Raw genomic sequence first — 56139 nt, 5'->3', positions numbered from 1 at the left:
TCCAGGTGGTACATCGTCATGTCGACGCTCGTCTGCGCGCTGTTGATGAGGTCGACGACCTTCTGGTAGTTCTGGTCGTGGTTCTCCCCGTCCGCCTGGTGCGGCCCTTCGACGTAGAGCGTGAGGGCGCCGCTTTTCGGGGCGATCGTGGATGTCGCGGCCGCCGTGGCCGCCAACGGGCTCACCGTCGCCAGCCTGCTCGCCGCCTGGAGCCCGGTGACGGTCTGCGAGCCCGCCTGACTGGCGTCGTCGAGCACCGAGGCGACATCGACGGGCAGCTCTGCGGCGAGCTGCGCGCGCGCCGTCTGCTCGGCGGGGCTCAGGGCGGCGAGCAGGCCGGTCGCGGCGTACGAGTCCCGGATCGAGCCGTCCGCCCCGATCATGAACCCGTTCTGCGCCGCCCGCTCCTCGATCTGCGCCGCTCGTGCTTTGAGCGCGCCCATCACATCGCCGAAGCGGCCGACTTTGTCATGCGCCTGCGTCGCCGCGCTCTTCGCCTCCGCGAGATAGCGCAACGGCTCCTCGAACGAGCCCGACGCGGCCTCCTTGGCCTGCCCGTCCCATCCGGACAGCTGCTGGGCGGATCGCAGCTTGGCGGAGAAGTCCGACAGGCCGGAGAGCCTGCCTGCCAAACTGTCCCGCACGCTCCGCACAGCAGCGGGGTCGAAGCCTTTGACCGCGTTCCATGCCCCGCTCGCCATCATGACTCCTTGGTTCTCGTGGATTCTTAGCTGCTCGGAGTCGAAGCCGTGGTGGGGGCCGTGCTGTGCTTGTACCGGTAGCCGCCCGCGAAGTCGGAGTCGTCTGTCGTGTTGATGCCTGAGACAACGCCGGGGTCGCTCGTGATGATCCCGAGCTCGCGGTTGTTGGTCATCGAGTTCTCCGAGAAGTTGATCGACCCGACGTACGCGGTGCTGCCGTCCGCGACGATGTCCTTGGCGTGGACGTACGGCGCCGAGGACCGCCCGTACAGGTCCACTTGGACCCCGGCCTCGGTGAGTTTGTCGAGGTTCGCGTAGTAGCTCGGGTTGTTCGTCATCGTGACGTGCACGTCCACGCCCCTTTGGGCGGCCTGGACCAGGTGGTCGACGACGTCCGGGCTCGCCATCTCCTCGTTCTCGATGTTGAGGGTGTGCTTCGCGCCGTCGATGAGCGCGATCGTGTTGCCCTTCGCCGTTGTCGGGCTCCACGTGAGGTTGTCGCCGGTCGGCGGGGTGTACTTCTTGTCACCGGTGCCCGCGAAGTCGTGGTTGAACACGTCCTGGATCGCTGCGACATCGTTCTTGTTCGTGTCCATGACCACGAAGTCGCGAGTGGTCTTGTAGTCGGCGGCGACGGCGTTGCCGCTCATCATCGCCGACGTCTCGCCGTCCACGGTGACCGTCTTCTGGTGGTAGTAGGCCAGTTTGTTCGCCGTGTCCGGGTCCGCCGAGGTGTTCGCGCTGTCCCACATGACGTGGACCCCGTTCGCGGTCAGGTAGTCGTACGCGGCCTGGTTCTTCTTCGTCTCGCCCCTGGTGTCGAGGACGACTCGCACGTTCACCCCGCGCTGGGCGGCGTGGACCATGGCGTCCTCCATGTTCTGGTCGTCCAGGTGGTACATCGTCATGTCGACCGACTTCTGCGCGCTGTCGATGAGGTCGACGACCTTCTGGAAGTTCTGGTCGTGGTTCACCCCGTCCGGCTGCTTCGGGCCCTCGACGTAGAGGGTGAGATCGCTCCCCGCCGCCTGCGCGTCGAGCTTGCCCGCGCCCGTGCCGAGCTGGCTGACCGCCATCAGGTTCCCCGCCGCCTGCAGCCCGGTCGCCGCCTGCGCCTTCGCCTGGTCCGCCTGCGCGAGCACCCCGGACACCTCGCCCGGCAGCTCCGCCTTCACCTGCTCGTACCGCGCCCGGTCCGCGGGCGACAGGCTTTCCACCAGCCCCGACAACGCGTACGAGTCCCGGATCGAGCCGTCCGGGCCGATCGAGAACCCGGCCTGCGCGGCCCGCTGCTCGACCTCGCCTGCCTTTGCCTTGAGCGCCGACATCGCCTGCGCGAAGCCGCCGACCTTCGCATGCGCCTGCTGCGTCGCGCTCTTGGCCTCTGCGAGATAGCCCAGCGGCTCCTCGAACGACCCCGAGGCCGCCTCTTTGCCCTGCCCCTGCCAGCCCGGCAGCTGCCGGGCCGAGCCCAACTTCGCCGACAACGCGCCCAGCCCAGCCGCTCGGTCCGCCAGCGCCCCCTGTATCCCCTGCGCGGCCGCGGGGTCGAACCCCGTCACCGCGCCCCAGGCCCCGTTCCCCATTACGAGCCTTTCTTCGTCTCGATGTCGACGGCGAGCGCGTCCGCGTTGCCGGAATCGGCCGCGTGGTAGAGGTCCGCCGAGGCTCCGAGCCGCTCGGCCGTCCCGACCAGGCGGTCTTTCAGGGCGCCGTCCGCCGCGCTCCACGCGGCCATCATGTCCGAGCCTGCGGCGCCCACCTCGTCGAACAGCGCGCCGAGGGCGGCGAATCCCGACGTGATCGGGCCCGAGGAGATCTGCTCCAACGCCGACATCGCCTCGTGCGTGTCGGCGTGCAAGGAAGCCGAGCTTCCGCGCAGTTGCTCGAGGTTGACCGCGAGACTTTTCCCGTCTGCCATATTTCTCCGCTCCTCACTCAATCACCGAAAGAGAAGCCCCGGCGGCTCCCTGTCCGCACCGTGGCCGCCCGTCTAGGCCCGAGCGCGCTGGAAGCCGCTCGAACCGTCGCGTCACACGCTGTCAGCTCCAGATGAACAAACCGTTACCTGTGCATAAATTATGCACAAGTCGGTTTTGAACGCAGTGTCATCGCAGGTGAGGTACCTCAGGGCGGGACACGCCGCCCGGCACGACACGCCGTGCTCTAGCCGACGACCGCCTCTTCCTGTTCGAGGGATTTGCCCAGCACCGAATTGCGATAGCCGTACAGGCCGTAGATCAACAGGCCGATCACCAGCCAGACGGTGAACCCGACCCAGGTGAGCATGGAGAGGTTGAGCAAGAGCCACACACAGCTCACAATCGCCGCCAGCGGCACCAGCGGCACTGCGGGAACCGTGAAACCACGTTTGAGCCCTGGCTGCGTGCGCCGCAACACGATCACCCCGGCGGCGACGAGCACGAAGGCGAACAGCGTGCCGAAGTTCACCAGCTCCTCAAGCCTGTCGAGCGGCAGGCAGGCGACGACCATCGCGCTCACACCGGCCCCGACGGTCAGCCGCACCGGCACGCCCCGCTCGCTCGTCTTCGACCAGTTGCGCGGGAAGAGGCCGTCCCTCGACATGGCGAAGGTGAGCCGGATCGCCCCGAGCAGCAGCACCAAGACCACCGTGGTCAAGCCTGCCAGCGCGCCGAAGGAGATGAGCTTCGCGGCCCAATCGACCCCGTGGAGCTCGAACGCGGTCGCCAGGTTCGGCGAATGCTTCGCGCCGGGCGCGTCCGAGCGCAGATCCTTGTAGCTGGCCATGCCGGTGGTCACCAGCGACGTCGCGAGGTACAGCACCGTGCAGATCGCCAACGAGCCGAGAATCCCCCGTGGCAGGTCCCTCGCGGGGTTCTTCACCTCTTCGGCGGTGGTGGCCACCACGTCGAAGCCGATGAAGGCGAAGAAGACCACGGAAGCCCCGGCCAACAGCCCGTACCAGCCGTACTGCGTCCCGCCGCCGCCGGTCAGGACGGCGAAGAGCGGGCTGCTCAGCAAATCTTTCGGCCCCGGTTTCGGCTGGGCGGGCGGGATGAACGGCGTGTAGTTGCTGAGCTTGATGTAGAACGCCCCGGCGATGATGACGAAGAGCACCACCGACACCTTGATCACGGTGATGACCCCAGAGACCCGCGCGGAGAGCTTCACGCCGAACGCGAGCGCCACAGTGACCGCGCCGATGATGAGGATCGCGCCCCAGTCGAAGCTCACGATCCCGATCTGCACCGCGCCGCTCGCGAAGCCGAACGCCCCGGCGAGGTAGCTCGACCAGGCCTTGGCCACCACGCCCGCCGCGAACGCCAGCTCCAGGAGCAAGTCCCAGCCGACGATCCAGGCGAACAGCTCGCCGAAGGTCGCGTAGGAGAACGAGTAGGCGCTCCCCGCCACCGGCACCGTCGACGCGAACTCCGCGTAACAGAGCGCGGAGAACCCGCAGGCCACCGCCGCGATGAAGAAAGAAACAGTGACCGAGGGCCCCGCGTAGTTCCCCGCCGTCGAGGCGCTCACGCTGAAGATGCCCGCCCCGATCACCACGGCCACGCCGAAGACGGTGAGGTCCCAAGCAGACAAGGTCCGGCGCAACCGCCGCTCTGGCTCTTCGGCGCTCGCCAACGCCTGTTCCACTGTCTTGCTCCGGGTCAATCCCGACTTCAAAGCCACCTCGCTGCCTCTCTCTACACGCTCCTCCACCACGCCGTGAAGTGAGGGCAGTGTACCCCAGGCCACAATTTCGGCCTGGTCAACTGGGCTCGGTTCATCAAACAGTCACGACGTGTTGACGCCACGGACCAGGAGCGGCCCCCGACGGCGCGACGGCGAGCCCGTCCCCGAACGCCCGCGCCAGCACGCCTGCGGCCTGGTCGCACCAGGGCCGCTCGCTGGCCCAATGCCCGATGTCGACCAGCGCGGCCCGGCTCGCCCGCAGATGCTCGTCCACCGGGTGGTGCCGCAGGTCGCCGGTCACGTACGCGTCCACGCCTGCTTTCGCGACCGCGCCGAGGAGCGAGTCCCCCGCGCCGCCGCAGACGGCGACCGTCTCGACCATCAGATCCGGGCCGCCGGTCGACCGTAGGCCCTCGGGGACGGCGGGCAAGGACCGGGCGGCCCGGGCGAGGAAGTCGCCCAGCGGCTCCGGCCTCGCCAGCGCCCCGATCCGGCCGAGGCCGAGGCTCGTCGGCAGCCCGGCTTGGGCGAACACGTCGAACGCGGGCTCCTCGTACGGGTGCGCCGAGCGCAACGCCGCCAGCACGGACGCTCGCAAGCGCTTGGGCGCGATCACTTCGATCCTCGTCTCCTCGACCCGCTCGAGCTCGCCAGCCCGGCCGATCGCCGGGTTCGCGCCCGCCAGCGGGCGGAATTGTCCGACGCCCTCGGCGCTCCACGCGCATTGGTCGTAGTCGCCGAGCCTGCCCGCCCCTGCCTCGAAAAGCGCCGAACGGACCCGCTCGGCTTCGCCGCGCGGGACGAGCGCCACCCATTTGTCCAGCTCTGGGCCCATCGCAGGCTCGACAGGGCCGACGACCCGCAGCCCCAACGCCTCCGCCAGCGCGTCGCTCACCCCTGGATCGGCCCGGTCCGCATTGGTGTGCGCGGTGAACAGGGCGCACCCCGAGCGGATCAGCCGATGCACGAGACGGCCTTTCGGGGTGTCCGTGCTCACCGAGCGCACCCCTCTGAGCAGCAACGGGTGATGCGCGACGATGAGCTTCGCCCCCGACCCGAGCGCCTCGTCCACCACGGCCTCGGTGACGTCGACGCAGACCAACGCCCTGTCCACGATGTCGTCGGGATCGCCGCAGACCAGGCCGACCGCGTCCCAGTCCAAGGCGAGACGAGGCGGGTAGGCCGCTTCAAGCGCGGCAACGACGTCCTGCAACCGGGGAGCCATAGCCATGCCCGCGATTCTATGGGATAGTGGTTCCGTGAGGGAGCTGCGCTTTCTGGGGGCCTTCGGCTTTGTCGTCTCGACTATCGTCCTCCCGCCATCGGCCGAGGCCGCGAGCCACGGGGTCTCGGTGAAGGTCCTCTCCAAAACTGCGTCGCACGGCAGAGAGCTGATCGTGGAAGAGGTGACGTTCCAGCCTGGGGCCTCGACCGGCTGGCATTGGCACGACGGCGTGCTCTACGGGCGTATGGCCAAGGGCGAGCTCACGCACACGCTCGCCGACTGCTCCACCACGGAGGTCTATGCCCCTGGCGACACAGCCGCCGAGCCAGCCGGGTCGGACAACGTCCACATCGGGCGGAACCTCGGCGAGGAGCCCGCCGTGCAGATCGTGCTCGTCGACAAGCCCGAGGGCGCCCCGGACGCGCGCCCCGTCCCCAACCCCGGCTGCGGCTTCGAATAAGCGCGGGCGGGGCTGTCATACTCATATGGTGGATCAGCCCAAGCTTCACGTCACCTTCGTCTGCACCGGCAATATCTGCCGTTCCCCGATGGGGGAGCAAATGCTCAGGACCCGGCTCGAAAAGCTGGACTGGGGCCATAACGTCCTCGTGACCAGCGCCGGGACCACGCGCTGGGAGGTGGGCAACCCCATCGACCACCGGGCAGCCGCCACACTGGCGAAACACGGCCATCCGCCTTTCGCCGAGCACGTCGCCAAAGCGGTGGCTCCGGAGCATCTCGAAGCCGACCTGGTCCTCGCCCTCGCGGACAACCATTTCACCGACCTCTCGAAACACGGAGTCCCCGGCGACCGGCTGCGCATGCTGCGCAGCTTCGACCCCGACGCGGCGGGCTCCGAGGTCGCCGACCCCTACTACGGCAGCTCCGCCGGATTCGAGACGACGTACGCGCAGATCGAGGCCGCGCTCCCCGGAATCATCGACTGGCTGGAAAGCCGGCTACCCTGAAATCATGACCACCTCGGCGACGCGCCATGCGCCTGCGGCCAACCGGCCGGGCTGGCGCGTGTTCCTGCGTCCGGGCTGGATCGCGCTCGCGCTCGCCGTGGTCCTTTTCTCAGTGCTGTGCTTCTGGGTGTTCGCGCCATGGCAGCTCGGCAAGAACGGGCGGACAGAGCAGCGCAACGACCGGATCTCGCGCGCCTTCGACGCTCCCCCCGCCCCGCTCGCCGAGCTTCTCCGCTCAGGGGTCGGGCCCCAGAGCGACTGGCGGGCCGTCACTGTCACCGGCGTGTACGAATCGGACAAGCAAATGCTGCTGCGGCATCGCCCGGTGCACGGCAACGCGCAAGGCCCGCAAGTCCTCACCCCGCTGCGCTTCGACAACGGCAGGACTGTCCTGGTCGACCGGGGCTATCTGCCCGAGGGCGCGACAACGGCGCCGCCCGCGCCGACCGGCGAAATGGCGGTCAAAGCCCGGCTGCGGCTCTTGGAGCGAACTCCCGCAGGCCGTCCGGCGATCATGCTCGTCGGCGGCTCGCAGCAACTCGAAGCCATCGACGCCGAGGCCGCGAGCCCGCTCGTCGGCGCCCCGCTCGAGCCTGCCTATTTGCAGCTCGATCCCGGACAGCCAGGGGCGCTCGGCGCGCTGGAGGAGCCCGACCTCGACCCTGGGCCGTACTTGTCCTACGGGCTGCAGTGGCTCGCGTTCGGCGTGATCGCGCTGATCGCGCTCGGGTATTTCGGCTACACCGAGCTGCGCCCGCCGACCGCAGGCCAGGACCTCGCAGGCCACAACAACACGGAACAAGAACGAGCCCCGGCGGCTCCGACGGGCAGGCCGAGCCGGGCCGAGCGCAAACGCAGGCTCCGGGCCGCGCTCGCGGGCGAGGAGCCCGGCGCCCGCGAGCCTGTCGCCAGCTCCCCCCTCGCCGACCGATACGGGCGCTGACGCGCGAGACCAGCGCCGCAGATCGCCGCGTCGGAGCTCATGCCCCCCAGAAACCGCATCGGTGCTCGTCCCACGGCGTGAGCGTCGAGGGGGCTTGCTGACCGACCGGGTAGATCCGCAGCACCGGCCCGTTCGCGCCCTCCTCGCGGCGGGGCCACGACACATCCCCCTTCGGCTCCCCGCGCCAGGCGAAACTCGTCCAATACTGGACCATCCGCTTGGCGAGGTCCTCCCGCCGCTCGTTCAGCCGGATGCCTTCTAGCGTGCGCACATCGAACAAATACGACAGCTCGGTCGCATGCCCGGCCCCGATCGCCACCCCCGAGGCGCCCGTGTCGACGATGTTCGGGGCGGCGAGGTCGTCGAACTCGTAGGAGTACACCGGGGCACGGCGGGCGAGCAGGGCGTCTGTCCGCATCGCGGGGCAAATCCAGGCCGCGTCGGTCGCGATACGGGCCCATGCGTCGCCGGGGCTGGGAAAGCCCGTCGCCGGGTACTCTTCGAGCACTCGGCCCGCTCGCGCGCCGAACGCGCCCCGCACGAGCTCTTCGTATCGCTCCGCGCTGATCGGCGCGTCCCGCGAGGAGCTCGCCACCGCGGCCGTCCCCTCGTCGTGGTTGGACCCGGAGATGACCGGAACAGCGGCCAAGGCCCCCGACATGACCGCGTCGACCGGGTCCTCCGGCAGGAGCGGCGTCCCGTACGCGAGCAGGTCGCCGAACTCTGCGGAATGCCGCACCAGGGCCTCGGCGGGCAAAGCGCGCAAACAGTCCAACGGATGCTCCTGCGGACAGCCCACTTCCTTCGCCAGCGCGAGCCCGTGCTGCTCGGACACGGCGACCGGCGCGTAGGGCCGGGCGGGCCGCGCGTCGAGGCCCATCGTTCCCCGAGGCCACGCCGTCGCGCACGACCCGGACGAGAGGATCGCCTTCGCGACGAGCCCCTTCGCAGGCGGCGAGGCGAGAAGCGCGCAAATGCTCATCGCCCCGGAGGACTCCCCGAACATCGTCACATTCTCTGGGTCTCCGCCGAACGCTGCGGCGTTGCGATGCGCCCACTGCAGCACGGAAAGCTGGTCGGCGAGGCCGAAATCGCCCGAGTCCGGGACTCCCGGCAAGCCCAGCTGCGCGAGCACGCCGAGCCGGAAGTTCGCCGTCACGACAATCACGCCGCCCTCCGCGACCAGTCGTCTCGGATCGTATTGGTGCCCGTCGCCCACCGTGAACCCGCCGCCGTGGAACCACACCATCACAGGAAGCGCCTGCCCCACGGCCTGCTTGCGGGGCGTGATCACATTGACTGTGAGGCAGTCTTCGTCGGTCGAGACCAGCTTCCCGCCAGTGCCGAGCTGCGGGCACGGCGGACTAGAGGCCGTCGCGCCCCACACGCCCTCGTGCGACGGCATGGGCATGGGCGAGGAGAAACGCAACGCCCCGGTCGGCGCTTGGGCGTACCGGACACCGAGAAAGGTGCGCACCGTGTCGGAAGCCGCGCCCTCATACCAACCGTCGGCCACCCGCACACGGAGCGGCGCATCGGCCATCTGCGCCGAAGAAGCCCGCGAGCAGCAGGTCAGCAGCGCCGCGCAACAGACGGCCAGAAAAATTCGGAGAAGACGCAAAAGCCAGGCGAGCCCGGATCAGTCCCAGGCGGTGTCGTGGGCGGCGGCGGGCAGCGCGCCGACCAGTTTGCTCCACGCCGCTTTGACCTGCTCCGCCTTGCCCTCCGAGACCTGCAGAACGACTTTGAACGGCTTGCGCTGGGAGTTCGTCCACGTCACGTTCGCGTCTTGGACGATGCTGGCGAAGGCCTGGAGGGAGTCCGCGTCGCCCGCGAGGAACTTGTCGGCGTTCCAAATCACCACGTAGTAGCCGAAAGCCACGCCGAGCCAGTCGAGGTCTGCGAGGCTGTCGGAAAGAGCGTCCCAATTGTGGCCGAAGTGGAAGGGGAATTGCAGGGCCGCCGCGAACTCGTCGAACAAATCCGCTTTCGTCGTGGCTTTCTCGCCTCGGATAAAACGGACGATATTCCCCTCGGCGGCGAGCAACGAGGCGCTTGAGTCGAATGTGGCAGGCTCGCCGACGAGAATCTCGAAAGCGGACACCGCAGGAGTTGCCTCAGTCATCAACGCATCCTCTCAAACGTCTGATAATGATCGCCAGTGTACCAGGCAGAATGATCACTCCCCGTGATAATCCGCTGGGCATCACGATTGCGACCTTGTATTTTGTCGTTCACATCCCACTCGCGATAGGCGATCGGCTTGCCTTGCGCGTCCGTGGCGGCCAACCGGTGTTCCCGGTTCTGCCAGACGGTGCCGCCGTGCGTGCCGGGGGCGCCAGATTTCGGCCATGTCCCGGCATCGATCTTCTTGAGCGTCGCATACGCCTTGGCCGGAATGGCGGTCGCCACCACCTGGTGGTCCGGTCCGGCGTCGGGCGAGGCGACCGCGTACGACACCCCGATGGTCAGGCCGATCAGCGCGCAGAGCGCCCCCAGCCAAGCCAGCGTCCTCTTCACTGCCATGCTCCCTCTCGCTTCCACGATGGTCTCGAACGCCATCATCCTACGACGCCGCAGGCGCCTCCTCTTGCACTGCGCTAGCGGGGCTCGCCCCCGGGGTCGTCGATGCTGGCGATCTGCATCGCCAGCCGCTCGCGCTCGTCCAATGCCCCGAGTATTTCCTCAGAGGCCAAGGGCAGTCCTGCCGTGAACTGCCGCTCGCCCTGCTCCTTGGAGATCAAGTAGCTGGCGACTCGATGTTCGCCGCCCGCGCCGTTCATCCCGGCCCCGCCCATCATCGGCATGCCCATCATGCCGTTCGACGCGGCGGCAGAACCGCCCGCGGAGACTTCGACAAGCGAGCCCGCCGCCGCAGGCGCGGGCCTGAGCTCAGGGACCGGGCCGGTCCGCGCTTCGGGCAGCGCGTGGGGAGCGCCACCGCTGAAGCCGCCGCCACTGGAGAGATCCGCAGCAGGCCTGGTCGCAGCGGACTCGGCCGAATCGAGGCCGTCGCCAACCTTGTCCGCTGCTTCGTCGCCGCTGTCGGCCAAGCCGTCGGGCGCAGGCTTGTCGGCCGAGGCGGGCTGGGCGGCAAGGCTGCCGAGCGAGGCCCCGAGGCCAACGGCGCCCGAGGCGACGCCCGCCCCTGTGCCCGCCGCCCCCGCGACAGCGCCTGCCGCTCCGGCGAGGCCGGAGCCTGCGGCGGAGCCCATCTGCCCCAGCGCGCCGAGCACCCCGCCGAGAGCGCTCGCCGGGTTGTCCTGCCCTGCCCCGTTCTGCCCGGCACTGGTTTGTCCAGCCCCGCCCTGTCCCAAGGCGTCCGCAGTCCCCTGCGCTCCGCCTGCTCCTGCTCCGCCTGCCCCGCCGCCAGCCTGGCCCGCGCCCGTATCCGCCGCCCCGCCGCCAGCCGGACCTGCGCCCGCCTGTCCGCCACTCGGCTGTCGACTGCCCGCGCCTGCCGTGCCACTCGCCTGCGTGGCGGGGGAGGACTGCTCCGGAGCAGCTGCGGAGGTCGGGTCCGACGGCTTCGGCGCGCCATTCGCCGCGCCGCCCTTGGCCCTCCTGCCGTCCGCGCCGATGTCCGGGATCGCGGCCTCGGGGAATGTCGGGGCCACATTGATCGTCGGGTTCCCCGCGAGGTCGGTGTACAGATGGCTGAGCGCTTTGGCGAGCGCCGTCGAGGCGGTCCTCAGCTCTGCGGGCGAGCCCACCCCGCCCTGTCCCAGTTGCGCGTCGTACGCCTGCTGCAAGGCCTGCGCTGCGGGCTGCACCCGTTCGACGTACTGCTCGTAGAAATTCGAGAGCTTCGCCTTCATCCGATTGCATGTGTCCGCGATGTTCAACGCCGCGTAGCTGAGCACGGTGGACTCATGGTGCGCCTCGTCGACGAATTTGCCGAACAGCTGGCTCGAGGCCGCGTTGTCCACGTCGTGGCCGAACTGGCCGACTGCGGTCATCGCCTGCGTCATCTGCTGGTATTCGCCGAGCAGCTGCGAGATCTTGGAGCCGTCGATGGAACGGGCGACGCTCAGCAGCTCCTCCGGATCGGAGACCATGGCCAGATAGTCGGCTCCAGCCATCACCGTCCTCCTTCAGGCGCTGCCCCCGCGATGCTCTGCGCCGCGCCGAGGTCGGTGTTCGCGATCAACTGGCCCCACGTCCGGAAGTTGCCCCACAGCTTCTCCAGATTGTCCTGCTCGCGCCGCACGGCTTCGCTCAACGCGCCCGTGAGCGTGCTCGCCGACTGGTGCGCCGCCGAGCCGTCCTCTCCCAATCCGAACGGATTGCCCCCTTGCAGCGACTGCGCCATCCCGTCGGCGAGCGACGCGGCGGCGCCCAGCTGGTCGAGATACTGCTGATGCACTCGGCGCATCTGGTCCAAACCTTCTTCGGACACCTGTGTGCCGCCAGTGTTGACCTGCGATGTCATCGTCGTCTCCTCGGCGAGAGCCGTCTTATGCCGGGTCGCTGAACGCGAAGTCGGTCTGCAATTCCATTGCGTCGATCTCGTCGTCGGTCAAGGCTCCGATCACGTCGGGCGACACCACCGGCAACTTCTCGATCAGCTCGTAGCCGTTGTCCTCGCTGTAGAGGTAGTCCGGAGCCTTGTGCTCCTTCTCTCCCCCGCCGCCCCGGCCGCCCATCATGCCCGGCCCCATCATGCCGCCCATCATCGAGCTCATCCCCCGCACGGCGCCCGCAGGCGCGCCAGCGCCGGGCACGCCCGCGCCCGCAGAGGCAAGGCCTGCCGCGCTGCCTGCCGCCGCGCCGAGCGACTTGGGGTCCAGCCCGCCCGCGCCGATCCCTCCGCCGGCGCCGCCGAGGCCGATCCCGGACGAGGGAGGAGCCAGGTCCGCCGACTGCAAGCCCGTGCTCGCGAGCGGGTCGAACGTCGAGGACGGCAACGCCGCGGCCGTGCTCGGCTGCTTCTTGCCCGCGTCGGGGGACCCCGCCGACGGGCTTGCGCCCGCGCCTGCCGGAGAGCCGCCCGAGCCGCCGCCCTGGTCTCCTCCGCCAGAACCCCCGCCGGAGGGCGAGCCGCCGCCCGAGCCGCTGTCTTGCGCGGCGGGCTGCGACTGGCTCGAGCCGCTGGTCTGCGGCTTCGGAGTCGCCGAGGGCACGGGCTGCTGCCCGCCCGAGGGGGAGCCTCCCGAGCCGCCCTGAGGCTTGCCCGTGTCGGACGGAGCGGGCTTCGGGTCCTCCGTGACGGCTTTGGGCTTCGCCTGCGCGGCGGCCTCCAGCGACTGGTTCGCCGCAGGAGCCGACGGGATCTTCACGCTGTACAAGTTGTTCAGCGCGCTGGCGAGCGGCTCGGCGGCCGCCTTCCATTCGGCAGGGCTGCTCGACTGGTGCAGGACTTGTTCGAGGTTCGCGGCGGCGGACTTCACTTGGGGCACTTGGTCGTAGAACTGCTTCAAGGTCGAAGCCATGCCGATCAGCGACTCCCCCGTGCTGGCGGAGTCCGTGCCGACTTCGAGCAGCCTCGGCTCGAAGTCGTCGCGCACGACGCTGTCGAACTGGTCCCTCGGAATGCCGGGGAACTGGTTCACGGTGCTGCCGAGCTTGTCGAACCGCTCGCTGACGTACATGATCAGCATGATCGCCGACTCGGACTCGCTCGTGCTGAGGGAGTTGGCGATCTGGATCAGCCCATACGGGTCGTCGACGCTGAAACTCACAGCGAACCTCCCGCATGGCTGCCCGTGCTCGGGGTGTGGGTCTTGACCTTGCGGAACGCGCACGCCCAGTCCGAATCGGTGTGCTCCGCCTTCGTCTTGATCTCCTGCGTGCCGTCTGCCACGCCGTTCAGGATGGCCTGCAACGTCGTCGCCTTCTCCCCCATCCTGTCCATCCACTCGCCGACCGTCTGCGCGAACGCCTGGCCCTGCGCGCAGGATCCGAACATCCCCGGCAAGTGGCCCTTGGCCTGCTCGGACTGGCTCATCGCGTAATCCGCGTGCTCCGCGCCCTCCTGGCAGATCGTGACCGCCCGCTGGATTCCCTCCGGGGTGATCACAAATTTGCCGCCGTTGTCCAAGAGCTTGCCGAGCTGCCATATCTTCTCGGCGTAGCCGCGCACTTGCTCCCGCGCGTCCGCCGGAGCGTCCGACGGCACCATGTTGTTAAAACCAGGGCCCGACGACACCTGCGCGAGCGCGGCCTCTCGCGTGGTGATCTCCTGGCCGTCGATGATGACCGGCTGTCCACCGTCTGCCATGCGATGCCTTTCCGAAGGTTCTACCCGTCTGTCACGATCCGCTGTGCGGCACTTGCCTTGAACACCCCAGCTCGAAGGCCTTGTGCTCGCCCCATAAACCCGACGTCGACGTTGACTTGCTGGAAGTGTAAACCCGTCCGGTATCGGTCGCAAGACTTCCGCGCAAACTCGCGTCCGCGTGAGATAACTCTCACGGGGAGGGAACCAAACCAGCCCCCCGCGCGTCTAACAAAGATTGGCAGGCGTCCCGAAAACCCGCCCTGCCCGCCCTATGGCCCCGGCCCCGAAGGTGTACGCTCGGAGTCCTATGGCAAGCACGCCCATAACCGCACTGAACGCCCGGAGCGTTCGGGATTCGCGCGCGCCGGTCCAGATCCGCGAGCTCGGCCTCGTCGACTACGAGGAGGCCTGGGAGCTGCAACGCGAGCTCGCGCAGGCGAGGGCCGAGGGCGGCGAGGACGTGGCGCTCATCCTGGAGCATCCTTTCGTCTACACGGCAGGCAGACGGACCGAGCCCAGCGACCTCCCCTTCGACGGGACCCGCGTCGTCGAAGTCGACCGAGGCGGCAAAATCACCTGGCACGGGCCCGGCCAGATCGTCGGCTACCCCATCGTGAAACTCGCCGAGCCCATCGATGTGATCAGCTACGTCCGCATCCTCGAAGAGGCGTTGATCAGCGCCTGCGCGCATTTCGGCGTGCGGGCCGCCCGTGTCGAGGGCAGCTCGGGGGTGTGGCTGCCCGCCGACAGCAGGCGGATCCAGCGCAAGATCGGCTCGATCGGCGTCCGGGTGCAACGCGGCGTGACCCTGCACGGCTTCTCCCTCAACTGCGACGCGGACATGTCCGGCTTCGCGAACATCGTGCCCTGCGGCATACCGGACGTCGGGGCCACCTCGCTCAGCGTGGAGACCGATCGCCTGGTGACCGTGGCCGAGGCGGCCCCGGTCGTGGTCGACCGCCTGCTCGCCGCGCTGGACGGCAAGCTCGCCATCAACGGTTGACAAGGGCCGAGCCCGCCGGAACGGCGCGCATTGCCCGTGCAGACCCTCTCCCCGCGTATCCTCGCAGGATGAGAGCGCACCGTATAGCCGCCGTGCTTGCCGCGACGGCCCTCGCGGGCTGCGGCGGCCCCAGCGACGAGCAACCGCAAACCCTCACTGTGACCAGCGTGATCACGCCCGAATCTGCCCCGAGCGCCTCGTCGAGCCCCTCGTCTGCGCCGAGCGCAGGCGAGGCCCCCACGGGCAAAGCCCCCGGCAAGGACTCCGCCTTCGGCGACGTCGTCGCCTGGATCGAAGCGGGCCAAGCGGCCGACCCGGGCCCGTACCAGGCCGCGACTGGCCCGGATGCGGCGGGAACCGCCGCGACTGCCACCACGACCACGCAGAACCTCGGCGGCGATGTCGCTTTCCGGTCTCCCTCGAAAAAGCTGCGCTGTTTCGGGCTGGCCGCGAACTCCACGGCCTACTCCCCCGCCGGGTTGCACTGCCTCGCCAATTTGGCGAATCCGCCGCCGCGCCCGAAAGAAGTCGGCCACTGGGTCGGCGGCTGGGTGAGCTACGACAGGACCACCGCCTCGGTCGGGTCGTTCCACGGCGATCCGGGGCCGTTCCTCGCGGGAGACGGCCCCGAGCTGCCCTACGGCCAGAAAATCTCCTTCGGGCAGGGCGGCGAGCAAACCGTCTGCCGCATGGACCAGACCGGCCTCTGGTGCGCCGACAAAGCCAAAGGCGCCGCGATCCTGGTCAACGACCAAGGAGTCGTCCCATACGGCTGCCTGAAGCAGATCCCCCCCAAAGAGGGCGAAGGCTTCTCCTACACGTGCTGAGCCCGGGGCCTGCCCCCGCAGACGGACGAGAAGCGCGGCCGGGCCCGCGCGAAGCCGCGCCGGACACTGCTCGCTCCCGCCATTGCGGCCGCGACGTCCGGATTGTCGGCTTCTATCAAGCCGCATCGGCGCACATCGACGAGAGCGCCGGCGCACTTGCGTCGAACACTTCGATTAAGACTGCTAGTCTTGAAATGTGGGGGCGGATGAGACAAACACCGGCATAGGGGCGGCAGCGGCGAGCACTGCGATGTTCGTGGCCGTTGCCGGGTTTTGCCTGCTGCTCCTGCACAACAACCTGTACTTCGGCAGCGACTTCCCCATTGTGCTCGTCAGCGCCCTCCTGCTGATTCCGGCGGCCTTGTTCCAACTGGTCCGCTTCCTCCTCAGAAAACCCGGGCTGCGCAGCTGGCGGACCGTCGCCACGCCTGCCGCTTGGCTGCTGACGTTCCTGCTGCTGCGGATAGACGCGCCGAGCCGGCTGGGCTGGCAGATCTCGAAGGAGCAGTTCGAGGCCGCGGCGGCCGAGCTCGGCCGAGCACCGGACAAAGCCCCTGGCTTTCAGCGCCGCCTCGGCCTCTACCAAATCCGGGAGGCCGCCGTCGACCCCGAGAGCGGCGCGGTCTATTTCCTGACCCCGTACGGAGTGCTCGACTCGGCGGCGTTCGTGCGCCTCCCGCACGGGGCGAAGACGCGGGAGAGCTACGTCGGCGCATGCCATCGCTGGGACGACGACTGGAAGATCTGCACAAACGAACTGCACGGCGAATGACCGATCTCCGCCCTTGCCCGGCGAACGGTAAGCTGGACCAGTGACGATCGCACCGGAAGGACGCAAGCTCCTACGACTGGAGGCGCGCAACGCCCAGACCCCCATCGAGCGCAAACCGGAGTGGATCCGCACCACCGCCAAACTCGGCCCGCAGTACAACGAGCTGAAATCCCTCGTCAAGAGCGCCGGATTGCACACCGTCTGCGAAGAGGCAGGCTGCCCGAACATCTTCGAATGCTGGGAGGACCGCGAGGCGACCTTCCTCATCGGCGGCGAGCAGTGCACCCGGCGCTGCGACTTCTGCCAGATCGACACCGGCAAGCCCGCCGAGCTCGACCGAGACGAGCCCCGCAAAGTCGCCGAGTCCATCCAGACCCTCGGCCTGCGCTACGCCACCATCACCGGCGTGGCGCGCGACGACCTGCCGGACGGCGGGGCGTGGCTCTACGCGGAGACCGTGCGCGCCAACCGCGAGCTGAACCCGGACACCGGGATCGAGCTGCTGATCCCGGACTTCACCGGCGACAAGGACCAGCTCGACGAGGTGTTCCACGCGCGGCCCCACGTGCTCGCGCACAACCTCGAAACCGTGCCCCGGATCTTCCGGGAGATCCGGCCCGCGTTCCGCTACCAGCGCAGCCTCGACGTGATCGCCAAGGCGCGGGAGGCCGGGCTGGTCACGAAGTCGAACCTCATCCTCGGGCTCGGCGAGAACCCGGACGAGGTGTCCGCCTGCCTCGCCGATCTGCACGCCGCGGGCTGCGAGATCCTCACCATCACGCAGTATCTGCGCCCCAGCCCGCGCCACCATCCGGTCGCCCGCTGGGTCAAGCCCCAGGAATTCCTCGACCACGCACAGACCGCCGAGCAACTCGGGTTCTCGGCGGTGATGACCGGTCCCCTGGTGCGCTCCTCGTACCGTGCGGGCAGGCTCTACGCCAAGGCGCTGCTCGCGCGCGGCGAGGCGCTGCCCCCGAGCATGGCGCACCTCGCCGAAGAGGGCACCGCCCGGCAGGAGGCTTCTGCCGTGCTGGCGCAGCACGAGGCGCGCTCGGCAGGCTGAACAGGCGCCGAGGCGCCTACGGGACGAGCCTCGCCCGCGCGTCCCGCGCCACCTTGGCGGGCAGGTCCTCGGCGGCGAGCAGCCGCCGCAGGCCGTCTTGGCCCGCCGACCCGTCGAAGAGCCCCCGCGCCGTCACGCCGTGCTCCGGCCTTGACACCACGTCGATCCGGTCGCCAGCCGCGACCGTGCCCTCTGCGACGACCCGCAAATAAGCTCCGACATCGCCCTGATTGGCGAACCTGCGGACCCAGCGATCCTCCTCGGACCACCGGGCGAACGTCAGACAGGGGACGCGAGGAATCGTCACCTCCAGCACGAGCCCGTCCGTTCCGACCGCCCAGCGCTCCCCGACCACTGCGCCGGTGACCTCGATCCCGCTCACCCGGAGGTTCTCGCCGAACCAGCCTGCGGGCAATTCCCTGCCCAGCTCCCGCGCCCAGCGCAGCGCCTCATGCGCCGCGTACGCGTACACCGCCTGGTCCGATCCGCCATGATGCTTCGGATCGCAGACGTGGTCGCCGTCCAAGCCGAGCTCCCGGACGGCCACCCGGCCGTCGACGGGGCGCTTGTCGATGGCCGAATTTTTGAGCGCGAACCGGGCAGGGCCTGCGAGCTTCCGCTCCTCGAACACGACGCAGACCGCGTCGACGCGGCCCCGAAAGGCGTGCTCCGTCATCTCCTCAGCATAGCTACCGGATAGCTACCGGGCTCCTGCCAGAGCGGGCTCTTGCGCCTCCGGCCGGTCGGCCTCTTCCCGGAGCCAGCGCCGCGTGATGTTCCGCAGCGCCGCCTCGACCTGGTCCCGGTCGGCCCTGCCCTCGCATCCCGTGCATTCGACCAGCTTCTCCATGAGGAACTCGCCCTGGCGTTTGATCAGCAGCTCGGCCTTCGCCGCGCCAGCCGGGGTGAGCGACAGCTCGTCCCCGTCGCGGCGCACGTCGCCGCCCGACACGAGCGCGGCGAAGACCGGCTCGAGCGCCTCGGGCGGCAGCTGGTGTTTGTGCGAGATGCCGCTGAGGGTCGCTTGGCCGAACACTTGGGCCGTGCGGCTGATCCGCAACAGGCCCCAGACCCCGGCCACCCCGAGCCCGACGCCAGGGGTCTCGGCCAAGTGCCGCATGCGGAGCCCGTGCGTGTTGCGCAGCTGCCAGCTGACCGCGACTTCGAGCTGTTTCTCGGGCGTGCTGCCCGACGGCACGCCGAAGCCTTCGCCGAACTCGACCGCCGGGGAGTTCGCCTGCACGAGCGGCTTCTCTTTGAGGAGCAGGGCGAGCAGGAAGCCGAGGACCGCGACCGGCGTCGCGCAGAGGAAGACCAAGTCGAGCGACTGCGCGTACGCGGCCACGATCGGCTGGGCCTGCTCGGCGGGCAGCCGGTGCAGGACGTGCGGGGACTGCGCGGCTTCGGCAGGAGCGCCCGAGGCGGCGAGCGCGGCCGACGTGCGGGGGCCGAGGAAGGTGTGGAAGAGCGTCCCGAACACGGCGGCTCCGAACGAGCTGCCGATCGTCCGGAAGAACGTCACGCCGCTCGTCGCCGATCCGAGGTCGGAGAACTGCACGGTGTTCTGCACGACGACCGTGAGCACTTGCATGGACAAACCGATGCCGACGCCGAGGACGAGCAGGATGGCGGACTGGTAGTAGATCCGGTTGGGCGAGGTCCCGTCCATGCGGGACAGGGCGAGGAACGCCACCGCCATCACGGCCATCCCGGCCACGGGGAACACTTTGTACCGCCCGGTGCGCCCGACGAAGGACCCGACCGCCGTAGAGGTGAAGACCATCCCGAGCACCATCGGCAGGGTGCGCAGGCCCGAAGTCGTCGGCTCCGCCCCGTCCACGAACTGCATGAACGTCGGCATAAAGGTCAACGTGCCGAGCATCGCGAAGCCGACAGTGAAGGCGAGCGCGCAGCACACGCTGAACACGGGGTCGCGGAAGAGCCTCGGCGGCAGCACCGGCTGCGCCGTGGTGGCCTCGACCCAGACGAAGAGCGCGAGCGCCACGGCGGAGCCCGCGAAGAGCCCGACGATCGTCGGGGAGCCCCATGGGTACTCCGAGCCGCCCCAGGTGGTCGCGAGCGTGAGGCCGGTGACACCGAGGCCGACGAGGAGGATGCCCCAGTAGTCGATGACCGGCCGGGCCGCCTTCGCGAGCTGCGGGATGGCGGTCCCTGCGACCATCAGCACCGCGATCCCGACCGGAAGGTTCACCCAGAACGCCCAACGCCAGCTCAGATAGTCGGTGAAGAGGCCGCCGAGCACAGGCCCGACGACCGAGGTCACCGAGAACATGCTGCTGAGGATCCCCTGGTAGCGCGCCCGATCTCGCAGCGGGATGACCTCGGCGATGAGCGCCATCGAGGTCACCATGAGGCCGCCTGCGCCAATGCCCTGCACTGCGCGCCAGAGCACGAGCGAGGTCATCGACCCGGCCAGGCCGCAGAAGACGGAGCTGGCGACGAAACACACCACAGAAGCCTGGAAAACCCGCTTGCGCCCGTAGAGGTCGCCGAGCTTGCCGACGACCACTGTCACGATGGTCTCGGTGAGCAGGTAGCTGGTCACCACCCAGGACTGCCTGCCCGGACTGCCGAGCTCGGCGACGACGGTCGGCAGCGCCGTGGCCACGATGGTCTGGTCGAGCGCGGCGAGGAGCATGCCGAGCAGGACCGCCGTGAAGATCAGGCTCTTGCGGCGCGTGTCTGTCTCGACTTGGGTCGCTCCGGCTTCGTCCGAGGCTTCGGCAGCGGCATTGGGGGGAGGCATTCGGGCAAGCGTACCCCGAGAGGCTGGACGCGGGCGGGCAAAACGCCTGCGACTGGCCGTGAACCTGGCGAAAGAGGTACCGTACATATATGCCGAAACCTCCAGCACCGACGAGCAAGGAAGCGAAAGCCGCCGCGAAGCTCGTGCGCCAGCGCCAATCGAAAGAGCGCCGCCAGCAGATGTGGCAGGCGTTCAACATGCAGCGGCGCGAAGACCGCTGGCTGTTGCCGCTCATGATCGGCGTTTTCGTCCTCGCTGTCGCGCTCGGCGTGGCGCTCGGCCTGGTCGCAGTCGGCGTCTGGTTCTTCGCGCCGCTCGGCGTCCTCGCGGGCCTGGTCGGCGCTTTCGTCGTGTTCAGCCGCCGCATCCAGCGCACGGCGTACGCCAACGCCGAGGGGAAGACGGGCGCCGCGAGCTGGGTGCTCGAACAGCTCCGGGGCGCGTGGCGGGTCACGCCGGGCGTCGCGGCGAACGGGCAGTTCGACGTGGTGCACCGGGTTGTCGGCAAGCCTGGTGTGATCCTCGTCGGCGAGGGGGCCCCGAACCGGGCGCAGGGCTTGATCGCGCAGGAGAAGCGCAAGATCGCGAAACTCGTCGGCGACACCCCGATCTACGAGATCGTCGTTGGGAACGAGGAGGGGAACGTTCCCCTGTCGAAGCTGCAACGCCACATCATGCGGCTGCCCAACAACATCGACACGAAGCGCATGGACGCGATCGAGGCGAAGTTCGCCGCCCTCGGCGCCCGACCCACGCCGCTGCCGAAGGGCCCGCTGCCGCAGGGGGCGAAGATGCGCAACCTCCAGCGCGCGACCCGCAAGGTCCGCAACTAGAGCTTCCCCGTCGCGCTGATTTCATACGTCAGTGGAAAAGCGTTGCGCAAGGTTGTCATAAGTAGGCACACAAGCGTGTGGGTTTTCCTTGTTCTGCCTGGGGTTTTCGGGTAGAATCGAACGTATGGATGACACGGCGGGAACCGGTTCGGCGGTGAGGGATCTGCTTGCCGCGCTCGCAGAAGTGGAGCGCGAGGAGTCCCTGCTGCTCTCCCGGAAAGCTGTGCTGGTGGCGAGGATCGCCGAAGAGGTGGCGCAGCGCCAGATCGTGGAGGAGCGCCAGTGCGGGAAAGGGATTTTCTCCTTCGCCACGCGCGAAGCGGTGCTGTTGGAGCTGGGCCCCGCGCTCGGGGTGTCGTCGCGCGGCGCGGAGGCCATGCTGTCCTTCGCGGAGGACATGACCGTGAACTACCCGAAGCTCGGGGCGAAACTGGCGGCGGCCGAGGTCACGGCGAAAGCCGCCCGGTTCGTGGGCGAGAACTTGGGCTTCGCGCCCAGCGGCTGCAGGGAGGAGCTGGACGCGTGGCTCGCCGTCCAAGCCCCGCGCTGGCGGATGTGTTCCTACGGGAAGATCTCGCAATTGATGGAAGCCCAGTACCTGCGGCTCGACCCCGAATGGTGCAAGCGGCGACGGGAGCGGGCTCACAAGTCCCGCTCCTTCACCATCACCCCCATCAGTGACGGCATGGCCGACCTGCGCGGAACCATGCCCCTGGAAGCCGCCGCCGAGCTCCGCGAAAGGTTGACCCAGATCGCCAACACCGTCTGCCCCCACGACGGAAGACCTATCTTCACCCGACACAGCGACGCGCTCGCGATCCTCGGCGAAGAACACCAGCTCGTCTGCGAATGCGGCAAGCAATCCTGCAAGGCAGCCCAACGACCCGCACATCACCCCAAGAACATCGAACTCGTCGTCCAACTCCCCGCGTTGATCTCAGGCGAGGATGTCCCCGCGCTCCTCGACGGAGCCCCCATCGACTCCGATCTCGCCAAAACCCTCGCGAAAGCCGCGAAACGAATCACATTCACCACCTGCCCAACACGATACAAACCCACACCGGCAGTCGAAACCCACGTCAACACACGCGACGGGCACTGCCGATTCCCAGGCTGCCACCGAAGAGCCCGCACCGAGTTAGACCACACCATCCCCTTCGACCACGAACATCCCGAATCAGGCGGGCAAACAATCCCCGAAAACTTGAAACGCCTCTGCCGACACCACCACCGAGCAAAAACACACGGCAAATGGCGAGACAAACAAGAATCCGACGGAACCGTCACATGGGTATCGCCGTCAGGCCAGCGCTACGTCACCCAATCCGGCTGATCACGCCAGCGCGAGCGCCACGAACTGCTCGACGCCGAGCTCCTCGCCGCGCGCCGAGCCAGGAACGCCTGCCACTTCGAGCCGTCTGCGCAGCTCCTCGGGAGAACCCGCCCATGATTTCAGGACCGCGCCCAGAGTTTTCCGCCTGCTCGCGAATGCCGCGTCGACGAGGCTGAAAACCCGTTTCCGCGTCTGCTCGTCGGTCGGCCACGGCGAGTTCTCGCGCCGGGTGAAACGCACCAGCGCCGAGTCCACGTTGGGCTTCGGCCAGAACACCTCGGGCGAGACCTTGTTCGCGAGCTCCGCCGTGCCGTAGAAGGCGGTCTTCAGCGTCGGCACGCCGCCCTCCCGCGCGCCAGGCTTCGCTGCCAATCGCTGGCCGACCTCCAGCTGCACCATGACCAGCGCCGTGCGGATGCTCGGGAACTCGGCCAACGCGCGCAGGAAGACAGGCACCGCGACGTTGTACGGCAGATTCGCGACCAACGCGGTCGGCGCCACCGGCAAATCGGCGGAGCCGAGCTGGAGCGCGTCTTTCTCGACGAGCCGGAACTGCCTGCCCGGCGCGCGGTCGGCGATGGTCTGCGGCAGCTCCGCCGCGAGCTTCGCGTCCACTTCCACCGCCGTCACGTCGTGGGCGACGTCCAACAGGCCGAGCGTGAGCGAGCCGAGCCCCGGCCCGATCTCCAAGACCGCGTCCTCCGGTCGCAGGCCCGCCGCCGCGACGATCCGCCGGATCGTTCCAGGGTCGTGGACGAAGTTCTGCCCGAGCCGTTTCGTCGGGCGCACGTCAAGACGTGCGGCGAGCGCCCGGACATCGCCAATCCCGAGGTATTGGACGGGAGGAGGCTCGCTCAGCGGAGGCCGGCTTTGATGGAGCACACCGGCCACGCGCCCCAGCCCTGGGACTGCTGCGTGACACGCGCGATGGCGATCTGCTCCTCACGGCTGGCGAGGTCCGCGCGAGGGGCGTACTTCCCGCCGCCGTGCGCGAGCCAGGTGCCGAAGTCGAACTGCACGCCGCCGTAGAAGCCGTTGCCCGTGTTGATGTGCCAGTTGCCGCCGGACTCGCATGCGGCCAAGGAGTCCCAGGCCCCGCCGTCGTACACCTGGGGGACCTCGGTGCCCGGTTTCGCGCCCACCTGCATGACGCGGGCCCGGCCCTCTTCGAGGACGGTGCGGTCGAGCGGGGTCCGCTCCACCGCCTGCCCGTTGACGTATCGGATGGAGTACGTGACGCGCTGCGTGCCCGGAGCGCCGGGGTCGGTCAGCTCCGACCAGCTGAAGTTCTTCGACTCGTCCTTGATCAGCTGGTCTTCCGGCTGGTAGGACTCGGTCACCGTCTCGGTCTTGGTCTCGACCCGGTTGACCGCGAGGATCTGCGCGCCGTCGATGGAAGCGTCGAGGCCCGGCTCGGCGAAGTCTTGGGCGCCGAGCTGCACGCCCGCGCTGTCGAGCACCTGCCGCACGGTGCCGCCGACGACCCGCACCTGGTGCGAGACGCCGCCGTCGGACACCGTGAGCGTCCGAGGCGTGCGCAGCTTCACCAGGAAGCCTTCGAGCGGGATCCGCTGGTCGCCGACGGCTCCGACGCTGCCGTCCGTCGTGGTCATGTCGTGCTCGGCGAGCGCGGCGGTGACAGTGCGCTCCGTGGTGACAAGGTTCTTGTCGGACACCGGGTTCCCGTCCGGCCCGAGCGCGACCACGCGAAGGATGCGCGCCCGCGAAAGCGTGATCCGCTGCCCGTCGGCGACCTCGGCGCCGAACGCCGGGCTGACCCTGTCGCTCGTGCGGACCCGGTAGCCCGCCTCGGCGAGCGCCTCGCCGACCTTGCCCTTCGTCGTGGTGAACTCGCGCGCGGAACCGTCCACGTCGATAGTGACAGTGTGACGCTGTGCGAGGACGAGCGCGCCGCCCGCGCCGACAGCGAGCAGCAAGGCTGCGACAGCGCCTCGGAAGGCGAGCCGCTCCCGGAACGACCGGGGCGGCTTGCTCTCGCCGCGCTGGGCCCCGTCGCTCGGATCGGCGGATTCGTGTGTCTCGTTCTCGTCGGTCATCGTTCTCCCAGCGGCGCGCTCAACTGCTCTCGCCGCGTGCTCGTTTGTTCGCGATCATCGATTATCACGTCAGCATAACGACCCGCGTTGCGCGTTGGCAAGCGGAACAATGTGACGTAATGGGGCAGGTGTGGCGCATGTGGTCAAATGGAAACGTTCTGATCTGGGATTTCTCGTTGAACGATCAATCAACGCGCCGACGGCGTCACACAGCGCCGAGCCGGTACACCCGTTCCGCCGTGGCCGTGCTGGAGGCCGCGAGCTCCGCAGGCTCCACACCGCGGAGCGCGGCGAGCGACGCGACGGTGTAGGGCAGGCAGTACGGCTCGTTCGGGGCGCCGCGATACGGGTGCGGGGTCAAAAAGGGCGCGTCCGTCTCCACCACGAGCTGCCCGTCCGGGACCAGGGGGGCCGCCTCGCGCAGCGCGGCGGCGTTGGCGAAGCTCACCGTGCCGGAGAAGGAGAGCACGTAGCCCCGGTCGACGCACTCGCGCGCCATCGCCGCGTCCGAGGAGAAGCAATGCATGATCACCGTCTCGGGAGCCCCCTCGTCGTCCAGGGTCTTGAGCACGTCCTCGTCGGCTTCGCGGTTGTGGATCATGAGGGGCTTGCCGACCCGCTTCGCCAGGTCGATGTGCCAGCGGAACGACTCGAACTGCTCCTCTTTGCTCGCGCAGCCCTCCAGCCTGCCGATCCAGAACCACTCCAGGCCGGTCTCCCCCACCGCCACGGTCCTCGGGTCCCGGGCGAGGGCTTCGAGCTTCTCCTTCGCCGCCTCGTCAAGGACGTTCGCCCGCGACGGGTGCACGGCGACGGCCGCCCACACCCTGGGGTCCCAGTTCGCGGCGGACACCGCGAACTCAGCCGACGCGAGGCCGTCCGCCACCGTCACGACCCGCCCGACCCCTGCCGACGCGGCGCGGTCGAGCACGCGGCGGACCGACTCGGCGTCGTGCGCCCCGCACGCGTCGAGATGGGTGTGCGCGTCGACCAGCGGGCCGACGCCCTCCGGCACAGGAGGGGGTTCTTTGGACTTGGAGGACTTTGCCACCGCACGAGCTTATCCAAAATCTCGCTGCCAGGTTTGCGAGGAACGAGCGGGGCACGCGAGAAGCCGACAACGCAGCAGATCGCCGCCAGGGCGTGCCGTACTCTAAAAGAACCATGACGAGGCAGCCTTACTACCAGACAACGGCCATCACGTACGCGAACGGCACGCCGCATTTCGGGCACGCCTACGAGTTCATTTCGGCGGACGCGCTCGCCCGCTTCGCCCGGCTGGACGGCAAAGAGGTCTTCTTCAGCATGGGCATGGACGAGTACGGGCTGAAAGTCCAGCAAAGCGCCGAAAAGGAAGGCGTCAGCCCGCAGGCCTTCGTCGACCGGATGGCCGAGCGTTTCCTCGAGCTGCACGCCGCGCTCGGCAGCTCGTACGACCGGTTCATCCGCACCACCGAGCCTGCGCACGCGAAGGCGAGCCAGGAGCTGTGGCGGCGGATGGCCGCGAACGGGGACGTGTACGAGGGGCGTTACGCGGGCTGGTACAGCGTCCGCGACGAGGCGTTCTACGGCGAGGAGGAGACCGAGGTCGGCGAGGACGGCGTCCGGATCGCCGTCTCCACCGGGACTCCGGTCGTCTGGACCGAGGAGTCGACGTACTTCTTCCGCCTCTCGGCGTACCAGGACCGGCTCCTCAAGCTCTACGAGGAGCACCCCGAGTTCATCGGCCCGGACTCTCGGCGCAACGAGATCGTGAGCTTCGTGTCGCAGGGGCTGAAAGACCTGTCCATCTCGCGGTCGAGCTTCAACTGGGGGGTGCCGGTCCCCGGCGCCCCTGGGCACGTGATGTACGTGTGGGTGGACGCGCTCACGAACTATTTGACCGCCGTCGGCTTCCCTGACGACGAGGCGAACGTCGCGAAGTTCTGGCCCGCAGACCTGGGGATCATCGGGAAAGACATCACCCGCTTCCACGCCGTCTACTGGCCCGCGTTCCTCCTCTCGGCAGGCATCGAGCCGCAGCAACGGATCTTCGGGCACGGCTTCGTGCTCAACAAAGGCCAGAAGATGTCCAAATCCGCAGGCACCGGGCTCGACCCGTTCTGGCTCATCGAGACGTTCGGCCAGGACGCGGTGCGGTTCTTCGCGCTGCGCGAGATCCCATACGGGCAGGACGGCTCCTACAGCGACGAGGCGATCGTGACCCGCGCGAACGCGGACCTGTCCAACGGTCTCGGCAACCTCGCGCAGCGATGCCTCACGATGATCGCGAAGAACTTCGAGGGGTCCGTGCCCGAGCCGGGGGCGCTCACCGCCGACGACGAGGCCCTGCTCGCCCAGGCGGACGCCCTGCTCGCCGCGTACCGGCCGCATTTCGAGTCGCAGCGGCCGGACCTGGCGCTCGCGACGGTGTTCGACGTGGTGTCCCACGCGAACGGGTACTTCACCGCCCAGGCCCCGTGGACGCTCAAAGAGGACCTCGGACGGATGGGCGCGATCCTGTACGTGACCGCCGAAGTGGTCCGGCAGGTGTCGATCCTGCTGCAACCCGCGATGCCGCAGGCCACGGAGAAGCTGCTCGACCTGCTCGGGCAAAGCGCTTCGGCCCGGTCCTTCGCGGACTTGCCGTCCCGGCTCTCGCCGGGGCTCGAACTGCCAGAGCCCAAGGGAGTGTTCCCGAGGCTGGCCCTGCCAAAGGAGGACGCATGAGAACGCGCGGCGCGGCCATTGGGGCCGTCATCCTCGCGCTCGCCGCGAGCGGTTGCGGCAACGGAGCGGGCTCCTCGGACGCCCGCCCGTCGAACGGCTCGGCAGGCTTGGCAAGCGCCCCGATCTCCTCGCTGCGAGAAGCCATGCCTGGGAAAAACGACTTCCCGGACGGATGGCAGGTGCAGGCGCAGTCGACTCCCCCGGCGGCGTTGCCGGGGATCAACGGCACGAACACGCAGATCAGCTCGGCCACGCCAGGCCGGTGCTTGGACTTCGCCGCAGAGTTCATCTCGTCCCCCGGGTCCTCGATCCCCGGGGAGTTCGTCTCCAGCGTCAGCGCCCGCATCCCGGCCCCCGGATCGGGCTTGGTCACGATCATCGCCGCCCGGAAAACGAAGAACTGGGGGAGCCCGGCGGCGATCCGCGACAGCCTGCGGGACTGCTCGGACGTGACTGTCGACCTCTCGGTCGGCGGCACGTCGAACTCGGCGGACTTCGCCTCCTCGCCGGTCGACACCAACGCGATCAAAGCCGAGGCCGCAGGCCGCGCCACAGTCATCCACGCGGGCGACGAGGCAACCTCCTTCGTGGTTGTGCGGGCGCAAGCGCGCGGCGTGCTCGTCGTGGCGACCTCGCACACCAACCCCGCAGTCGGCGAGGACCAGCGGGGGCTCCTCGTGAAGCTGGTCGGCCAGACCGTGGACAAGCTCGACAAGCTGTGACAACACTGCTCGCGACACGGCATGGCCGAGGCGAGGCTCTCGCCGCGGCCTGCGCCGCGCTGCTCGTGGCGGGGTGCGCCGCGCACTCCGCAGACCACGTCCCTGCGCAGAGCAGCGACCGGCCGGCCTCCGCAGACGCGCTCGACTCCCTCAAGAAGGCCATGCCGGCCAAGTCGGACTTCCCGGAGAACTGGCGTGTGGAGGCGCACGACGCCCCGCCCCTGGCGCTGCCGGGGCTCGACGACGGGAGCACTGTGATCAGCGTGGTCGTTCCGGACGGATGCCGAGAGTTCGCCGCCGAGTTCGTCTCCTCGCCCGGATCGTCGATCCCAGGGGATTTCGTCGCCAGCACCATCGCCATGATCCCGAACGACCAGGGCGTCTTCGACCAAAGCTCGGTCGTGGTTTTCGCCACGAAGGACGCGGGCGCATGGGGAGCCCCCCATGCGCTCCAGGAGAGCGTGCGGCCCTGTGGGAATGTCACCGCCCAGATGTCGATGCAAGGGCGGATGCTGAGCGTAGGCTTCAGCTCAGCCTTGATCGACACAAGCGCGATCAAAGGCGAAGCCGCAGGTCGAGCAACAATCATCCACGCGAGCGAGGCCCGCGTCCTGATGGCGGTGGTTCGCGCGAAAGCGCGAGGCGTGCTCGTCTCGGCGAGCTCGATGATCGTGTCCGGGTCGGGAGACGACCAGAAAGCGCTCCTGGTGAGACTCGTCGCCCAGACGGTGGACAAGCTCAACGCGATCTGAGCATCTGGCACTCTTGTCACGTGCGCGTCGAATGTCTCGGTGAGGGCCTAGGCCCTGGACCGGTCCTTCGCGCCCTGCGGACGCTCGCGGAGCAGGCGGGGGCCGCGCCCCCCGCAGCCCTTGTCGGGGATTGGTTCGGCTCGCGCGCCGTGCTCGCCCCGAGCCTGGTCGCGCTCCCCGGCACGGCGCTGCCCGACTTCGGCCCCGCCCTGCGAACGGATCTGCCGGACGAAGCCGCCGTCGGCGGCGGCTGGATCGGCGCGCTCGCCTACCCGGACCGGGCCGGGGAAGACGGCCTGCCCGCCGTGGTGGGCGGTTTCGCCGAACAGGTGCTGCGCCTGGACCAAGCGGGCCTATGGTGGTTCGAGTCCCAGAACGACGAGCCCTGCCCGCCCCGGCTTCGCGAGATCGTCCGCGCGGGCGGCGACGGCGAGCGGCCGTTCCGCTGCTCGTGGACCGCGCCCGACCGCGCGGCCCACGAACGCGCGGTGCGCGCCTGTCTCGCCGCCATCACGGACGGCGAGGTCTACCAGGCGTGCGTGACCACGCATTTCACCGGCGAGCTGCGGGGCGATCCGCTCGATTTCTTCCTCGCCGTCACCGAGGCCTCCCGCCCGGCGAAAGCCGCGTACCTGGCGGGCGACTGGGGCGCCGTGGCCTCCTTCAGCCCCGAGCTCTATCTGCGCAGGCGTGGGACAAGCGTGGTGGAGAGCCCGATCAAGGGCACCTTGCCGAGGCGGCTGGACCCGGCCCTCTTGCGCGCGTCCGCCAAAGACGTCGCGGAGAACGTGATGATCGTGGACTTGGTGCGCCACGACCTCGGCCAGCTCGCCCGCACCGGATCGGTGCGCGTCACCCGGCTGCTAGAGGTGCGCGAAGCCCCCGGCGTGTGGCACCTGGTCTCCAGCGTGGCCGCCGAGCTCGACCCCGAGGTCAGCGACGGCGACCTGGTCGCCGCGACCTTCCCGCCCGCGTCGGTCACCGGCACGCCGAAACTGCGGGCGCGGGAGCTGCTGTCGTCCTGGGAGGCCGACGGGCGCGGCATGTACTGCGGCGCGGTCGGGATGTCCTCGCCCGCGCAGGGACTGGAGCTGAACGTCGCGATCAGGACCGTGTCGATCGCCGCCGGGGGCGCGATGCGGCTCGGGGTCGGCGGCGGGATCACGGCGGACTCCGACCCGGACCAGGAATGGCAGGAGTGCTTGGACAAAGCCGCCAGCACGATCGCCGTTTCCGGCTCCGCCCCCGAGCCCGGTCAGTCCTCGGCGGACTTCCGAGCGGCGACCGCCTCCGCGTAAAGCTCCCGTTTCGCGACGCCTGCCTCGGCGGCGACCAGCGCGACCGTCTCGCTGAACCGGGCCCCCGCCGCCACGAACTGCTCCACTTTTCGCACCAAGCCCGTCATATCCGCAGTCCCGGCCTCGGCCCCCGCGAGCACCACGGTGATCTCGCCCCGCACGCCGTCGGCAGCCCATTCCACGAGCGACCCCAACGTGCCCCGGCGCACTTCCTCATATGTTTTCGTGAGCTCCCGGCAGACCGCCGCCCGTCGCTCGGCCCCGAGTTCGGCGGCCGCGTCCGCGAGGCATTCCGCGAGCCGGTGCGGGGCTTCGAAGAAAACGCAGGTGCGGGGCTCGGCGCGCAGTTCGGCGAACCAGGTCCTGCGGGCCTGCGATTTGCGTGGGGCGAACCCCTCGAAGCAGAACCGGTCCGGGGCCAGCCCGGAGAGCGCGAGGGCCGTGGTGACCGCCGACGGCCCCGGCAGGCACGTCACCGGCAGGCCCTCCGACACAGCGGCGCGGACCAGCCGGAAACCGGGGTCGTTCACCAGCGGCGTCCCGGCGTCGCTGATGACGAGCACGGTCTGCCCGTCGCGCAGCTCGGCGACGAGCTGCGCGGTCCGCTGCTCCTCCGCGTGGTCGTGGAAGCTCACCAACCGCCCCTCGATCCGGACCCCGAGCGCGCGGGCCAAGTCTTTCGCCCGCCTCGTGTCCTCGGCCGCGACCACTGCCGCCGAGGCGAGCATGTCTTTGAGCCGTTGGCTGGCGTCCGAGGGGTTTCCGAGCGGCGTGGCGGCGAGGACGAGCATGCCGCCAGCTTACGGGGGCTACGCCTTCGGCACGCCCATCCCCGGATCGATCTTGACCGGACCGTCCGAGGACGGGACCACCGGGAAGTCGAAAATCGCTGTCGGGATGTACACGGTCGCGCAGGCGTTGGGGATGTCCACCACGCCCGACAGCCGCCCCTCGATGGGGGCCGCGCCCAGGATCATGTACGCCTGCTCCGGGGAGTAGCCGAATTTCGTCAGGTAGTCGATGGCGTGCAGGCAGGCCCGCTGGTAGGCGAGGTGCGAGTCCAGATACCGCTGCTCCCCGCCCAACGTCACCGACGTCCCGGAGAAGGCGAGCCACTGGGAATAGTGCGGATCGGTGTTCCCCGGCACGAAGACCGCGTTCTCCGACACCCCGTAGACCGCCATGCCGTCCTTGATCACTTCGACCCGCAGGTCGATGAAACCGCCCATCTCGATGGCCCCGCAGAATGTGATCTCCCCGTCTCCCTGCGAGAAGTGCAGGTCCCCGACCGAGAGGTTCGCCCCGTCCACGAACACCGGGTAGAACACTCGCGTGCCTTTGGTGAGGTTCTTGATGTCCTGGTTGCCGCCGTTCTCCCTCGGCGGCGCGGTGCGGGCCGCCTCTGCGGCGGCCCGGTCGAAATCCGCGCCGGAGAGCGAGCCGAGGATGGCGCTGTCCGGCTGCGGCGGCAGCGCGAGCGGGGGCACGCGCTCGGGGTCGGTGGCGATGAGCGCGGCTTCGCGGGCGTTCCATTTCGCCAAAAGGCCTGCCGACGGCGCCGTGCCCATGAGCCCCGGGTGGACGATCCCGGTGAAGCTCACGCGCGGGATATGCCGGGACGTCGCCGTCTGGCCGGAGAAGTCCCAGACCGCCTTGTACGCGTCGGGGAACTGCTCGGTGAGGAAGCCGCCGCCGTTGTCGGTCGGGAAGATCCCCGTGTAGCCCCAGCCCTGCCCCGCGAGCGGCCCCTTGTCCTCCTGCGGGATCGGACCGATGTCGAGGATGTCCACGAGCAAGAGGTCGCCTGGTTTCGCCCCCTCCACGCCGATCGGGCCGGAGAGCACATGCACCCCGTTCAGCGGCGCGTGCTTGATGTCCTCTGCCGAGTCGTCGTTGTGGATCGCCCCGTCGAACCACTCTCGGCAGTGCACGCGGAACGAGTCGCCTGGTTTGACCCACACGGCTGCGGGGATGTCGGGATGCCAGCGGTTATGCCCGATGATCGCCTGGTCGGTGAAGGGCTTGGTGGAATCCAGTGGGAACACGACGTCGGGCATGGGCGGCCTTTCTCGGAGTCTTCTTGCTCAGGGTCTTGGCAGTCTCGCGGTTCTCGGGTCGGCCGCCGGGCGGCGGACAGACCGGGCGGGAGGAGGCCCGGACACCACGGCTGGGGCATGCGCGCTCTCCCCCGCCCGATCCGCGAGCCGCATGCCGAGGGAGCTCCCTCGCCCGAGCCCGATCGGCGCGAACACTTTCGGGGCTCGGGCCGAGCAGTCCGGGCAGGCCCGAGCCGTGCTGTCGCCCGCGAGCGGCAACGACTCCTCGAACTCTCCGCATGAGGAGCAACGGAACCGGTACACGGGCATGGCACGATCATGGCCGCCCAAGATCGCATAGCCATTGCCGCATGGTTTCGGGCGCATGAAGACCGGGCCAATGTTGTGACGTGACTCACTTCGGCCCGTCCTTGACCTGGAGGGCGCTCCAGGCCGTAGAAAGGAAGCCGGTCCCAGAATTGTGGGGGGACCATGAGCCGACACCAGGAAGAGGCCAGCACATGGAATACGTCCGACTTGGAGCTTCGGGCCTGACAGTCTCGCGCCTCGCGCTCGGCTGCATGACCTACGGAGAGGTCCGCGAGGGCACGCCGCAGCAATGGGCGCTCTCCGAAGAAGACAGCCTGCCTTTCTTCAAGCAGGCATTGGACCTCGGGATCAACTTCTTCGACACCGCGAACTTCTACTCGCTCGGCTCCAGCGAGGAGATCGTCGGGCGGGCGCTCGGGAAACTCGCCCGGCGCGAGGACGTGGTGGTCGCGACCAAGGTCTATTTCCCGATGCGCCAAGGGCCGCTCTCCGGCGGCTTGTCGCGCCGGGAGATCCTGAGCGAGGTTGACGCCAGCCTGCGCAGGCTGGGAGTCGACCACATCGACTTGTACATCGTCCACCGCTGGGACCCGAACACCCCGATCGAGGAGACGCTCGAAGCGCTGCACGACGTGGTCCGCGCCGGAAAGGCCCGCTACCTCGGAGCCTCCTCGATGCGCGCGTGGCAGTTCGCGAAAGCCCAACACACCGCCCAGCTCAACGGCTGGACCAAATTCGTCAGCATGCAGAACCACTACAACCTGATCGCCCGCGAGGAAGAACGCGAAATGATCCCGTACTGCCTGGACGGGGGCGTCGGAGTCACGCCGTGGAGCCCGCTCGCGCGGGGCGCGCTCGCCCGCGGCTGGAACAGCGGGCACGACTCGAAGCGCGAGGCGTTGGACAAGGTCAAGGCCTGGCTCTACCAGGCGACCGAGGAGGCCGACCGGAACGTGGTCGAAGCGGTCGGGCGCATCGCCGCCGAGCGCGGCGTGCCGAGGGCGCAGATCGCCATGGCCTGGCTGCTCGGCCGCCCCGGAGTCACCGCGCCCATCGTCGGGGCCTCCAAACCGCACCATCTCGCCGACGCGGCGGCGGCGCTGGACATCGCGCTGACCGCCGAGGAGCGCGAGCAGCTCGAAGCCCCCTACGTGCCGCACGAGCCCGCCGAGCTGCTCTGAGCGCCCACACCGGACAAAGGAGACAACCATGAGAACAGCACGCCTCGGAGCCCTCCGAGCCTCCCGGATCGGCTTCGGGGCCATGTCCCTGACGCCGTACGCCTACGCGGGGAGCGGGGCCGACGACGCGGAGTCGGTCCGGACCGTCCACCGCGCGTTGGACCTCGGCGTCGCCTTCCTCGACACCGCCGAGGTGTACGGGCCGTTCACGAGCGAGGAGCTGGTCGGCAGGGCCATCGCAGGCAGGCGGGACGAGGTGGTCCTCGCGACGAAGTTCGGGCTCGTCTCCCACCTCGGGAAGGCCGACACCTCCGGGGTGGACCGGGTGACGGACTCAAGCCCCGAGAACATCCGCATCGCCGTCGAAGGGTCGCTGCGCCGTCTCGGCGTGGACCACATCGACCTGTGCTACCAGCACCGGGTCGACCCCGGCACCCCGATCGAGGAGACCGTCGGAGCCCTGGCCGAGCTGGTCGTCGAGGGCAAAGTGCGCCATATCGGCCTGTCCGAGGCCAACGCCGCGACAATCCGCCGCGCCCACGCCGTCCACCCCGTCGCCGCCCTGCAGATCGAGTTCTCCCTCTTCGTCCGCGAACCGGCGGCGGCGGTCCTGCCGACCCTGCGCGAGCTCGGGATCGGGCTCGTCCCCTACTCCCCGCTCGGGCGAGGGGCGCTCACCGGGACGATCCGCTCCGCCGACGAGCTCGCCGCGACAGATTTCCGCGTCGCCGGAGTCCCCTACTTCGCCAAGGAGAACTTCGAGCGGAACCTGGCGATCGTGGACGCGGTGGCCGAGGTTGCGGACGAGGCCGGGGCCACCCCGGCACAGGTCGCGCTGGCATGGCTGATCGCCCAGGGCGACGACATCGCGCCCATCCCCGGCACGCAGAAAGCCAAACGCGTCGAAGAGAACGCGGCGGCGGACGCCCTCGTGCTCAGCCCGGAGCAGTTGGCGCGGCTCGAAGCCCTTCCGCAGGCGGCCGGAGACCGGTACGGGCCGGGCTGGGGCGACCTCGTCGAGAGCTGAGACGGGCTGCGGGCTACTCGCCGAGCTCGTCCTCGCCGCCCTTGGAGTACCGGGTCGGGTACTCCCGCGCCGTCCACTCGGTCTCCGCCTGCGTCCCGCCGTGCCCGATCTCGACCAGCACGCCAGGGGTGCGCAGCGCGGAGAGCGAGTCAGCGGACATGTTCTCCATCGCGCGGCGCAGCAGCACCAGCGGGCTCATCCCGAGAATGTCGGAGAGTTGTTCCAGCTCGCTGAGCGTGAGCGCGCGGCGCACATGCTTGCCCAGCCGCTGATCGACGTAGTTCCGCGAGCCGAGGACCCCGAACAAGCCCGAGACCGGTTTTCCGAGCCTGCGGAACTCGGCCCGAATCTGATTCGCCACAGCTCGCGCCAGCGGACTCGGTGGAGGCTCAGCTGTTGGGCTCATGGTTAAACCATACATCAACGTGGGGGAACAACATATGGTGTATGCACTGCGTTCTCCCAGCTTCGGGCGTGTAAGCTCGCCTTGTTCCTGACATTGTTATAAGGACGAGGAGACAGCCTTGGCCACGCCATCCCAGCCACGTATCGCACCCGGCGGATTCTGGAAAATCGGCCCGCTCGCCTGGGTCATCGACCAGGGAGGGCGGCGGCGGTTGAAGATCTCCCAATTCCGCGTCATCTCGACCCTCGGCCGCAATATCCGCCTCTTCCCCTTCTTCATCGGCTACACCGGCTACTTCCAAGGGCTTTCGAGCATCAAGCTCCGGAACGTGGAGCTCGTGATCTTGCGGGTGGCCAATCTGCGCGGGTCGGCCTACGAGCTCAACCATCACATCCGGATGAGCGCCCGCGCGGGCATCACCGACGAAGAGCGCGCGCGAGTCGCCCAGGGCCCTTCGGCCCCCGGCTGGTCGCCGAAAGAGAAAGCCTTGCTCACCGCGGTGGACGGCTTTGTGAAGGACAAGGCGATCGGCGACACCGACTGGGCCGAACTGAGCAAACACTTCACCGAGGCGCAAACTCTGGAGATCCTGCTGCTCACCGGAGCATACGACTCGCTCGCCACCACAATCGACATCGTCGGCATCAAGACCGAGTACACGGACTAAGGGGTGCTGTCGGGCTCTTCGGCCTTCGACACGTCGGGGCCGGCCGGGCCGAGCACCTGGGGGCTGGCCGCCTGCGAGCCCACGCTCTCGCGGAAGGCCTGCGCCGCCCCCGTGCTCTTCCAGTCGACATGCCTGCTCACGACGGGCCTGCCGCCCGCCGCTCCCTTGTTCGGCTGCGCGACAACGGCCGATCCGGGGATCGACGCGCTCTGATCGGTTCCGCGCTCCGCGCCCTGCGACCCGGCGGGCCGTTCGGCGGCTTCCGGGACGAAAAGCGGCTGCGAGCCCGCCGCAATGGTCGGGGCCGCCGCCGGGAGCGGCTTCTGCGCAGCGGCTTCCAAGGAGCCAGACACGGTCGGGGCCAACGGCGTCTCGGCGTGGACCGAGCCGACGGCAGGCTCCGCATCCTGTCCATGCCCCTTCTTGCCGCCCCGACGTTCCTGCTCGGCGTTCGAGGAGGGCCTTGCCCCCGAGCCCCCCGGCCCGTACGCCGCGCCCCCGAACGCGCCTGCCGCCACGCCCGCCGCCCCGTCCGGGCCGTGCGCGGGCCCTCCCGAGAAATCCGCAGCCTCCAGCCCGCCAGCGGCGCCCGCCGCGAAGCCAAAGAGAGAGCCGGGCGACGAGAAACCGCCCGTGGCCGCCGTCGCGTCGCCGTGCGCGGCGCTCTCCCCTGCCTCCTGCGCCAGCGGGCGGCTCGTCCGGGCGACGGCGTCGACGACTCCGGCCAAACCGCCGAAGCCGGGCGCGCGGCCCTGCTGTTTGCGGTCCTCCTGGCCGTGGTCGCCGCCTTCCTGGCCCCGGCCCGCGCCGCCCTGCTCCTGGGCCGCGCCCAGTCCGTCCACGGCCCCGCCCGCGCCTGCGACCGCACCGGCCTGGCTGCCGCCCTTGCCGGTCGGGCGGTCGGCGGCGAGCCGCTCCGCCGCATGCCCGGCGATCTTCGCCCGCAGGTCTTGGACGACCAGGTCGACTGCGCCGCTGCCCTGCTGGAGCAGTTGCTCCCGCCCTGGCGCCGGATCTGCGCGCAACGCCCTGCACAACGCCTCATGCGCTTGGATCTGCAACTCCGTGACGCGCACGATGCGGTCGATCGACTCCTTCGCCGAGGCGGTGTCGCTGCTCACCGCGTTGCGGACCGCAGCGCTGCGGTCCTTGGCCTCCGCTTCGTGCTCGATCGCCTTGGCATGGGCTTCCAAGGCGTGGCGGTGCGCGTCGAACGCCTCGCCCTCGGCGCTCTGCCCGAACTCGCGCGCGTGGCCGCGCAGCTCCGCCGCCGAGGCGCGGTCGTCTTGGGCCGCGCGAAGATCCGCGCCCGCGTCGGCTCCCCATGCCGTCTCGTCGATCGACGGCCACCGGAAGCCGACGACGCGGTCGGCGACGTGGCCGTGCGGTTGGGGGAACGCCATCGCTACCTGTCTCCTCTGTGCGAGTTCTCCCCCTGCGGATTTCTGCCCCGCAGCGCCTCGGTCAGCGATTCGATCTTGGGCGCTTCCTGCCAGAAGTCCATCTCGACCGACGAGAGGAAAAACTCCCGCTCGTCAGCCGCCGCAGGCCCCTCGTCGGCCCAGCTCGCCGTCGGCGGCGCGAAGACGCCCGCCGACGGCCCGGCTTCTGCCAGCCCGGCGCTGTCGAACTGCGGCGCGTCCGCCAAAAAACTCCGAACCTGCTCCCTCTGCCAGGACCGCATCGCGAGGCCCGCGTGCCGCAAGAGCCACCCGAACCGCGTGCCGAGCTCAAGGCGATCCGCCACGACGACCCGGGTCGCCACGAGGTCCGCGCCGACCGTGACCACCACAGCGTCCTCGTTCGTCTTGTCGCCGCGCGCGAAACGCGCCGTCGTCGTCTCGCCGTCGTGCGCGAAGCCCTCGTCGTCGACGAGCCACACGCCGCCGGGGCTCTGCGCCAGCGCTGGCACGACAGCCCCCGCCGCGCGCTTCGCCGCCTTGTTGGCCGTCGCCCTCGCCGCCCAGACCACCTGGGGCCAGAGCGCGGGGTCGGAGTCCTGGAGGCCGCCCTGCGCCAATGCCGATCCGAGCACCGCGCCGTCCGCCGGGGCGTCCTCCGTCTCGCCGCGCACCGGGACGCCGCCCGCGTCGACCGTCACCGAAAGGCCGTGGGCTCGGGCCGTGCCTCGGGCGCGAACGGCCCGTTTCGCCAATCCGGCCAACTGCTCGCCGAGCTCGTCGCACCAGAGATGGAACTCGACATTCCACGGCGGACGGCCGTCCTCCCACCCCGGCGGGCGGCAATCAGACTTGGCTGCCACGGCGCTACGCGGGCTCCGGCCGGGCTTTCTCGATGTCTGCCGCGCCCGCCTCGTCCTGGCCGACGGTGGCATGGACGCTCTGGCCCGCCGCCGAGGCCTGGTCCTGCAATCGCGACGACACGACCTCGGAGCGCTGCGCGGCGGCCTCGTTCAACGAGGCGAAAAGACGCGCGGCTTCCGCGCCTGCCGGGTCCGCGCCGCAGCCGTGCCCGGCCATCCCCGCGCCAAGGCGCTGTCCTCGCGCGCGCACATCCGCCGCGACGCCGCGCGCGCGGTCGATCACCGCGAGAGCCGCGTCCGGGTCCACTCGGAGCTTGTCGCCATCGGCCACGCCCAGTCTCCTCTCCAACTGCTCCAGTCGATCTCGCGACCAGGAGCTTCGGAATCTGCCAACGAAAAAATTTGCAATTCTGCTGCGACCACAGAACAGTTTAGGCCTCAGGGCCGCAAGATCAAGACCTGGAATCTGTCAGACACGTCGTGTCCTCCGCCGGGCGCGCGGCCTTTTGCGCTTCTGGCGTAGCGGGGCCCGCTGCGCCGCAGCCGTCCTGCGACTACCCTAGTCAGGGTGACAGTTGAGGAGCATGCGAAGCCCGCGACCCTTGGGGAGCTCCGAGCCTCCGGGCATCGGGAGCGGTCGGTCAAGCAGGAGATCGCCGAGAACCTTTTGACGGCCCTCGCCGAGGGGCAGAGCCCCTGGCACGGGCTCTTCGGCCTCGAAGACACCGTCCTGCCCCAGCTGGAGCGCGCGCTGATCGCGCACCACGACTTCGTCCTCCTCGGCGAACGCGGGCAGGGCAAGACCCGCCTGCTCCGCTCCCTCGCGAACCTGCTCGACGAGTGGACTCCGGTCATCGCGGGCTCCGAGCTGGGCGAGCACCCCTACCGGCCGATCACGCCCGCCGCCATCCGCCGAGCCAAGGAGCTCGGCGACGAGCTGCCGGTGGCATGGCGGCACCGCTCCGAGCGGTACACCGAGAAGCTCGCGACCCCGGACACCTCGGTCGGCGACCTCATCGGCGACATCGACCCGGTGAGGATCGCCGAAGGGCGCAGCCTCGGCGACCCCGACACCATCGCCTACGGCCTCATCCCCAGGGCGCACCGGGGGATCGTGGCGATCAACGAGCTCCCCGACCTGGCCGAGCGCATCCAAGTCGCCATGCTCAACGTCATGGAGGAGCGCGACATCCAGGTGCGGGGCCATACGCTGCGCCTGCCCTTGGACGTGCTCATGGTCGCCTCGGCGAACCCCGAGGACTACACGAACCGGGGCCGGATCATCACCCCGCTCAAAGACCGGTTCGGCGCGGAGATCCGCACCCACTACCCGTCCGAGCTGGAAGCCGAGGTCGCGGTGATCGAGCAGGAGGCGAGCCTGGCCGCGAGCGTGCCCAGGTATCTCGCCGAGGTCGTCGCGCGGTTCACCCAGCTGTTGCGCGAGTCCAGCTCTGTCGACCAGCGCTCCGGGGTCTCCGCGCGGTTCTCCATCGCGGCCGCCGAGACCGTGGCGGCCTCCGCGCTCCGCCGGGCGACCCTGACGGGCGAGGCCGAGGCGGTGGCCCGGGTCGTCGACCTCGGCGTCGTCGTCGACGTGCTGCGCGGCAAGGTCGAGTTCGAGTCCGGCGAGGAGGGCCGCGAGCAGGAGGTCCTCGGGCACCTGCTGCGGCGGGCGACCGCCGATGTCGCGCGGCGCGCCCTCGGCGGCGTCGACGTCGGGCCGCTCTTGACCGCCGTGGAGAACGGGCAGACGGTGACCACCGGCGAGCTGGTCCCCGCGAAAGCCGTCCTCGCCTCGGTCGAGGACCTCTCCGTCGTGGACGTGATCGCCCGCCAGCTCGGGGCCTCGAACACCGGCGAGCGGGCCAGCGCCGTCGAGCTCGCCCTCGAAGCGCTCTACCTCGCGCGCAGGCTCGACAAAGTCTCCGACTCGAAGACCTCGGTCTACGGCTGAGCACGATGAGCGACGCAAGGCTGTCATGAGCAATTCGAGATATGGCCGGTACACCGGAGGGCCCGACCCGCTCGCCCCGCCGGTGGATCTGCGCGAGGCTTTGGCAGAGGTCGGCGAGCAAGTCATGGCGGGCTCCTCGCCGCGCCGCGCGCTCTCCGAGCTCATGCGAAGGGGGCTGCGCGGCCGCAAGGGGCTCGACGACCTCGCGGCCCAGGCGAACCGCCGCCGTCGCGAGATCCTCGCCGAGAACAACCTCGGTGGCACGCTCAAGGCGGTCAAAGACCTCCTGGACGAGGCCGTCCTCGAAGAGCGCAAAGAGCTCGCGCGGGCGCTCGACGACGAGGCCCGTTTCCAGGAGATGGAGCTCATGGCGCTCGACGGCTCCCCCGCCAAGGCCGCCGCGCAGCTGAAGAACTACCGCTGGCGCAGCCAGAAAGCGCAGGAGGCCTATCAGAAGATCGGCCAGCTGCTCGGCCAAGAGATGCTCGACCAATACTTCGACGGCATGAAAGAGCAGCTGCAGAACGCCGACGACCCCGCCGTCCGCGACCACGTGCGGCGCATGCTCGCCGACCTCAACGCGCTGCTCGACAAACACGGGCGGGGCCAGGACGTCGCCGACGAGTTCGCGGCGTTCATGGCGGAGCACGGCGCGCTGTTCCCGGAGAGCCCGCAGAACGTCGAGGAGCTCATCGACCTCATGGCCAAACGCGCGGCCGCCGCCCGCCGTTTCCGCAACAGCCTCTCGCCGGAGCAGCGGGCCGAGCTCGACGCGCTGGCCCGGCAGGCCTTCGGCACGCCAGAGCTCGACGACGCGCTCTCCCAGCTCGGCAGCCATCTCGAAAACGCCCGCCCCGGCGAGGACTGGCACGGCAGCGAGCAGTTCGACGGCGAAGCCCCGTTCGGGCTCGGCGAAGGCGCGCGGGCCATGGCCGACATCGCAGAGCTCGAGCAGCTCGCCAACGCGCTGTCCCAGGGCTACGAGGGCGCCAGGGTGGACGACATCGACCCGGACGCGCTCGCGCGCCAGCTCGGCGACGAGGCCGCGGCGGACCTTCGCGCGTTGTCCGAGCTGGAACAGGAGCTGCTCGACCAGGGATTCTTGGACCGCAGCCCGGACGGGCAGTGGCGGCTCTCCCCCAAGGCGATGCGCCAGCTCGGCCAGGCGGCGTTCCGCGACGTGATCGGCGAGCTCGGCGCGAGCCAGGGCGCCAGGGAAACCCGCAGAGCCGGAGCGGCCGGAGAGCCCACCGGCCAGTCCCGGCCCTGGGAGTTCGGCGACCTCGAGCCGTGGGACATCCCGAAGACCGTCACGAACGCCGTCTTACGGACCGTGGGGGAAGCCAACGCCGGAGATCGCCGTCTGGGCGGCAGGGTCCGGCTGCATGTGGACGATGTGGAGGTGCAGGAGACAGAGGCCCGGCAGCAAGCCGCCGTGGCCCTGTTGGTCGACACGTCGTTCTCGATGGTGGTCGAGGACCGGTGGCTGCCGATGAAACGCACCGCGTTGGCCCTGAACCACCTGGTGTCGACGCGTTTTCGCTCCGACGCGCTGCAGATCGTCGGTTTCGGCCGCAGCGCGCAAGTGCTCACCGCCGCCGAGCTCACCGCGCTCGACGGCGTCTACCAGCAGGGCACGAACCTGCACCACGCGCTGCTGCTCGCGCTCAAACACCTGCGCAGACACCCGAACGCGCAGCCCGTGGTGCTCATCGTGACCGACGGCGAGCCGACCGCGCACCTCGACGAGTCCGACGGCGAGTCCGTCTTCCACTACCCCACGAGCCGCGAGACGCTCCGTCTGACCCTGGCCGCGTTCGACCAGGTCGCGAAGACAGGGGCGCAGAGCACCATCGTCCGGCTTGGCGACGACCCCGGACTCGCCCACTTCCTGGACCAGGTGGCCCGCCGTGTCGGCGGACGGGTCGTCGCGACCGACACGGACGGGCTGGGCGCCGCTGTCGTCAGCGACTACCTCCGGGCGAAGCGCAAACGCTGAGCGCGGCGCTCACTCCGAGATGGACACCCGCTCGATGAAGACCGGCTCGACCGGGCGGTCGCCGCGGTCCGTCTCCGTGGTGGCGATGGCGTCGACGACCTTCTTGGACTCCTCGTCGACCACCTCGCCGAAGATGGTGTGCCGCCGGTTGAGGTGCGGGGTCGCGCCGACGGTGATGAAGAACTGGGAGCCGTTCGTGCCGGGGCCCGCGTTCGCCATGGCCAACAGGTACGGCTTGTCGAACTTGAGGTCCGTGTGGAACTCGTCCTCGAAGCGGTAGCCGGGGCCGCCACGGCCAGTGCCGGTCGGGTCGCCGCCCTGGATCATGAAGCCGTCGATCACGCGGTGGAAGACCGAGCCGTCGTAGAAGGGGCCTTCGGTCTCGCCGGACGCGTTCTCGGTGGTGTACTCCGCCTCGCCGGTGGCCAGACCGACGAAGTTCGCCACCGTCTTCGGGGCGTGGTTGCCGAAGAGCTCGACTTTGATGTCGCCACGGTTGGTGTGCAGGGTCGCGATCTGGGTTGCAATGCTCATACGTGCCATCCAATCATGCCGAAAAGCGGAGCGGCCCGGCAGGGGGTTGTCCCTGCCGGGCCGCGCGGCTTCCTGTCGGCTTCAGCTGGATGAGATGCAAGGCAGCAGGCGACGACTGGGGGCGCCTCCCGCTCGCGGGGGAGTACGGAAACAGCGAGGAACGAGCCCGGTACGCGAGGAGCCGATAACGCAGCAGGTCGCCAGCCGAACCGTCAGGAGGGCCAGCCGTCGTAGTCGAAGACATCAGGCTCGGGGCCGAGCTTCGGCTCTTCGGGCAGGCCGCTGATCTGCGCCACCTGCTCCGGGGCGAGCTCGAAGTCGAAGACGTCGAAGTTCGCCGCGATGCGCTCGGGGGTCTGCGACTTCGGGATGACGATGTTGCCGAGCTGGATGTGCCAGCGCAGGACCACCTGGACCGGGGACTTGCCGACGGACTCCGCGATCTGCTTGATCGCGGGGTCGAGCTCCTCGCCGACCCGGATCTTGCCCAGCGGGCTCCACGCCTCGGTCGCGACGCCGAGATCCTTGTGGACCTCGCGCAGCGCGGCCTGGACGTAATGCGGGTGCAGCTCCACCTGGTTGAGGACCGGGACCTCGCCAGTCGCCTCGACGACCTGGCGCAGCTGCGGCTCCTGGAAGTTCGAGACGCCGATGGAGCGGACCTTGCCGTCCGCCTTGGCCTGCTGGAACGCCTTGAAGGTGTCGACGAACAACCCCTTCTTCGCCAGCGGCCAGTGGATCAGGTACAGGTCGACGTAGTCGAGGCCGAGGCGCTCCAGGCTCGCGTCCAGCGCCTTGAGGGTGCTGTCGTAGCCCTGGTCCGCGTTCCACAGCTTCGTCGTGACGTACAGCTCTTCGCGCGGCACGCCGGATTTCTCGATCGCCCGGCCGACGCCGCGCTCGTTGAGGTAGACCGCGGCGGTGTCGATGTGCCGGTAGCCGACTTCCAGGGCCTTGGCCACGGCGGGCTCGGCCACGTCGTCGGGGACCTGCCACACGCCGAAGCCGAGCTGAGGAATAGTTTTGCCGTCGTTGAGGGCGATAGTCGGAACACTCATAGGGAAGAACCTCACAAAACTCGTTGATGGATGAGGGAGGACGCGCGCGATGGAGCCGCGCTGGGTCTGACCGGTCGTTACTGGCTGTTCGGGTCTCCGTACGGCCAGCGGTCATTGAGCTGAAGCTCGTCCGGGTCCGCGTTGAGGCGCGGCTGCTCCGGCAAGTTCGTGATCTCGTCGACCTGCGCGGGAGTGAGCTCGAAGCCGAAGACGTCGAAGTTCGACGCGATGCGCTCCGGGGTCTGCGACTTCGGGATCACGATGTTGCCGACCTGGATATGCCAACGGATGATCGCCTGCGCGGGCGTCACCCCCGCCTCGGCGGCGATCTTCTCGATCGCGGGCTCGGACAGGCTCTTGCCGACGCCGAGCGGCGAGTACGCCTCGGTGGCGATCCCAAGCTCTCGATGGAGCTCGCGCAACGGAGTCTGCGCGAAGTGCGGATGCAGCTCGATCTGGTTGACGCTCGGGGTCTCGCCAACGGCTTCGACGAGCTGGCGCAGATGCGGCTCGTGGAAGTTCGACACGCCGATGGAGCGGATCTTGCCGTCCGCTTTGGCCTGCTGGAACGCCTTGAAGGCGTCCACGAACTTGCCGTGCGCCGCAGTCGGCCAGTGGATCAGGTACAGGTCCACATAGTCGAGGCCGAGGCGCTCCAGGCTCGCGTCCAGCGCCTTGAGGGCGCTGTCGTAGCCCTGGTCCACGTTCCACAGCTTGGTGGTCACGTACAACTCCTCGCGCGGCACGCCCGACTTCGCGACCGCCCGGCCCACACCGCGCTCGTTGTTGTACACCGCCGCGGTGTCGATATGCCGGTAGCCGACTTCCAGGGCCTTGGCCACGGCGGGCTCGGCCACATCGTCGGGGACCTGCCACACGCCGAAACCGAGCTGCGGGATAGTCGTGCCGTCATTGAGATTGATAACTGGGACGCTCACTCGACCAGCCTAACGAAATTTCCAAAAGCGCGGCGCGTTGGGCGCGAAGGGATTCCAACGTACGATCAATCACCGTGTCAACGTCGTCCCCGTCCTTGTTCGACCAGCACGGGTCGTTCGACCAGCAGAAGCGGCCTGCTGCCGCCCTCGTCGTCGCCCTGCTCGCAGGCGTCCTGGCGGTGCTCGGAGCCATTGCCTTGCCGTTTTTGCCGGTCAAGGAGCGCACCGCCGTTCTGAGCTGGCCCGGCCAATCAGCTGGCAACACAGTGGTCGGCAATACGAACGCGCCGTTGCTCTCGTACTTCCCCGAGTCGCTCGACCTGCGCGTTCCCTGCCGCATCGTGGCCGAAGCCGCCGCGCGGCCCGTCGACTCGACGCTTTTCTCGACCATCCCGACAAGCTCGTCGCTCGCGACCACGCGAGGCCTCGTCGTCCAGGTCGCAGGCCCGGAGGGCGCGCGCAGCCTCCGCGTCGTCGTGCGCGGCGAGACGCTGCTCGCGGCCCCTGCCGCGAAATTCGCCGACCCCGGCTGCCAGGCGCTCGTCGTGCGCGCCAACCGGAGCGAGACCGTCGTCGAGGCGCAAGGGGCGCCCGGCGCGGCCCTCGTGCGCCGAGGGACGAACCTGCGTCCGCAGATCGACGGGTTCTACACGGACCTCTCCGGCATGCGCGGCGACGAGGCGCTCGCCGGGCTGTCCGCGAACGCGGTCGTCGACACCCGCTTCCTCACCGCGCCGACCGCGCTCAAGCTCGGCGTGCTCGTGGCGACCGTCGTCCTGCTGCTGGTCTCGCTCGTGGCGCTCGCGCTCATCGACCGGCGCGGGCCGAAATCGAGGCGAGTCCCCTGGCGGCGGCTGTTCGCCGTTCGCCCGGTGGACGCGGTGGTCGCGGCCGCCCTCGCGATCTGGCACGTCATCGGCGCGAACACGCCGGACGACAACTATCTCGCCACGATGGCCCGGGCAGCCGGGGGCGACGGCTATATCGCCAACTACTACCGGTACTTCGGGGCCCCCGACGACCCGGTCGGCTGGTTCTACCAGGTCATCCGGCTGATGACGGAGACCGGAGCCGCCAGCCCGTGGCTGCGCCTTCCTGCGTTGTTCGTGAACTTCGGCACTTGGATCGTCCTTTCCCGGTTCGTCCTGCCAAGGCTCTTGCGCAACTCTTCGAAACCGGCAGCGCTCATCGGCGGCTGGTCCGCCGCGCTCGTGTTCCTCTGCTTCGTCTTCGCGTACGACAACGGCCTCCGCCCCGAACCGTGGATCGCGTTCGGCGTCCTCGGCGTCTGGGCATTGGTCGAGCACGCCGTCACCGCCCGCAGGCTGCTGCCGCTCGGCTTCGCGGGGATTCTCGCCTCGTTGACGCTGACCTGCGGCCCGACCGGCGCCATGGTGTACTTCACGGGCATCCTCGCCGCGCGGCCGCTGCTGCGCCTCGCCAAAGGGAAAGCGGCTCGGCTCGGCTCCGGCGAGAGCCGGGCCCGGACGATTCTCGCCTGGGGCGCGATTCTCGCCCCGATCGTCGCCGCGTTCTGCGCGGTGAGCCTGATCGGGTTCTGGCGCATCTCCTACGGGGCGTTCCGCGCGGCGACGACGGCGAAGATCGTCGTCGGCCCGTACCTGCACTGGTACGAGGAGATCGCCCGCTACCAAGGTCTCATGGGCTTCTCGCCGGACGGCGCGTTCTCCCGCCGCTTCCCGATGCTGCTCACGCTGCTCCTGCTCTTGGTCGTCGCCGGGACCCTCTGGCGCGCGGCGATCACCGCCCGGCTCGGACGGCACTCGCGCCTCGATCTGCGGATCGCGCCGACCCGCAGGCTCGTCGGCCTCACATTCGTCGGGCTGCTCTGCCTCATGCTCACCCCGACGAAGCCGACGCACCACTTCGGCGCGTTCGCCGGGCTCGGAGCCGCCGCCGTCGCAACAGGCGTCGGGGCGGTCCTCGCCATCTCCACCGCCCGCACCCGAGCCCTGTTCGCGGCCGCGCTGCTCTTCCTGATCGGCCTGACCTACACGGCGCCGAACGACTGGTGGTACCCGGCCGGATACGGCGCCCCGTTCCGGACGACGGCGATCCGCTTCGGAGTCAGCCTCGGCACGGTCTTCTACTACCTCGGCGGCCTCGCCCTCGCGGTGGCATTCTTCTTGCACCTGTTCGGCAACGGCGGGCGGCTGGAGCGAATCCTGCTCGAGCGGCGGCTGGTCGCGTCCGGCATCTTGCTCGGCGCGGTGCTCACCGTCGTCGTCGAGCTCGGCGCGACATCCGTCCAGGCGCTGACCGTGCACTACAGCTCGGCGGCCCGCAACATCTCCGCCGTCACCGGCGGGGACAAATGCGGACTCGCGGACACTGTGCTTGTGGACACGGATCCGCAGAAGTCGATCCTCACGCCAGCCTCGGACGCGGGGAGCGCCTCGGACGTGCTCCTCGGCGCCGGGGCGCGGGGCTTTGCGATCACCACTCCCCAGGACCAGGGCACCGCGACCCTCTTGGCCCAGGCGAACCTGCCCGACGTCGGGCCGACGGTGGACCCGATGCACCCGGTCCCGCCCGCCGATCCCGCCGACCTCGTCGGCTTCGGCCTCGATCCGAAGGCGACTCCGCTCGTGATCAGCGCGACCGGGCAAAGCTTCGGCCCTGTGACTACAGGCGCTGGGCCCGCGAACCCCGCCCCGCCGTTCGCCGAGCTGACCAGCGGCTGGTACCGCCTCCCCGAGGACACGGCCCTCGTGACCCTTGCGGCAGTCGGGTACTTCCCGACGAGCGCGGTTCGGCTTGAGTTCTCCCCCGCGAACGAGCGGGACCCCCGAGGACCTGTCATCCCGATGGTCGCGGCCAATCCCGCGCCCGGCTGGCGGGACCTTCGCCTCGGCGACATTCCGAAGAACGCGAAGGCGGTGCGGGTCACGGTGCGCCTCGACCTCCCCGGCCCGAGCCAATGGATCGCCCTCACCCCGCCGCGCGCGCCGAAGCCCGTCACGCTGCAGCAGGCCATCGGCCGCACCGACCCGGTGTTCGCCGACTGGGAGGACGGGCTCGGCTTCCCCTGCATGCGCCCGTTCGGCTACCGCAACGGGATCGTCGAGCTGCCGAAATACCGGATCTCGCCGGACCGGGTGACCGACGCCGCGTTCCACCCGTGGATGGACGCGTACGGCGGCGGGCCGCTCGGCGTCGTCGAGTCCATGACGCACGCCGTCACGCTGCCCACCTACCTGCGCGGCGCGCTCGCCGTGGACTGGGGCAAGGCGCAACGCCTCGTCCCCCGCGCGCAGGGCGGGCCGCCCGATGTCACAACCCGGACCGTGACCCGCTCCGGACTCGCCAACCCCGGCCCGCTCGGCTCCGGCGTCGCGGGCTCGTCCTGGGAAGTGGACCCCTCAAAGCTGCATTAGCGCGAGCCGTTGAGCAGTCCGTTGCCGTTCGTGCGGTTGCCGTTCAGCGGCAGCCTCGGGTTGACGAGGGCGTGCCCGTCGTCGCGCAGCTGCGCGATCGGCGAGACAGCCTCCTCCACGGCAGGCGCGCGCGATCCGGCCTGCTCTCGCGGCTCCAGCTCGTGCGGCAACGGCTTGCGGAGGAACTTCGGCACCCGCGCCGCGACCCTGCCGAGCGGCGTCGCCGCCGCGTTGATGTGCTCGGCGACCTGGCGCAGCTCCAAAATGGTGTGCTCCAGCTGGTCGATGTCGATCGCCTCCCTGATCGCCCGCTTGAGGCCGTCTTGGGTGGCGAACTGGTCGAGCGTGCTGCCGGGGGAGAAAAGCCGGTCCACAATGCCGCCGGGGAGGAGCGCCTGGCCGAGGGGCCGGTCCGCGCCGATGATTCCGGCCAAGGCCTCCACCGACTCGACGACCTTGCCGACGCGCGCGTCGCGCCCGCCCCCTGCCCCAGGATCGGGGTCGAGCATGTCGATGACCGCTTTGGCGAGGTCGAGGCCTGCTTGCGCCGCCTCGACGCCGATGCGGGCCCCTCGGTGCGCCACCCGCAAACCCGTCTTGAAGAGTGCGTCGATAATCATAGCTACAGTGTAATCCACGCCACAATACGTGCTACGCCGTGTTCAGCACCGCTCCGAGGTCCGCGTCGAGCCGCTCGCGGAGCTCGTCGTCCAGCTGCGCGGCGGGGAGCACGAACACGTCGACCACCGACAGGCCCAACGTCTCCACCCTGGCCTCGAGGACGCTCACCCCAGCTGCCGCGAACACCGCCGTGAGATTCGCGATCAGCCCCAGCCGGTCGGCTCCGCGCACCTCCACAAGCACGCGCTCCGGGGTCGAGCCCGCGAGCCACAGAATCCTCGGCTCCGCAGTCTTCAGCGCGGCGGGGACCGCCACCGGCAAGACCGTGTGCTTCTGCGTCTGCTGCACGTCGCGGGACTTGACCGCCAACGCCGCCATGACGTCCCAGCCCCCGTCGAGGGCGCGCAACAAGTCCTGCCGGATGATCTGCGCCGACGGCGGCGAGCCGAACCGGGTGGCCGCCGCGAACGCCCCAACCGCGAAGCGGCCCGTCTGCACGAGCTCGGCCTGCAAACACCGCAGCCCGTGCAGCGCGAGCACCGCCGTTGTCTTGGCGAGCAGCCCCACCCGGTCCGGCCCCGCCAGCAGGAGCTCTCCCGTGCCCCGCCCGTCGATCTCGCTCGCCCACTCGACCTGGACCTGGCCCGACGGCCCTTCGGCCGCCTGAGCCTTCGCGAGCAGGCCGCCCGCCCGTTCCACCAGGCTCTTGGCCGAAGCCTCGCCGCCGTCCTGGCCCAGATGGGCTCCCGCCAAGACCTCTCGGCAGGTCGCCACCAGCTCCCGGATCAGCCGGGCTTTCCAATCCCCCCACACCCCTGGGCCGGTCGCGAGCGAATCCGCCTCCGAGAGCGCCGCGAGCAGCTCCAACAGCACCGGGCTCTCGCCGATCTCCCCCAACACGGCGCCTGCCGTCCTCGGGTCCTGGACGTCTCGCCGGATCGCCACGGTCGGCAGGATCAAATGGTGGCGCACCATGGCCGCGAGTATCTCCACATCCTCGGCGGGCAGGCCGAGGCGCTGGCCGACGCCCCTCGCCAAGCGCTCGCCGAGGACGCTGTGGTCCTCCTCCCTGCCCTTGCCCAGGTCGTGCAGGAGCGCGCCGAGCAGCAACAAGTCCGGGCGGGCGACCCTGGTCGTGAGCTCCCCCGCGCGGGCCGCCGTCTCGACAAGGTGCCGGTCCACCGTCCACACGTGGATCGCGTCCCTCGGAGGGAGGTCGCGCACCGCGGCCCACTCCGGAAGGATCTGCTCCCACAGGCCGGTCTGGTCCAGAGCCTCGACAACCCGCTCGGTCTGCTCCCCCGCCCCGAGCACGGTCAGCAGGTTGTGGCGCATCTCCCTCGTCCACACCAGCTCCGTGTCGACCGCCCCGACGAACCGGTTCAGCGCCGCCTGGCTGATCGGCAGGCCCGAAGTCGCGGCAGCCGCCGCGACCCGGAGCAAGAGCGCGAGGTCCGGCCGGGCCTCTTTGGCGAGCACCACCTCGCTGCCGTGCGCCACCACGCCCTCGCCGAGCGGGCGGCGGCGCGAATCGTCTGCCGAAGGAGCCGCCGCGGCTTGCGCCACGCGCAGCCCGACCTGCACGCAGTACTCGACCGTCCGGCCGACCCCGCTGAGCGCCCTGGCGATCTCGAACCGGTCGGCGTAGCCGAGCGTGGCGGCGACCTCGTCCGCGTCCTGCGCGAGGAGCTGGTCGCGGCCTCGTCCGGTGACGCGGCGCAGTTGGGTGCGGATGTCGAGGAGGCAGGCGTACGCGTGGGCGAACCCTCCCCCTGGCGAGTCGTCGGAGAGCGCGGGAACCCCGTCGGTGAGCTGCGCGAGGGCCAGCGCGTCGAGCAGCTGCGCGTCCCTGGTGCCGCCACGGCCGGATTTGAGGTCCGGCTCCGCGCGGTGCGCCACAGCCCCGAACCGCTCCCAGCGGTCGTGCGCGCTGGACAGCAGCTCCGGCAAGCGCTCCCGGGCCCGGCGGCGCCAGCTGCGCAGCACCAGCCCCGCAGTCTGGTTGTAGACTTCTTCGTCCCCGGCGATCAGCTTGCGGCGCAGCAAGCCCAGCGCCGCCCGCAAGTCCGCGTCGGCCACCTCGGCGGCTTCCGCGACAGTGCGCACCGAATGGTCGAGGCCGATGTTCGCGTCCCAGATCGGGTACCACAGCCCTTCGGCCACCGCCCGCACCTGGTCCGGGGAGCGGCCTTCGTGCAGCAGCACCAGGTCGAGGTCGGAGTACGGCAGGAACTCGCCTCGGCCGAGCGCCCCGACCGCGACCAGTGTGAATCCCGAGCCCGGCACGACGCCGAGGCTCGTCGCCAGATCGGCCAGCCGCCCCTCCAACAGGCTCTGCAACTCGTCGCGGAGCCGCGCCGGGGGGAGGTCGGAGGCGATCAGTGCGCGGGTGCTGTCACGCAGGTCCACCGCGCTCGCTGGCGTGCTCATAACCGATCAGTGTAGGCGGAGCCGGACTGCGACCTTGCTGTTGGAACAGGCAGCCCATGCCTGAGCGGGAATCATGCGTGGATGAGATGCCAGGCGCGGCGGCCTGTGGTGTCTTGGGGAGCGGAGGCATACACGAAGGCCGCCGCAACGCCGCAGATCGCCGCGCAGGCCCCGCTAAAGCGCGTCGGTGCCGCGCTCGCCGGTGCGCACCCGCACGACCGAGTCCACGGTCGTGATCCACACTTTGCCGTCGCCGATCTTGCCGGTGCGGGCGGCGTCGACGATCACCTGCGCGACCTGGTCTGCGGCCGCGTCGTCCACGATCACCTCGACCCGGACTTTCGGCACGAAGTCGACGGAGTACTCCGCGCCGCGATAAACCTCGGTGTGCCCCTTCTGCCGTCCGTAGCCTTGCACTTCGCTCACGGTCATGCCGACGACTCCGGACTGCTCGAGCGCAGTCTTCACGTCTTCGAGCGTGAAGGGCTTGACGATAGCGGTCACCAATTTCATCTCATTCACTCCTTAATCCGGCCTCAGCGAACGCCCGGCGCTCTGCTGAGCCTGAGCCTACGGCACTGAAATCGTACGCGGACTCCGCGTGCTGGCTCTCATCCAGGCCCCGAGCTTCGGCCTCGGGCTCGGCGCGCAGGCCGATCGTGTACTTGATCGCCAAGGCGATGATCGCGGTGACCACTGCCGAGTACAGGAGGACGGCGCCCGCGCCGACCGCTTGGCGCCAGAGCTGGTCGAAGCCGCCCCCGTAGAAGAGGCCCTTGACCCCTGCGGGCGCTTCCGGCGCGGCGAGCAGGCCCACCAGCAGGGTGCCGGTGATGCCGCCGACCATGTGCACGCCGACCACGTCGAGCGCGTCGTCGTAGCCGAGCTTGTACTTCAGGCCGATCGCCACCGCGCAGATCGCGCCGCCTGCCGCGCCGATGGCGAGCGCGCCGAGCACGTTCACCGAGGAGCACGACGGGGTGATCGCGACCAGGCCCGCGACGACGCCGGACGCCGCGCCGAGCGACGTGGCATGTCCGTCGCGCAGCTTCTCGACCAGCAGCCAGGAGAGCATCGCGGCGGCCGTTGCGACCGTCGTGGTGACGAACACCGTGCTCGCGGTCGCCCCTGCGGTGAGCGCGGAGCCCGCGTTGAAGCCGTACCAGCCGAACCAGAGCAGGCCCGCGCCGAGCATCACGAACGGCAGGTTGTGCGGACGCATCGCAGTGCCCGGCCAGCCTTTCCGCTTGCCGAGGACGACCGCGAGGACCAGGCCCGCCACACCGGAGTTGATGTGGACGGCGGTGCCGCCCGCGAAGTCGATGGCTTTGAGCTGGTTCGCGATCCAACCGCCGTGGTGGACGATGTCGCCCTTGGCGTCCTTCCCGTCGAAGTCGAAGACCCAGTGGGCGACCGGGAAGTACACCAGGGTGGCCCACAGCGCGGAGAAGAGCAGCCACGGGCCGAAACGGAGCCGGTCCGCGACCGCGCCCGCGATGAGCGCGACGGTGATGATGGCGAACATGAGCTGGAAGGCCACGAACGCCATCTGCGGCGTCGAGCCGGACATCGGGATCGCCGTGCCGTCGCCGTCTTTCCCGATCAAGCCCTTCAGGCCGATGTACTGGGTGATCTTGCCGATGAAATGCCCGGTGTCGTCGCCGAAGGACTCGGAGAAGCCGTACACCGACCAGAGGATGGTGACCACGCCGAGCGCGCTCATCGTCATCATGAGCATGTTCAGCACGTTTTTGGAACGGACCATGCCGCCGTAGAAGAAGGCCACGCCGGGGGTCATGAGCATGACCAGAGCGGCACTGACAAGCAGCCACGCAGTGTCTCCTGCGCTAAAATTCGGGGGCACTACGCATTACCTCCATCGGGGTCGGGGCTCGGCGGGGCGAGCTCAGGCCGGCGCCGGTCTTCCGAGCGCCGATCTTCTGAGCAGAGTGCAGAACCGATGTTGCGCGGAGGCCATGATCGCGTTACGACGGCGTTAACGAGATCCCCCGCCCTGCTCAGCCCAGGAGCGCGTCGACGAAGGCTTGGGGCTCGAACGGCGCGAGATCGTCTTTCCCCTCGCCGAGGCCGACCAGTTTGACCGGCACGCCGAGCTCCTTCTGCACCGCGAAGACGATGCCGCCTTTCGCCGTTCCGTCGAGCTTCGTGAGCGCCACGCCGGTCACGTCCACCACCTCGGAGAAGACCTTCGCCTGGTTGAGCCCGTTCTGGCCGATCGTGGCGTCGAGGACGAGGATGACCTCGTCCACCCCGGCCTTGCGCTCGACGACCCGCTTGATCTTGCCCAGCTCGTCCATCAGGCCGGTCTTGGTGTGCAGCCTGCCCGCAGTGTCGACGAGGACCACGTCCGCCCCGATCTCGACTCCCCTGCTCACCGCCTCGAAAGCGACCGAGGCCGGGTCCGCGCCCTCGGCGCCCGCGACCACTTCGGCCCCGACCCGCTGGCCCCATGTCTTCAGCTGTTCCACGGCGGCGGCGCGGAAGGTGTCCGCCGCTCCGAGCAGGACCCGCCGTCCGTCCGCGACGAGCACCCGGGCGAGCTTGCCGGTTGTGGTGGTCTTCCCCGTCCCGTTCACGCCGACCACGAGCACCACCGACGGGCGCTCGGCGTGCGGCAACGCGCGGATCGAGCGGTCGAGCTCCGGCTTGAGCTCCTCGACCAGCACTTCCTTCAGGACGGCTCGGGCCTGCGCCTCGGAACGGACGTCGGCCCGGGCGAGCGCGGCGCGGAGCTTGCCGATGACCTCTTCTGTCGTGCTGGCGCCGAGGTCGGCCGTGAGCAGCGTCGCCTCGACGTCCTCCCAGGACTCCTCGTCGAGGTCGCCGCCGCCAAGCAGCCCCACAAGCGTCCGCCCGACGCTGGTCTGCGACCGCGCGAGCCTGTCGCGCAAATTGGCCCAGCGCTGCGCCGACGGCACGATCTCCTCGACCTGGGGCTCCCCGAGGCCAGGCTCTGGCTGGGCCTGCGGCTCAACCGCCGCCCCGGGTTCGGGCTCAGCCTCGGGCTCAGCCTCGGGCTCGCGCTCCGGCTCTGCCGCAGGCTCGGGTTCTGGCAGGCCGACGTCGCGCACCGTCGGCCTCGGCGCGTCCACCGGGGTTGCGGCGTCGTCCCCCACCCCAGGCAGGCCTGTCGGGGTCCAGGCCGCGACCTCCGGCTCGGGCGGCGGCTCCAGCGTCGTCGCGCCAGCGCCGCCCGCGCTGAAGCTGAAACCGCCTTTGGCCTGGTACGTCCCGGCCTCGGGTTTCTCCGGCGACTGCGGGGCGAGGCTGATCCTCCGCTTGCGCGAGACCAGCAGCGCGCCGCCCGCCGCCGCCAACACCACGAGGACCGCGACAACGGCGACGACGATCCAGATCTCTGTGCTCACTTCACTCCCGTGTATCTGTTCCAGGGACGTTATCTGTTCCAGGGACGTTATCTGTTCCTGGGACGCTCTTTGACTTTTTGTCCCGCGCAGCCGACCATCCCCTGCGCGGACGCGGCGTCGATCTGCTGGAATCCGACCGAGATCCGGCAGCTGAACTGCGCCGTCGGGTCGATGTTCGCGGGATCGGACATCACCATGACCATGGCGTAGTCCGCGCCGAGGCTCAGCGTCACGTCCTTCCGCCACGGCGAGCGCACCGTCTCGTTCGTGGCGCTCTCATGCGTCCGGTTGAGGTCGTCCGCGTTGGTCACCGCGACGTACATGACTTTGAAGGCCTTGCCGCTGTTCGACGTGACCTCGTAGGTCACCGTCGCCGGGTCCGCAGCCGCCTGGCCGGGGACCAGGAGCCCCACAGCCGCCGCAACGAGGGTCGCGGCCAGGCCCCGCGTGCGGGGGCTCGCCGAGCAACGGGCGCGCATGGCTAGGAGCCCTCCGTCTTCAGCTGGTCCCGCAGCTTGAGCCCGGCGCATCCGACGACGATGCCGCCTTTGTCCTTCTTCTCGTCGACGGTGCTCCCGCCGGACGTGATCTTGCAGGAGTACTTCGTCGCCGTGTCGAAATTCGTGGGGTCCGGGGTCACGACGACCAGCGCGTAGTCGGTCCCCTTGCTCAAGACGGCCTCCTGCTTCCACGACGAGGTCGCCGTGGCGGTCGCCATCGTCTTCTTGATATCCGCGATGTTGTCCGTGTCGGTCTTCGCGACGTAGGCGACTTTGAACGGTTTGCCGGTCGTCGAGACGACCTCGTAGACCACCTTCGTCCCGCCCTCCGGCCCGTCGTTCCCGCACGCGGCGACACCACCAGCCGCGAAAGCGGCGACAGCGACGGCACAGAACGTTTTTCGTGGGACGAATATCTTTTTTCGCAAGAACTGTCCGGGCAGCATGGGCTCTGTTCCTTTCGCGGGGCGCCATTCGGCGTCCGCAGCCACTCTACCGCCTCAAGCTAAGCTCACAGCATGCGCTCTCCGCTCGACGAACGGACCACAGTGGCGACATTGCTGGTGCTGACGTTCACGGCGGGGCTGATCGACGCGGTCTGCTTTTTGCGGCTCGGCCATGTCTTCGTCGCGAACATGACCGGCAACGTCGTGTTCCTCGGCGTGAACGCCGCCAACACCGCAGGGCGGATCCTGCTCGGCAGCTCCGTCTCGCTCGCCGCCTATATGCTCGGCGCCCTGGCGGGCGGCAGGCTGTGGCGCTTCCTGCGCCACCGGCCGCGCGCCTGGCACACAGCAGTGTGGGGATCGCACGGGTTCCTCCTGCTCGCCGCCGCGCTCCTCGCCTGGACTGCCCCGTTCCGCGAGCAGCTCTGGCTGGCCTCGGTGTTCATCGCGCTGCTCGCCGTCGGGTTCGGGATGCAGAACGCGACGGTGCGCATCATGGGCGTGGCCGACTTGACCACGACAGTGCTCACCGCGACGATCACCCAGCTCGCCTCGGAAAGCCGATTCGGCACTGGCGCGAGGCCGAAGCCTTGGCGCAAGATCGCCTCGATCAGCATGATCGTGCTCGGCGCGGGCGTTGGCGCCCTGCTCTTGCGCGTCTTCGCCGTCGGCTCGGCGACCGCGGGCGTCACCGCTGTCGCCGCCGCCCTCGTGACCGGGGTGGCGCTGGTGTACGCATTCGCGCCGACGAGGGCCGAGGAGCCGGAACCGGCGGCGGGCTGAAACGGCCGAGGGCCGAGACGCATTGTCTCGGCCCTCGGTCGTTCCAAGCCGCCGTTCCGAGCGGACTCGGGTCGGCGTTTAGTGGGTCGCGCCCGGGGTGCTCAGCTGGCGCGGCGTGGTCGCCTGGGTCACGAAGGACGTGGTGACCGTGGGCTGCGGCGCGGAGCTCGACGGCTTGGTGGAGCTGTGCGTGGTGGGGCGGTCTTTGCACTCGCCGTTGTCCTTCGCCTCTTTGCGCTCGTCCTTCGCGAGGTCGTCGCAGAACGGGCTGTCGTCCGCAGGCGCGGCCTCGTCGCCGTCCTTCTCGTCAGCGGGCT

At 69.5% G+C, this 56139-nt stretch carries 54 protein-coding genes and 1 pseudogene (1 of these 55 only partly in view); 20 read left to right on the top strand and 35 right to left on the bottom strand.

Annotated elements, in window-relative coordinates; translation table 11 throughout:
• From ACRC20_RS12855 to ACRC20_RS12835, 5 genes are all read right to left on the bottom strand, one after another.
• Positions 1-701: the beginning of a phospholipase D-like domain-containing protein gene (locus ACRC20_RS12855; RefSeq protein WP_438686775.1), read on the bottom strand. The gene continues 850 nt to the left of window position 1, outside the view; 701 of the gene's 1551 nt are visible here — the first part of the coding sequence; the start codon lies at positions 699-701; its stop codon lies beyond the left edge, outside the window.
• A gap of 26 nt (positions 702-727) precedes the next feature.
• Positions 728-2287: a phospholipase D-like domain-containing protein gene (locus ACRC20_RS12850; RefSeq protein ID WP_438686774.1), complete on the bottom strand. Its 1560-nt coding sequence runs from the start codon at positions 2285-2287 to the stop codon at positions 728-730.
• Entirely contained in the window at positions 2287-2622 is a 336-nt protein-coding gene (locus ACRC20_RS12845; protein WP_438686773.1) for a type VII secretion target, read from the bottom strand. The genes ACRC20_RS12850 and ACRC20_RS12845 overlap by 1 nt, the downstream gene beginning before the upstream one ends.
• Before the next feature lie 245 nt (positions 2623-2867).
• Positions 2868-4367, bottom strand: a complete 1500-nt coding sequence (locus ACRC20_RS12840; RefSeq protein WP_438686772.1) for an APC family permease — start codon at positions 4365-4367, stop codon at positions 2868-2870.
• Between the two features lie 97 nt (positions 4368-4464).
• Positions 4465-5595, bottom strand: a complete 1131-nt coding sequence (locus ACRC20_RS12835) for a Nif3-like dinuclear metal center hexameric protein (protein WP_438686833.1) — start codon at positions 5593-5595, stop codon at positions 4465-4467.
• A gap of 34 nt (positions 5596-5629) precedes the next feature.
• Between ACRC20_RS12835 and ACRC20_RS12830 the strand changes: the two genes are divergently transcribed.
• The 3 genes from ACRC20_RS12830 to ACRC20_RS12820 are packed head-to-tail and all read left to right on the top strand — an operon-like array spanning position 5630 to position 7506.
• Complete coding sequence (locus ACRC20_RS12830) at positions 5630-6055, top strand: cupin domain-containing protein (RefSeq protein WP_438686771.1); 426 nt, start codon at positions 5630-5632, stop codon at positions 6053-6055.
• Positions 6056-6083: 28 nt separating this feature from the next.
• Entirely contained in the window at positions 6084-6563 is a 480-nt protein-coding gene (locus ACRC20_RS12825; protein ID WP_438686770.1) for a low molecular weight protein-tyrosine-phosphatase, read from the top strand.
• 4 nt (positions 6564-6567) lie between these two features.
• Entirely contained in the window at positions 6568-7506 is a 939-nt protein-coding gene (locus tag ACRC20_RS12820) for an SURF1 family cytochrome oxidase biogenesis protein (RefSeq protein ID WP_438686769.1), read from the top strand.
• A 37-nt stretch (positions 7507-7543) separates the two neighbouring features.
• Here ACRC20_RS12820 and ACRC20_RS12815 read toward each other — a convergent pair whose 3' ends face one another.
• The 7 genes from ACRC20_RS12815 to ACRC20_RS12785 form a co-directional block, all read right to left on the bottom strand.
• A complete protein-coding gene (locus ACRC20_RS12815; protein ID WP_438686768.1) occupies positions 7544-9049 on the bottom strand; it encodes a carboxylesterase/lipase family protein in 1506 nt (501 codons plus the stop codon).
• A 96-nt stretch (positions 9050-9145) separates the two neighbouring features.
• Positions 9146-9631, bottom strand: a complete 486-nt coding sequence (locus ACRC20_RS12810) for a barstar family protein (RefSeq protein WP_438686767.1) — start codon at positions 9629-9631, stop codon at positions 9146-9148.
• Positions 9631-10068 carry a ribonuclease domain-containing protein gene (locus ACRC20_RS12805; protein WP_438686766.1) on the bottom strand — a complete coding sequence of 146 codons (438 nt, stop codon included), beginning with the start codon at positions 10066-10068 and terminating at the stop codon, positions 9631-9633. Before ACRC20_RS12805 ends, ACRC20_RS12810 begins: the two co-directional genes overlap by 1 nt.
• Positions 10069-10106: 38 nt before the next feature.
• Complete coding sequence (locus ACRC20_RS12800) at positions 10107-11588, bottom strand: hypothetical protein (RefSeq protein ID WP_438686765.1); 1482 nt, start codon at positions 11586-11588, stop codon at positions 10107-10109.
• Positions 11588-11938, bottom strand: coding sequence for a hypothetical protein (locus tag ACRC20_RS12795; protein ID WP_438686764.1), 351 nt, complete (start codon positions 11936-11938; stop codon positions 11588-11590). Before ACRC20_RS12795 ends, ACRC20_RS12800 begins: the two co-directional genes overlap by 1 nt.
• A gap of 25 nt (positions 11939-11963) precedes the next feature.
• Positions 11964-13187 (bottom strand): hypothetical protein, encoded by a 1224-nt coding sequence (locus ACRC20_RS12790; protein WP_438686763.1) that lies wholly within the window; start codon positions 13185-13187, stop codon positions 11964-11966.
• Complete coding sequence (locus ACRC20_RS12785; protein ID WP_438686762.1) at positions 13184-13726, bottom strand: hypothetical protein; 543 nt, start codon at positions 13724-13726, stop codon at positions 13184-13186. The genes ACRC20_RS12790 and ACRC20_RS12785 overlap by 4 nt, the downstream gene beginning before the upstream one ends.
• 307 nt (positions 13727-14033) lie before the next feature.
• Here ACRC20_RS12785 and lipB point away from each other — a divergent pair, with 307 nt between their 5' ends.
• From lipB to lipA, 4 genes are all read left to right on the top strand, one after another.
• Positions 14034-14729 carry a lipoyl(octanoyl) transferase LipB gene (gene lipB, locus ACRC20_RS12780; protein WP_438686761.1) on the top strand — a complete coding sequence of 232 codons (696 nt, stop codon included), beginning with the start codon at positions 14034-14036 and terminating at the stop codon, positions 14727-14729.
• A 68-nt stretch (positions 14730-14797) separates the two neighbouring features.
• Positions 14798-15556, top strand: coding sequence for a hypothetical protein (locus tag ACRC20_RS12775; protein ID WP_438686760.1), 759 nt, complete (start codon positions 14798-14800; stop codon positions 15554-15556).
• Positions 15557-15752: 196 nt separating this feature from the next.
• Positions 15753-16328, top strand: a complete 576-nt coding sequence (locus ACRC20_RS12770) for a hypothetical protein (RefSeq protein ID WP_438686759.1) — start codon at positions 15753-15755, stop codon at positions 16326-16328.
• Between the two features lie 40 nt (positions 16329-16368).
• Positions 16369-17391: a lipoyl synthase gene (gene lipA / locus ACRC20_RS12765; RefSeq protein WP_438686758.1), complete on the top strand. Its 1023-nt coding sequence runs from the start codon at positions 16369-16371 to the stop codon at positions 17389-17391.
• A 16-nt stretch (positions 17392-17407) separates the two neighbouring features.
• Here lipA and ACRC20_RS12760 read toward each other — a convergent pair whose 3' ends face one another.
• Positions 17408-18067, bottom strand: coding sequence for an MOSC domain-containing protein (locus tag ACRC20_RS12760; RefSeq protein WP_438686757.1), 660 nt, complete (start codon positions 18065-18067; stop codon positions 17408-17410).
• Positions 18068-18091: 24 nt separating this feature from the next.
• Positions 18092-20158, bottom strand: coding sequence for an MDR family MFS transporter (locus ACRC20_RS12755; protein ID WP_438686756.1), 2067 nt, complete (start codon positions 20156-20158; stop codon positions 18092-18094).
• A gap of 89 nt (positions 20159-20247) precedes the next feature.
• On the opposite strand from ACRC20_RS12755, the gene ACRC20_RS12750 reads away from it, so the two are divergent.
• Positions 20248-20991, top strand: a complete 744-nt coding sequence (locus ACRC20_RS12750) for a DUF4191 domain-containing protein (protein ID WP_438686755.1) — start codon at positions 20248-20250, stop codon at positions 20989-20991.
• 124 nt (positions 20992-21115) lie between these two features.
• On the top strand, positions 21116-22324 hold the full coding sequence (locus tag ACRC20_RS12745) for a DUF222 domain-containing protein (RefSeq protein ID WP_438686754.1): 1209 nt from the start codon (positions 21116-21118) through the stop codon (positions 22322-22324).
• Here ACRC20_RS12745 and rsmA read toward each other — a convergent pair whose 3' ends face one another.
• The 3 genes from rsmA to ACRC20_RS12730 form a co-directional block, all read right to left on the bottom strand.
• The gene (gene rsmA / locus ACRC20_RS12740) at positions 22325-23182 is read right to left on the bottom strand and encodes a 16S rRNA (adenine(1518)-N(6)/adenine(1519)-N(6))-dimethyltransferase RsmA (protein ID WP_438686832.1); all 858 of its coding nucleotides are present in this window, start codon (positions 23180-23182) and stop codon (positions 22325-22327) included.
• Positions 23179-24381, bottom strand: coding sequence for a transglycosylase family protein (locus tag ACRC20_RS12735; RefSeq protein WP_438686753.1), 1203 nt, complete (start codon positions 24379-24381; stop codon positions 23179-23181). Before ACRC20_RS12735 ends, rsmA begins: the two co-directional genes overlap by 4 nt.
• Positions 24382-24586: 205 nt before the next feature.
• Positions 24587-25432 carry a TatD family hydrolase gene (locus ACRC20_RS12730; RefSeq protein WP_438686752.1) on the bottom strand — a complete coding sequence of 282 codons (846 nt, stop codon included), beginning with the start codon at positions 25430-25432 and terminating at the stop codon, positions 24587-24589.
• Positions 25433-25545: 113 nt separating this feature from the next.
• On the opposite strand from ACRC20_RS12730, the gene metG reads away from it, so the two are divergent.
• From metG to ACRC20_RS12710, 4 genes are read left to right on the top strand one after another with little or no spacing between them, the layout of a single operon-like run.
• The gene (gene metG / locus ACRC20_RS12725; RefSeq protein WP_438686751.1) at positions 25546-27090 is read left to right on the top strand and encodes a methionine--tRNA ligase; all 1545 of its coding nucleotides are present in this window, start codon (positions 25546-25548) and stop codon (positions 27088-27090) included.
• Positions 27087-27812: a hypothetical protein gene (locus tag ACRC20_RS12720; protein ID WP_438686750.1), complete on the top strand. Its 726-nt coding sequence runs from the start codon at positions 27087-27089 to the stop codon at positions 27810-27812. Before metG ends, ACRC20_RS12720 begins: the two co-directional genes overlap by 4 nt.
• Positions 27809-28564 carry a hypothetical protein gene (locus ACRC20_RS12715; protein ID WP_438686749.1) on the top strand — a complete coding sequence of 252 codons (756 nt, stop codon included), beginning with the start codon at positions 27809-27811 and terminating at the stop codon, positions 28562-28564. Before ACRC20_RS12720 ends, ACRC20_RS12715 begins: the two co-directional genes overlap by 4 nt.
• Positions 28565-28584: 20 nt before the next feature.
• Positions 28585-29862, top strand: coding sequence for an aminodeoxychorismate synthase component I (locus ACRC20_RS12710; RefSeq protein WP_438686748.1), 1278 nt, complete (start codon positions 28585-28587; stop codon positions 29860-29862).
• On the opposite strand, the gene rsmI is transcribed toward ACRC20_RS12710, so the two are convergent.
• Genes rsmI through ACRC20_RS12695 form a run of 3 tightly spaced genes read right to left on the bottom strand, consistent with a single transcriptional unit; the run spans position 29820 to position 32228 of the window.
• A complete protein-coding gene (gene rsmI, locus ACRC20_RS12705) occupies positions 29820-30653 on the bottom strand; it encodes a 16S rRNA (cytidine(1402)-2'-O)-methyltransferase (protein WP_438686747.1) in 834 nt (277 codons plus the stop codon). The two genes, ACRC20_RS12710 and rsmI, sit on opposite strands and share 43 nt — an antisense overlap.
• Positions 30654-30671: 18 nt before the next feature.
• Positions 30672-31919: a formamidase gene (gene fmdA, locus ACRC20_RS12700; protein WP_438686746.1), complete on the bottom strand. Its 1248-nt coding sequence runs from the start codon at positions 31917-31919 to the stop codon at positions 30672-30674.
• 27 nt (positions 31920-31946) lie between these two features.
• The gene (locus ACRC20_RS12695; protein WP_438686745.1) at positions 31947-32228 is read right to left on the bottom strand and encodes an FmdB family zinc ribbon protein; all 282 of its coding nucleotides are present in this window, start codon (positions 32226-32228) and stop codon (positions 31947-31949) included.
• Between the two features lie 191 nt (positions 32229-32419).
• On the opposite strand from ACRC20_RS12695, the gene ACRC20_RS12690 reads away from it, so the two are divergent.
• Both ACRC20_RS12690 and ACRC20_RS12685 read left to right on the top strand, forming a co-directional pair.
• Entirely contained in the window at positions 32420-33409 is a 990-nt protein-coding gene (locus ACRC20_RS12690; protein WP_438686744.1) for an aldo/keto reductase, read from the top strand.
• Positions 33410-33437: 28 nt separating this feature from the next.
• Positions 33438-34436: an aldo/keto reductase gene (locus ACRC20_RS12685; RefSeq protein WP_438686743.1), complete on the top strand. Its 999-nt coding sequence runs from the start codon at positions 33438-33440 to the stop codon at positions 34434-34436.
• 13 nt (positions 34437-34449) lie between these two features.
• Here ACRC20_RS12685 and ACRC20_RS12680 read toward each other — a convergent pair whose 3' ends face one another.
• The gene (locus ACRC20_RS12680) at positions 34450-34797 is read right to left on the bottom strand and encodes a hypothetical protein (protein ID WP_438686742.1); all 348 of its coding nucleotides are present in this window, start codon (positions 34795-34797) and stop codon (positions 34450-34452) included.
• Positions 34798-34960: 163 nt separating this feature from the next.
• On the opposite strand from ACRC20_RS12680, the gene ACRC20_RS12675 reads away from it, so the two are divergent.
• The gene (locus tag ACRC20_RS12675; protein ID WP_438686741.1) at positions 34961-35509 is read left to right on the top strand and encodes a carboxymuconolactone decarboxylase family protein; all 549 of its coding nucleotides are present in this window, start codon (positions 34961-34963) and stop codon (positions 35507-35509) included.
• On the opposite strand, the gene ACRC20_RS12670 is transcribed toward ACRC20_RS12675, so the two are convergent.
• From ACRC20_RS12670 to ACRC20_RS12660, 3 genes are read right to left on the bottom strand one after another with little or no spacing between them, the layout of a single operon-like run.
• On the bottom strand, positions 35506-36912 hold the full coding sequence (locus tag ACRC20_RS12670; protein WP_438686740.1) for a hypothetical protein: 1407 nt from the start codon (positions 36910-36912) through the stop codon (positions 35506-35508). The genes ACRC20_RS12675 and ACRC20_RS12670 overlap by 4 nt on opposite strands.
• Before the next feature lie 2 nt (positions 36913-36914).
• Positions 36915-37772, bottom strand: coding sequence for a hypothetical protein (locus ACRC20_RS12665; RefSeq protein WP_438686739.1), 858 nt, complete (start codon positions 37770-37772; stop codon positions 36915-36917).
• 4 nt (positions 37773-37776) lie between these two features.
• Positions 37777-38103 carry a hypothetical protein gene (locus tag ACRC20_RS12660; protein WP_438686738.1) on the bottom strand — a complete coding sequence of 109 codons (327 nt, stop codon included), beginning with the start codon at positions 38101-38103 and terminating at the stop codon, positions 37777-37779.
• 237 nt (positions 38104-38340) lie between these two features.
• Here ACRC20_RS12660 and ACRC20_RS12655 point away from each other — a divergent pair, with 237 nt between their 5' ends.
• A complete protein-coding gene (locus ACRC20_RS12655; protein WP_438686737.1) occupies positions 38341-39726 on the top strand; it encodes a sigma 54-interacting transcriptional regulator in 1386 nt (461 codons plus the stop codon).
• Between the two features lie 25 nt (positions 39727-39751).
• Positions 39752-41725: a vWA domain-containing protein gene (locus ACRC20_RS12650; RefSeq protein ID WP_438686736.1), complete on the top strand. Its 1974-nt coding sequence runs from the start codon at positions 39752-39754 to the stop codon at positions 41723-41725.
• Between the two features lie 9 nt (positions 41726-41734).
• On the opposite strand, the gene ACRC20_RS12645 is transcribed toward ACRC20_RS12650, so the two are convergent.
• From ACRC20_RS12645 to ACRC20_RS12635, 3 genes are all read right to left on the bottom strand, one after another.
• Positions 41735-42259 (bottom strand): peptidylprolyl isomerase, encoded by a 525-nt coding sequence (locus tag ACRC20_RS12645; RefSeq protein WP_438686735.1) that lies wholly within the window; start codon positions 42257-42259, stop codon positions 41735-41737.
• A 212-nt stretch (positions 42260-42471) separates the two neighbouring features.
• A complete protein-coding gene (locus tag ACRC20_RS12640; RefSeq protein WP_438686734.1) occupies positions 42472-43317 on the bottom strand; it encodes an aldo/keto reductase in 846 nt (281 codons plus the stop codon).
• A 77-nt stretch (positions 43318-43394) separates the two neighbouring features.
• A complete protein-coding gene (locus ACRC20_RS12635) occupies positions 43395-44255 on the bottom strand; it encodes an aldo/keto reductase (protein WP_438686733.1) in 861 nt (286 codons plus the stop codon).
• Positions 44256-44329: 74 nt separating this feature from the next.
• Here ACRC20_RS12635 and ACRC20_RS12630 point away from each other — a divergent pair, with 74 nt between their 5' ends.
• Complete coding sequence (locus ACRC20_RS12630) at positions 44330-47653, top strand: arabinosyltransferase domain-containing protein (RefSeq protein WP_438686732.1); 3324 nt, start codon at positions 44330-44332, stop codon at positions 47651-47653.
• Here ACRC20_RS12630 and ACRC20_RS12625 read toward each other — a convergent pair.
• From ACRC20_RS12625 to ACRC20_RS12595, 7 genes are all read right to left on the bottom strand, one after another.
• Complete coding sequence (locus ACRC20_RS12625; protein ID WP_438686731.1) at positions 47650-48273, bottom strand: hypothetical protein; 624 nt, start codon at positions 48271-48273, stop codon at positions 47650-47652. The genes ACRC20_RS12630 and ACRC20_RS12625 overlap by 4 nt on opposite strands.
• A gap of 31 nt (positions 48274-48304) precedes the next feature.
• The gene (locus ACRC20_RS12620; RefSeq protein WP_438686730.1) at positions 48305-50704 is read right to left on the bottom strand and encodes a [protein-PII] uridylyltransferase; all 2400 of its coding nucleotides are present in this window, start codon (positions 50702-50704) and stop codon (positions 48305-48307) included.
• Positions 50705-50878: 174 nt separating this feature from the next.
• Positions 50879-51217 carry a P-II family nitrogen regulator gene (locus ACRC20_RS12615; protein WP_438686729.1) on the bottom strand — a complete coding sequence of 113 codons (339 nt, stop codon included), beginning with the start codon at positions 51215-51217 and terminating at the stop codon, positions 50879-50881.
• Position 51218: 1 nt separating this feature from the next.
• Positions 51219-52568, bottom strand: a complete 1350-nt coding sequence (locus tag ACRC20_RS12610) for an ammonium transporter (protein WP_438686728.1) — start codon at positions 52566-52568, stop codon at positions 51219-51221.
• A gap of 154 nt (positions 52569-52722) precedes the next feature.
• Positions 52723-54093, bottom strand: a complete 1371-nt coding sequence (gene ftsY / locus ACRC20_RS12605; RefSeq protein ID WP_438686727.1) for a signal recognition particle-docking protein FtsY — start codon at positions 54091-54093, stop codon at positions 52723-52725.
• A 47-nt stretch (positions 54094-54140) separates the two neighbouring features.
• Positions 54141-54572 (bottom strand): photosystem I reaction center subunit III protein, encoded by a 432-nt coding sequence (locus tag ACRC20_RS12600; RefSeq protein ID WP_438686726.1) that lies wholly within the window; start codon positions 54570-54572, stop codon positions 54141-54143.
• Between the two features lie 2 nt (positions 54573-54574).
• Positions 54575-55039, bottom strand: coding sequence for a hypothetical protein (locus tag ACRC20_RS12595; protein WP_438686725.1), 465 nt, complete (start codon positions 55037-55039; stop codon positions 54575-54577).
• 72 nt (positions 55040-55111) lie between these two features.
• Between ACRC20_RS12595 and ACRC20_RS12590 the strand changes: the two genes are divergently transcribed.
• Entirely contained in the window at positions 55112-55822 is a 711-nt protein-coding gene (locus ACRC20_RS12590) for a YoaK family protein (RefSeq protein WP_438686724.1), read from the top strand.
• A 78-nt stretch (positions 55823-55900) separates the two neighbouring features.
• Here the strand turns inward: ACRC20_RS12590 and ACRC20_RS12585 are convergent.
• Positions 55901-56139: pseudogene (locus ACRC20_RS12585) on the bottom strand (tat pathway signal sequence); the annotation flags it as partial.

The organism is Segniliparus sp., from assembly GCF_051660745.1.
GTDB lineage: Bacteria > Actinomycetota > Actinomycetes > Mycobacteriales > Mycobacteriaceae > Segniliparus.
This window is presented reverse-complemented; position numbering and strand designations above follow the sequence as displayed.

Excerpts from the sequence above, each read along its gene's own strand:
- ACRC20_RS12600 (WP_438686726.1), bottom strand. The coding sequence starts at position 54,572 with ATGCGCGCCCGTTGCTCGGCGAGCCCCCGCACGCGGGGCCTGGCCGCG.
- ACRC20_RS12625 (WP_438686731.1), bottom strand. The coding sequence starts at position 48,273 with ATGATTATCGACGCACTCTTCAAGACGGGTTTGCGGGTGGCGCACCGA.
- ACRC20_RS12800 (WP_438686765.1), bottom strand. The coding sequence starts at position 11,588 with ATGGCTGGAGCCGACTATCTGGCCATGGTCTCCGATCCGGAGGAGCTG.
- ACRC20_RS12845 (WP_438686773.1), bottom strand. The coding sequence starts at position 2,622 with ATGGCAGACGGGAAAAGTCTCGCGGTCAACCTCGAGCAACTGCGCGGA.
- ACRC20_RS12775 (WP_438686760.1), top strand. The coding sequence starts at position 14,798 with ATGAGAGCGCACCGTATAGCCGCCGTGCTTGCCGCGACGGCCCTCGCG.
- ACRC20_RS12755 (WP_438686756.1), bottom strand. The coding sequence starts at position 20,158 with ATGCCTCCCCCCAATGCCGCTGCCGAAGCCTCGGACGAAGCCGGAGCG.
- fmdA (WP_438686746.1), bottom strand. The coding sequence starts at position 31,919 with ATGCCCGACGTCGTGTTCCCACTGGATTCCACCAAGCCCTTCACCGAC.
- ACRC20_RS12645 (WP_438686735.1), bottom strand. The coding sequence starts at position 42,259 with ATGAGCATTGCAACCCAGATCGCGACCCTGCACACCAACCGTGGCGAC.
- ACRC20_RS12805 (WP_438686766.1), bottom strand. The coding sequence starts at position 10,068 with ATGGCGTTCGAGACCATCGTGGAAGCGAGAGGGAGCATGGCAGTGAAG.
- metG (WP_438686751.1), top strand. The coding sequence starts at position 25,546 with ATGACGAGGCAGCCTTACTACCAGACAACGGCCATCACGTACGCGAAC.
- ACRC20_RS12620 (WP_438686730.1), bottom strand. The coding sequence starts at position 50,704 with ATGAGCACGCCAGCGAGCGCGGTGGACCTGCGTGACAGCACCCGCGCA.
- ACRC20_RS12760 (WP_438686757.1), bottom strand. The coding sequence starts at position 18,067 with ATGACGGAGCACGCCTTTCGGGGCCGCGTCGACGCGGTCTGCGTCGTG.
- lipB (WP_438686761.1), top strand. The coding sequence starts at position 14,034 with ATGGCAAGCACGCCCATAACCGCACTGAACGCCCGGAGCGTTCGGGAT.
- ACRC20_RS12670 (WP_438686740.1), bottom strand. The coding sequence starts at position 36,912 with ATGGCGTTCCCCCAACCGCACGGCCACGTCGCCGACCGCGTCGTCGGC.
- ACRC20_RS12690 (WP_438686744.1), top strand. The coding sequence starts at position 32,420 with ATGGAATACGTCCGACTTGGAGCTTCGGGCCTGACAGTCTCGCGCCTC.
- rsmI (WP_438686747.1), bottom strand. The coding sequence starts at position 30,653 with ATGCTCGTCCTCGCCGCCACGCCGCTCGGAAACCCCTCGGACGCCAGC.
- ACRC20_RS12720 (WP_438686750.1), top strand. The coding sequence starts at position 27,087 with ATGAGAACGCGCGGCGCGGCCATTGGGGCCGTCATCCTCGCGCTCGCC.
- ACRC20_RS12810 (WP_438686767.1), bottom strand. The coding sequence starts at position 9,631 with ATGACTGAGGCAACTCCTGCGGTGTCCGCTTTCGAGATTCTCGTCGGC.
- ACRC20_RS12795 (WP_438686764.1), bottom strand. The coding sequence starts at position 11,938 with ATGACATCGCAGGTCAACACTGGCGGCACACAGGTGTCCGAAGAAGGT.
- ACRC20_RS12820 (WP_438686769.1), top strand. The coding sequence starts at position 6,568 with ATGACCACCTCGGCGACGCGCCATGCGCCTGCGGCCAACCGGCCGGGC.
- ACRC20_RS12785 (WP_438686762.1), bottom strand. The coding sequence starts at position 13,726 with ATGGCAGACGGTGGACAGCCGGTCATCATCGACGGCCAGGAGATCACC.
- ACRC20_RS12695 (WP_438686745.1), bottom strand. The coding sequence starts at position 32,228 with ATGCCCGTGTACCGGTTCCGTTGCTCCTCATGCGGAGAGTTCGAGGAG.
- ACRC20_RS12835 (WP_438686833.1), bottom strand. The coding sequence starts at position 5,595 with ATGGCTCCCCGGTTGCAGGACGTCGTTGCCGCGCTTGAAGCGGCCTAC.
- ACRC20_RS12685 (WP_438686743.1), top strand. The coding sequence starts at position 33,438 with ATGAGAACAGCACGCCTCGGAGCCCTCCGAGCCTCCCGGATCGGCTTC.
- ACRC20_RS12615 (WP_438686729.1), bottom strand. The coding sequence starts at position 51,217 with ATGAAATTGGTGACCGCTATCGTCAAGCCCTTCACGCTCGAAGACGTG.
- ACRC20_RS12640 (WP_438686734.1), bottom strand. The coding sequence starts at position 43,317 with ATGAGTGTTCCGACTATCGCCCTCAACGACGGCAAAACTATTCCTCAG.
- ACRC20_RS12745 (WP_438686754.1), top strand. The coding sequence starts at position 21,116 with ATGGATGACACGGCGGGAACCGGTTCGGCGGTGAGGGATCTGCTTGCC.
- ACRC20_RS12850 (WP_438686774.1), bottom strand. The coding sequence starts at position 2,287 with ATGGGGAACGGGGCCTGGGGCGCGGTGACGGGGTTCGACCCCGCGGCC.
- ACRC20_RS12650 (WP_438686736.1), top strand. The coding sequence starts at position 39,752 with ATGAGCAATTCGAGATATGGCCGGTACACCGGAGGGCCCGACCCGCTC.
- ACRC20_RS12750 (WP_438686755.1), top strand. The coding sequence starts at position 20,248 with ATGCCGAAACCTCCAGCACCGACGAGCAAGGAAGCGAAAGCCGCCGCG.
- ACRC20_RS12595 (WP_438686725.1), bottom strand. The coding sequence starts at position 55,039 with ATGCTGCCCGGACAGTTCTTGCGAAAAAAGATATTCGTCCCACGAAAA.
- ACRC20_RS12815 (WP_438686768.1), bottom strand. The coding sequence starts at position 9,049 with ATGGCCGATGCGCCGCTCCGTGTGCGGGTGGCCGACGGTTGGTATGAG.
- ACRC20_RS12735 (WP_438686753.1), bottom strand. The coding sequence starts at position 24,381 with ATGACCGACGAGAACGAGACACACGAATCCGCCGATCCGAGCGACGGG.
- ACRC20_RS12590 (WP_438686724.1), top strand. The coding sequence starts at position 55,112 with ATGCGCTCTCCGCTCGACGAACGGACCACAGTGGCGACATTGCTGGTG.